Genomic DNA, 57,671 nt, shown 5'->3' on the forward strand with positions numbered 1-57,671 from the left:
CGATTCAGAATATCTTTCACTGTAGGCTGGTATTTTGTAATATATCGGCGCAACAGTTCAGCATGTGTGCGGCTGCGAACAGCATGATCAGGATCAGGCAGCATATCCTCGGTTACGCGTTGATCCAAGGGGAAACTGCTTAAATCAAGCCCCATCAACGATTGCAAAGAGGTATGTCTGCGCTCAAGACTTAAATGGGCATGAGCAGCCTTATGTAATTCAAGCGCTTCTTCGTGCGTATCAGCCAGGAAAAAATATAAACCCGGCAAAACTTTAATCGTGTCGCGCCCATGTTCTGCAGCTCTTTCTCTCAAATCACTTCGTAATTCCACACCCGATTCAAGATCCGGCATCGCTGCAAAAATAGCATCCGCTACGGAAGAGGCAAAGTTCCGTCCAATATCCGAAGCACCGGCTTGAAACAGAGGAATGCTTCCCGATGGATGAGAAGGTAAAGTAAGTGGCCCTTTTACATTGAAAAATTCACCGGAATGATGAATAGCAGTCACTTTTTCCTTATCAGAAAACATGCCTGACTCACGATCAATAACAATAGCCTCATTCGGAAAACTATCCCAAAGCTTGCATACCACATCCGTAAATTCGATTGCCTTCGCATACCGTTCTTCCGGTGATGGCATTGGTGAATTCCCGAAATTATCGGCGCCTTCAATAGAAGTGACAATATTCCATCCGGCACGTCCATTGCTTAGCCAGTTCAAGGATTGTAGCTGCCGGGCAACAACATAAGGCGGATTAAACGTGGTGGAAATGGTCGTAACGAGTCCGATCCGATTGGTTTCACGAGCTATTGCTGCAAAAAACAAAGTAGGATCCGGGCTGCCGAAACTAGAAGAATCGCCTAACATCTGCGGGCTAATATACAGATAATCAGCTCTGAAAAGAAAATCCAGCTTAGAGTTCTCCGCCATTTTTGCCCAATGAATATAATAGTCAATGTTTCCTGTCTGCTCCACTCCGCTATCCGGGTGCCGCCAACCGTCACCTTTATTCCATGTTGCATTTAAGGACAATCCAATACATAGTTGTCTGTTTGAAGTCATTTCTACCAACCTTTCTTAGTTCTTATCATTGTTTTGCTCCTAGAAAGCCCTCCCGCTCAAAATCGAGTCACTTTCAATAATAATGATTCTCATTATCAAAACAAAGTTTAGCAAGGATTCAAGCAAATTTAAATACACAAGTTACAAATTCGATATGCACAATTATCTAAACTATGATTGTACGGTAAAAAGTCTGGTTCTTGCCCCACGACAAAACAAAAAAAGCCGCATCAATGCGACTTTTTTCTTTCAACACTCTAACATGTGTCATTTGTACTGCTTCCACCCTATTGTCTCGGTTCCAATTCGACCTCTAAATTAGTCTTATAATCAAAGTAACTCCAGAGCTTTCAACAAGGCATACTCACTAGAGGTGGCACCTATTTGAGAAAAATGTGCATTCGGAAACATTGGAGCCAAATGATGATATCCAGGAAGTACTTGCAATTCGATCAAAACACCGTCAAAGGCAAGTTGTTTGGCAAATAATAAGGTTTCATCTATGAACAGATCAATGCTGCCTATGCTCATATAAGTGGGTGGTAAACCGGCAAGAGATTTTGCACGCGCTGGCACGTAATATTCACTTGTTTCCTCTTGTCCGGGTTCGTGACCTAAGACAGATTTCCAGCCGAAATAATTGCTTTTTTTGGTCCAAACAAACTCGCCGGCATATGGATGATCTGGCAAAATACTCGTACGGTCATCGAGCATGGGGCTGCGCAGTCTTAGATGATGGATGTCGAATTCCTTCTGGTCGCGAATGTACAGGGCTAACCCCGCCGCTAATCCACTACCGGCGCTGCTGCCTGCAAGAGCGACTTTCTCGGTATCTATCCCTAATTCCTCGGCATGCTCGATGCACCATTTCAGGCCGGAATAACAATCCTGCAATTGACTTGGCTGAATATGTTCTGGTGCTAGCCGATAGTAAACAGATACACAGCAAAAACCATGTTGCGCAGCCAGTGCCGCATTGCCTTGGCGTTCACCGACTGGACTGCCCATAACCATTCCCCCACCGTGAATCGAATAATATAACGGCAACTTACTGTTCTTTGGTTGGCGGGGTTTAATAATTTCGATACGAATATCAGGACCACCAAAATAACTTGGCACCGCCCTTTCTTCGAATGTGACTGGAAACAGCTGCGTTACATCGATTTGCTGCATCATTTTTGTTTGACTTTTCCGTGCTTCCATTAGTGTGGCAGCGGAAAGATCGGTGGCTGGTATTAAATCAATCGCACTTATTATCTCCTGATCGATCAGATGTCTGCTTCTGCTTTTTGGTTCATTCATATTTACCGTTTCCTCGCTCTCTTAATTATGTCCAATGAAGTGCTGCTCTCTCCAATGGTCCAGTATTCCCGATTTGAATCCAGATCAAAAGTTACATTTTCTCTCACTGTATCGACTCCTCTTCTGCCTAATTCTATTGTAAAGAGTGCAATAAGCTATTTAAATGAAAACAATAAGTTAGAATCGTTTTTGACATAAAAAACACTGATGAATTTCTTCATCAGTGCCGTGTACTACTTATTTTTTGGAATAAACAATTTTCTTAATGGTTTCGATAGAGAGAAAGTAGTCCTTAGCAAGCTGCTCAACGCTGCTATTACTCTTAAAGGCTTGTCTAATAGTGGCATTTCGGTGATCTAACCATTGCCTTCCGCCACTCAAACTTCCCCAATGATTATATTCCTTTTCCTGTTTCGGAATGTAAATCGTCTCTCCCTGGACATACTCTTGAATCATTATAATTAACTTTTCGGGCAATATTTTTTTAGCGTTTGTATATTTCACTTTGCTTCACTCCTTATTTTTGAAAATAAGGTGCAAAGCCAAAATATTAGAAAAGCTTATTTAGCGTTAGAAAAGATTTAGCCCCATGCAAAGTAACGCTTCTCCAATACTGGCTTTGCACAAGTGAAGCAAGTCACAGACAATCTTAACAGATTCTCCATCAGTAAAGCACCTCCCTTTTACGTTGCCAGTATAGCATATTTCTAATTACTTCGGACCATCTCATGAACAATAGTTAGTCGCTCCTATGGATATATTTGATTAACTTAACCTTACGTGTATCGATGTCGAATGTAATAAACTCCTTCGCATTTGGAGGATTGTGTGGACCATAGTAGGTGCTGACTTCTACAACTATTCGAAAGGCATAAGACCCAGGCGATTTCCTTTGTAGTTCTAGAACCTTCATATCATATAAACCATAACTTGGCTGCGGCTTCTGAATTTTTTGATAATACTGAGTAATCGCCAGCTGTATGGACGGATTAAGTAACGTTAAAGATAAAGGTTTAAACTCCTCCTTATTCACTGTGTTAGGCTCTGCATAGGCTAGACCGCTTAGATTTAGCATTAGAATACAAAAAATAGTACAACTAACAAAGATGTTCAATACTCTCCTCATTTGTTCTGCTCCTTAGCGAGATTTTACCCTTACCTATCAAGTTTCCCAATAGTTGATTTTTTTAACATAAGTCAACGATAAGTCGCTTGGGAGTTGATTTTATAAACCGTATAATCATAAGCAGAGGTGACGTTGATGAACGAAATTAATCTTGCATCGGTCCTTGTTGCAAAACGCAGAAAAAAAGGATTAACCCAGGACGCGATTGCTGCATTTATCGGTGTTTCCAAAGCGTCAGTTTCCAAGTGGGAAACGGGGCAAAGCTATCCCGACATCACATTTCTGCCGCGGCTTGCGGCCTATTTTAACATCAGCATTGATGAGTTGATGGGTTATTCCCCGCAAATGGAGCACTCGGACATCGCAAAACTTTACACCCGACTGGCCAATGATTTTGCTGCCCTTCCTTTTGATGAGGTAATCGCTGAATGTACGGCGATCATCAAAAAATATTACGCCTGCTTTCCACTTTTATTGCAAATGGTCAGGCTGTACACCAATCACTTCACGCTGGCGAGAACACAAGAGCAAAAAGAGACTCTTCTTAACGAAACCGTAACGCTGTGTGAGCGGATTCAGGGCGAAAGTGGCGATATGCAGCTTTCCAACGATGCGATTTTGTATCAGTCGGTTTGTTGTCTGGCACTAAGGGACCCGCAGCGGGTCTTAGATTTACTTGGGGAGACCGTCCGGCCCATGATGCCAAAGGGCGTATTAATTTCACAGGCATATCAGCTTATGGGCAACATCGACAAAGCCAAAGAAACCTTGCAGGCTGAACTGTATCAGCACGTAATGGCAGTCTTTCAAGGGTTGCTGAACGTCCTGCAATTAAATATTGAACATATCGAAAAAGCCGAAGAAGCCTTTCTGAGAGCGTTCGATTTTGCACGGATTTTTGATATGAAACGGCTGAATCCAAACAATGTCGTTCTGCTTTACGCACTAGGCGCTCATCTATATTGCGTGAACAAATCCCCTGAGAAATCGATTGAATTTCTTGAAAAATATGTGGATACCTGCGTGGAAGGATTCTTTCCTTTTGAGCTTCGTGGAGATTCCTTTTTTGACCTGATTGATCCGTGGCTGAAAGATTTCGACGTCTCCGCCCCACGCAGCGAGCAGGTTATAAAGAATAGCATGATGAGGGATGTTCTGATGAATCCAGCGTTCAATTCGTTACGTGAAGTACCCGAATATCAACGACTAGTTCAAAAAATGAATAGGTTTATAGAATAAACATGCTGATCGGAGGTTATGGGAATGAACGAAAAACTAATCATTGGCAAAGGAACGAAATATCCTCTTAATGGAATTTTGTCACTGCCGGAGGATTGCTCATCAAAAGTTCCGGCAGTAGTACTAGTACATGGCTCTGGCCCTGCGGATATGGATGAAAAGGTGGGAAATAACTTCCCTTTTAAAGACCTTGCAGAAGAGTTGTCCGACAAAGGAATTGCCGTGCTGCGATATGACAAAAGAACACTCGTCTATGGAAAAGAAATGAAAAACGATACCGGCTTATCCGTTAAAGAAGAAACGATTGAAGATGCTATCCTCGCAGCAGATTTATTACGCAAAGACCCACGTATTGATACAAACCAAATATTTATTATAGGTCATAGTTTAGGAGGGATGTTAGCTCCACGTATTGATGCAGAAGGTGGGCATTTTGCTGGTATCATTATTATGGGTGGGTCCCCACGGAAGTTAGAAGAGATTTTGATGGATCAAAACAACGATGTTTTAGACTCATTAAATATGTTTTTGAAAATGATTGCGAAGAAACAAATAGCAGCATTATCATCCAAATTTGATAAAATTTATAAGTTAAGTGATGCAGAAGCAAAATCAACTGTGATTTTGGGTAAATATTCTAGAGCCTTCTACTTCAAAGAGATGGGAGAACATCCATCCATTAGTTACCTTAACGTATTAGATAAACCCGTACTCATTTTGCAAGGAGATCAAGATTTCCATGTATCCGTAGACAAAGATTTTAAGGTTTACAAAGACTTATTGGGTGAAAAGCCAAATGTAACGTTTAAACTTTATCCCAACTTAAATCATTTATTTATGCCAGCTGTTTATGGAGAGATATTAAAAATGAAAAAAGAGTACAAAGTTGCACAACATGTAGATAAGAACGTGATCAATGACATTTCCGAATGGATTCATTCTGTTTGGAAAAATCCATTAGTAATCAGTAACTGACTGATTTCTTCAAAACTTCTATACTTTCCTGAAGGAAAGATTGATTTCTTTCAACTCCTCTGTTTTTACACCAAACAACGGCACTGAAAGCATCATAGAAATTATAAAACGGCAATACGATTTCGAGATTTAACATGGTCCGAATGGTTTGATAACCTTCGAAGTACGGGGACTTCGTTCTCGGGTTCACTTCCCAAATATATCTATTGATTTTAGTAAAGTCTATTTCAGAGGAGCCACCCCGGGCACTCTCAAAATCAATAATGCCAGTAACCTTGTTACCATTCACCAATATATTGCCAGGTCGAAAATCCATATGTACAAAACAGGGTCCGTCAGGATCAGGTAAAGCAGAGAACACACCATCAAAATGAAGAATACATCGTTCATACAATGCTGGTTCGAGGAGCTCTTTGCAGGGCTCTTTCCACTTTTCAAAATTGTTTTTGATATGTAGTCTCCAATTATTCTGGTCAAGAATATTAAACCCATCGGTTGAATGGTAACCGTATCCTGGAGTTTTTACCTCATGGAGCATCGCATGATACACACCCATTTGAAAAGATAGCTTTTCATCCATATTTTCTGTACAAGGCACCCCTTGAATTGCGGAGAGAAGCAATGCTCCAGTATTACTATCATCCCCATACCAAATGTCCAATACCTTAGGAACAGGTATGACGTCCTTCAATATTTCAAGCATCTGAAATTCGCGAAACAGCTTATCCTTGTTAAATGGAATCTTTACATATACGTCTTCTCCACTAACAAGAGTAAGTTTATATACATCAGAACTAAATGATTCCGGAACATTTTCAATATTCAAGACATTCAACTTCAGCTTTTCTATAACGTTTAGAATTGAACTCATGTGGCGCCTCCTTTATTTGCGTTCTAATATAAATCAGCAAGCCCGTTTGATGTGGCTCGCTGATTTTAGGGGCTCTTATATTAACATATTTATCCTGTAGTTGGCTAATGAGATAACTGCAACATTATAGATGTATGATTTTTAAAGCGTAGCGTTGTAGAAAGCACCCAATTTCTCAACAGCTTTTTTAACCATGCTGGTTGAAGTTGGATTTGATGAAATCTCGGTTAAATAAATTACAGAAAAAGCTGATATAAGCAGAAAGACATTTTATTTGCACTATGTAGATAAATATGACCTGCTGGATGAAATTGTTAATGAGCAGTTAGAAGAATTAGAAGAAATTTGTGAGCAAAAAAAGGAAAAAGGCTTTGTGGAAGGAACCGTAATTTGGTTCCAATATTTTGAGAAACATAAAGTGTTTTTCTCGGCCTTATTTACAAGTAGAAGTACCGTATCCTTCAGGGAACGACTGCTGGATTTTATGATGAATCAACTAAGTTATAAAATCGATAAGAGTGATTCTGAAAATGATGACGAAATCCTTCTGAAATTTTTAGGCATGGCCGTATTAGGGATTATGGAGTCATTTGTATTGGATCAATTAAATGGCACTACTGAACAAGTCGCCACACAAGTCGGTGGACTACTAACGCGGACTATTTCGATTAAATGAGCTTGTCCCATTAAAACAAAAAAGCCGCTATACGCGGCTTTTCACCATATTAAATTAGCTCCAGTATGAATAATCAGAATTTAAAAGAAAGTTTAAATCAACGGCTAAACAACCTTCATTTCTTTACTTTTTCAAGCTTTCCATAAAATCGTGCAGTGCGTTGGATACCCACTTCTTCGGATGAAGAACGAGCTGAATCTCGAGTTGAAGCTCTGCATGTTCAAGGGGTAAGGCTTTCAGCTCCCCCCGCTCGATTTCTTCCATTACAGCCATTTGCGGCAGAATCGAAATACCCTCCCCTGACTTAATACTTCTTTTGATCGCTTCCGGATTGCCAAGTTCCAGACCGATCCGATAAGGGATTGAATTTGCGCGAAGCACTCTTTCAAGCAGCTGCCTGTAATTGCAGGTATCCTCAGGCATAATCCATTCCATATCCTTTAGATCATTCAATTCAATCTGCGTTTTAGCGATCAGCGGATGCTGCGGATGGACGATCAGCAAAAGCGGTTCTTGGCGAATGGTAATCCACTGCAAAGCCGGATCGCTCGAATCATCTGCGAGAATAAGTCCGATATCGGCTTCACCTTCCCTGACCTGATGCAAAATTAACCCCTCACGGTTCGTATGCAGTCGTATGTTCAGATCCGGGTATTCCTTACGGGTGGCTTGCATATATGGAGGTAAAAAGTAAGAAGCGATAGAATCCATCGTACCGATCGTTAAGGAGCCACCGCCCTGCTTCGCCATTTTTTCCTTGGACTGCTCAAACAATTCCAACATCTGTCCAGCAAGCTTGAACAGCTCCTCCCCGGCAGAAGTCAGACGAATCTTGTTATTGCTGTAGCGTTCAAACAGTTTGACTTGATATGCTTTTTCCAGCTTCTGAATTTGCGTAGTAACACTGGATTGTGCATAACCCAGCACCTCTGCAGCTCTGGTGAAGCTCTCACGAATTGCAACTTCCCTGAACGTCTGAAGATAGATTAAATCCAACTTGCTCACCTCATCGAAAATATTGATGACAACTATCATTTGTTATAGGTAACTGTGATGCTGGTTCCTATGTTACATTAGTTTCAATATAACGGGAAGAGGTAGTTGATTATGATGAATGAACAACATGTTCAAGGAATTTATATACCGGTAATTGCCCCTTTTTCGGATGACAACAAGCTCGACATTGAATCGTATCGCAAATATGTTACCCATCTTGCCAAACATGACATTCAGGGATTGGTCGTAAACGGTACGACAGGAGAATCTCCGACTGTCTCCTGGGATGAAGTAAAGCAGATGGTGGAAGTAACGAAAGAAATTTTGATAAGTCTGAACAAAACCATCCCCCTCGTCGTGGGAACAGGAACAAATGATACCTATTCGACGGTTCATCGGACTGAAATGGCCGCTGAATTAGGAGCAGATGCTGCCCTGGTGGTCACTCCTTATTACAATAGACCGACGCAAGAAGGAATTCTAGAGCATTTCTCCAACGCGTCCAGGACAGGATTGCCGATTCTAGTCTATGAGATTCCGGCTCGAACCGGTAGTCGCATGACCTTGGATACGATGAGAAAAGTCATGGATCTGGATGGGGTTATTGGCCTGAAGGACAGCACTGGCGGTTTGGATCTGCTGCTGGCTCTAACCCAATATGAGACAAAGCCTGTACTTTGCGGCGAGGATGCGTATTTCCATGCGATGCTGTGTCAAGGTGCCGCAGGCGGGATGGTGGCCTCTGCCAATATTCATACCCAACGGTATGTGGACGTGTATCAACGCTTTACATCTGGTGACGTGAATGCGTCAAGAGACAGCTTTAAGCAACTGCAGCCGCTGATTAGTGACGTGTTTGCAGAACCTGCTCCAGCCTCGATCAAATGGTGGCTTGCTCAGCAACAGCTGATCGCCACTGCAAAACTGCGTCTGCCGCTGACTGCCGCATCGGAAAAAGCAAAACAAAGGTTGTCGGATACACTCGCAGAGATGGTCGTACCTTCTTAAACATGCGCATATCTTGCTACGATTTATGAATACATCCAGTCTGATAAATTGAGACATCATAGATTGGAAATAAAAAAACAACCAGTATTGATTCATCAATACTGGTTGTTTTAACTTTAAGCACAGATCTCCAGATGGAGAACTAGATATTGCAATTTCACTATTCATCAGGGAATGCTGATCACTACTTTGATTATTAAAAGTAATCCGAAAAGTAAGGCGCCTGCTGCTCAATAGCATCTTCTAACAAATCAAGCGTTTCTGGATCACATTTAATACGGCCAATCTTATGCAAATACTCAGGACGCTTATAGCCTAACAACATCGTCGTCATGGTTTGGATACTTATGCTATCTTCACTACGTCGACTTTGACTACGAGTCACTCTTCCGCTTCCATTCGGTTCAATTTGTAGAGTAAATGTGCCTTGATTCCATGACAGCAACGGGTCTTGCAAAGTAAAGGTCCACTCTCTATCCATCGCTGCGGGTTTGAACGGATATTTTGAGATGAATTGCTCAATGTCCACGATCCGTGCCATAAAGTAAGGCGAAATGGTTTCCTTAATATCAGCATCTTCCAGCAAAAAGGCAAGCTGTTCATCGGTATGAATATTGCCTACCACTTTGGATATCATTGAAAAATGCGCACTAATGAAATTCCACAGTCCACTTCGTGCCTCCTCGTGAATGAAGATCATATCTTTGACGTGAAACACTTCTTCTTCAATCCAATATAAAATGTAGCCATCCGGTTGTCCGTCTTCACCATAATAGACAGCTGCAGTTAAATCATCTGAATCCCACCGCCAGTACTCACTCCACGCAAGTTCTTTCCGCAGCATGGCTCCATGGGTTTGCATTGAAAAGCGTTCATAAGCCACCTTCACATCTTCGCTTTCGGGTTCTACACGTGCCACATCACCAGGAACGGGTTTGTTTTTGGGTAATTGGAAGTCTTGAACCTCAAACACGATTTTATCAGAAATGATCTCCCACCCTTTACGGCGATAATACGGTATGGAGTAAGGATACAAGTACGAAATGGATTGTTTCTTTTCACGCATATTGGTGAGAGCTTGCAACAGCAGTTTATTCATTAAGCCTTGACCGGAATATTCAGGGAAAGTACCCACACCAGTGACGCCACCCATAGCGTATGTTTGGTTAAATATCCGAACCTCAAATGGATATATCGATACCTGAGAAATCAGTTTTTCTCCATCGAACCATCCAAGTACATCTGCTTGTTGTAAGACAGGTGACTTTTCATGGAGAATTTCGCTTTCTTTCCAACCATGTTTGTGAAGATCATTATGAGTGACCTGAAATACATAGCGTAACAGTTGACTATATTGTTCTAAATGTGATAAATCCACCTTTTTCATCTTTAAATTTTGCTTACGATGCATGCCAGTTATTCTCCCTTTGTTTTAAATTATATTATTTACCAATTGCTTCAGAATAATGCTGAAAGTGACCTATATTAGGTTCGTTCTTTTGCAAGTCCTTCTGTAAAAGCATTTTTTAAACAAATAAAAAAAACCATTTAACTCTTAAAAGTTAAATGGTTTTAAAAATATGGATTTTCAAATTCAATCACGTCTTTGTTGTTTTACGGACCATGATGCAATTGAAAAATTGGTTCAATTTCTTGATTCAAATGTAAATCCTTCCAACTCTTTTTCAGCTTCATGCATCAGATCCAACAAATGATCTGCGTACTCTCCAAGGGACATCCTGGTTGCATCAAAATCAGTCCACTGAATGGTAAGTGGCATGGCGATCAATCCAGTTAAGCAATCCCATAATGCATCCAAATTTCGACCATAAGTTTGACCTAGTTCAAGACTGGTCTGAAGGACGTCATGTAATTCTTCTTTTCCATGAATGTCCTTTCCATTGATGACAACTGTCTTCATATGATCACCCTTTCCTTATTCGATTTGCTCAAACGTACGGTAATGATCGGTTGTTTTATAGATTAATCCATCATTGGAGTATAAAATCCGATCACTCCCCCGCGTTCCTCCCGAATAGTTAATGTCTACTTCGTACCAAGTTCTTCCTTTTTTCTTGGGCAATAGCCCTTCTCGATTTTGAAATACGTCACCGCCAATGCTTTTGCCTGGTGCCACTTTTTCCAAATTACCTTTGCTAGGCTCCCATCCTAATTCTCTAGCCTCTTTCTTGGTTATATAATTTTCCGGAAGTTCATTATGCTCCGAAATATACTTGGCCACTTCATCAAATTGCGTGAGAGCTGCACTCTCTTGAGATGAACCATTTAATGAAACCGTTTCGAGTGAGCAGCCTGTAAACAGGAGGGTCGCCAGAATAAAAAGTAAAGCACCTAACCATTTTTTTACAACCATTGATTTTGATCTCCTTCTGAAAAATTAGCATCCTCCCCATCATAACATGTTCCTTTTGTATACTCCTCCTTATATTCTTTTCTCGCGGCTTTCCAACATCCCCAAAATAAAGAGGCTGGAGCAGAGGATACTCCCGCTCCAACCTTTATTATTCTTGCCTGCTTACGGCTCAATCCCCCACACCAGTTGTCCGTTGATATACCCAGTAACCTGTTCATGGTTTGCGAACTGGGTACTCGATGCCTTAAACGAGTAATCGTTAGCCTGGTTGTAATTGGACCAGTTATTTTTGGAGAAACGTGCTTGAATTTCTGCGCTTTGTCCGGCATTAAGCGTTCCGGCAGAACTCGTAAAACCAACTTCCAAATAATAATCCGCTCCGGCAACTGGCGTTGCCAATTTAACGAATTTGCTGGTTACATTTGCACTCCCGATACTGGCCCAGTCAGACCAGAAACTCTGCGCTTCCTCCCCGTCAATCGTATAGTAATAACGGAGTTTTACATCACTCAACTGAATCGCCGAATTACCGGTATTGACCACTTTGAATTTAGGTGAGATTCCGTTGGTGGACGCACTTGTATTGCCGTTAAAGGCTTGGATCGTCAAATCCCCAGAGGGTACAGAAACACTGCTGTCCACTACGTTTACTGTAAGAACCGCGTTATTCCCTCCGTTAAAATGAAAGGTTATCGTATTCTGACTTAGCGGTAGCGTTGAAAGGTAGGATTTGCGCAGAACGATTGCAGTGCTTGATGCCGTATAATCCTGGCCCGATACAAGTGTATAATTTCCATTCGTTATGCTTGTAAGCTGTTTTCCGTTTAAGGTAAGGGACAAGGAAACATCCTGCGCCAGATTCGCTGCTTTATCAAATGCTGCATTCACGGGCGAAATTACAGCGCTTGTGCTTGGCGTTGAATCAACAATTTTAACTTTTAATACAGGATCTTGCCCTTGATTAAAATCAAAAACGATGGAATGTTCGCCAACCGGCAGCGATGTCAGGAATTCTTTTTTCAGCAGCAACGTACTTCCGCTTAACGTATAATCCTGATTTGCTGTCAATAGAGTGGTACCTACCCGGAGAGCGGTTAACGTATTACTGTTAAAATTCACGGTTATGGCTTTGTCGCTTGGATTGGGCGTGTGTTTGTCAAATTCAACGGTTGTAGGTGTGAGGGACGCGTTTGGTGTTGGATTGTTAGCCTTCAAATTAGGCAGTTCATCCAGCGTAATGACATAATCACTTTGATAAAGCGTTTTCAGAGTTGCCGGATAATTAAAGGCTGAACTCATGAGATGCTCTCCATACCACGGGCAGAAGTAGAGCCATCCCGATTTTTCCTCTGTCAGATTCTGTACACTTGGAACGGTGTCGTTCTCTGTCATGGCCACCATTTTCTTGCCGTCCGTTAAATCAACCAGTTGATAGAAGATCGAGGTAATGGCATCCTCATTCGGTACGCCGGACAAACCGTCATTGCGGTTGTAGATCGTATTGTATTTATCATAACCGACAATATCTACCTGATCGTCGCCAGGGTACCATGCAGGAGAAGTGTTATATACGTAGCTGTTGTAAGTCCAAATCAAGTTGTGCAAACCGTATGTCTCTGTAAGTTCAGTGTAGAGCATATCCCACAGTTGTTTGTACACATCCGCACCTGCAGAAGCCCACCAGAACCAGGCGCCTTCCCCATTCAACCCACCGTTGCCCTCCGCCTCATGATAAGGACGGAAAAGAACGGGCACATTGTTATCTTGAAGAATCAACAGTTGTTCCGCCAGATCATCAATCGTACTCATTACGTATTGATATTCTTTCGTACCAGGAATTACGGCGTTGGCTGTATTAAAATTAGTTTCTGTTGGTTTATAAGTAGCCTCTTTCCAATCCACATGATCCCCAAGCTGGTAGGTTGTGAAATTTCGGGGCACATTGATATGCCAGGAAGCTGTCGCAATTCCATCCCGGTTATTCACCCAATCGATCATTCGATCGGTTGTACCGTCTTCCCATCCGTAGAGCGGATTATAGTTCATAAAATCAAATCCGCGGATAGCTGGATACTTCCCGGTTAAATTATGAATCCAATCAAATTCCAGCTCCGTATTGCCATCGTTTCCACCACCGTAAATCTCTTGTTGGCCAGAGATAATATGATTGCCATAAACCTCCGTTAAATAATTCATCAGAAGTTGACTTTCCGGTGTGGCTTGGGAATCAGTAAGGACAGGCTGAACATCCAGGGGATCAAGATTGGCATAGTCCACAGTGAAGGTGTCGAAATAAGCGAATCCCCAACCAGCCTTCAATTGAATCGTGTTACTTCCCTGATTCAGCTTCTGAAAACCAAAATTGAAATCAGACCATGTTGTTGTGTATGGCAGCATATACGAGCCCTTGGTAACACCATTAACGGATAGATATTGAAGTCTGCCATCAGCACTTAGCTCCTGCATGTATCGGGTGGAGATTGCATACATGCCCGTTTCCGGGACAGTCACAGTGAAGGTTATCGTGCCAGAATTCTGCATCCAGACAAATCCACTTCCAGAAAATCCAGGCTTGGGTTGTCCGTAAATTTCTGTCGTCACTTGAAGATCGGAGGAAAGTAAAGCGTTTTCGCTTTCGATCGTGAAAAGTGGTGAATCTGCATGAACGGGTACTGTCATCAATCCAAGAAGCAGAGTCAATGCCAGCATTAATACGCCTGTCTTTTTGAGCAAAATCTTCATCATCATCTTCCTTCCCATTTTAAAATATGATAAAGAATAATCCCTCTGTTCACTCATGATGGCGCTTTCATTGTAAACATAGCATATGTATCAATTTTTGCAAATATATGGACAAAAAAAGCCGCAATTTGCGGCTTTCAATATGTTCATCCATTCATTTTCGGAAAATTTAATCCTCTTATTGGGCGGTGTATCCACCATCCACGATTAGACTATTTCCTGTCATATAGGATGAATCGTCGCTAGCTAGGAACAGTACGGCTTTGGCCATTTCATCTGCTTGACCGAGCCGCTTCATTGGTGTTGCCGAAGAAAGAGCCTGCTTGCTCTCTTCTGGAATAATCGGTGTATCGATGAAGCCTGGGCAAAGTGCGTTCACCCGAATATTTTTCTCAGCATACTCCAGCGCGAGTGAACGAGTCAGATTCACAACGCCACCTTTTGCTGCATTGTAGGCTGCAGAACCAGGTGAACCAACCCATCCGTACATGGAAGCCGTGTTGACGATAGTCCCACCGCCAATTTTGAGCATTTCTCGGATCGCTTCACGCGCGACCAAGAATACGCCGTCCAGATCTACATTCACCGTATTGCGCCATTCAGCATATTCAAGCTCATGCGAAGGATGAACACGCCCGATTCCTGCATTGTTAAATACGATATCCACTTTACCGAAAACCTCTACGGTTTTTTTGAAAATCTCAGCAACCTCTTGTTCACTCGTGATGTTCGCTTTAATAAAAAGAGCGTCAGCTTTAAGCGCTTTCAGTTCTTGCTCAAACGCCTTACCTTTTTCTTCATTCAGGTCCACCAAGACCACTTTGGCTCCTTCTGAAACGAATAAGCGTGCTGTCGCTGCGCCGATTCCGGATGCCCCCCCCGTAATAATTGCCACTTTGTCTTGAAGTTTGCCCATGATTAAATCCTCCAGTATACTATTTTGAATAGCACCTATTTGCATATGTGCTATATGACGTTTACAAACATAATTGTATGCTTAAAATTGTAACAATCCAATCATTAAGATACGATGATATGTCTACTACATAGACACTTGGTGAAACAATGTCTATTTTTATAGGAGTTTTTATGTATGAATGATGAACAAATTTTGAAATCTCAACAGCGCAATCGAACAGAAGAGCATCTTAAAAGCGCTCTGATCCAACTCATTAAGAAAAAAGGCTATCATGCCATCTCTGTCAAAGACATCGTTGATCAGGCAGGTTATAATCGCAGTACTTTTTACTTACACTACCAAGATAAATTCGTGCTCGCCGAAGAATTGTTGAATACGAAGCTCGAAGGTCTAAGACTCGCCGTAGGCAAGCCATATTCGCATGGCCAAAAGGTCTACACCAACAAGCTTAATTTTGAATCCTTTCAAATCATCGATTATATCTATGAAAACCGAGACTTCTTCGAACTGATTCGATATGATGACACGTTACCTGGTCTGCATACAGGTTTTCCTCAGACAATCCTGAAAATCTATGAGGAGCAGTTTATCTTCGAGACGATCAACGATTTCCCTGTTAACATGGAGTATTTTAAGTACTATACAGCTTACGGCTTTTTTGGAATTTTGAACAATTGGATATTAAGCGGTTTTCGCGAATCACGCGAGGTGTTTATCAAGAATGTGATCGAACTGTCAAAAACGCATATTCATTCTTTTCATTATGTAGGGAACAAGTTGGATTGATAACACCGATGAACTTTTAAATTTAATGGAATTCGGATAAATTAAAACAAAAATAGCCGCTAAAGTAGCGACTTTATATGGTAATATGTGCGGCAATTGTGGTGACGACTGCCCGCAAATATCACAGGCAGTCATTAATTTAAATCGTAGTATGCTTCTCATCATATTCGCTTGATAATTGTTTAAGCGATTTGATTTTACCATGAGGATGCTGTTCTTGCTTTCGTGACTTCCAAGCAGCTTCCTGCCTTTTCTTCTGGCGAGCCATAAAAGATCCCCTCCTCTGGAAAATTAGAGTTATACCACTTCTTTATGATGTCATTTATGGATTATTTTCATTCAAGGTCAGCAATTGATTTATTGTTAGTTATACCAGTAGATTAGTTGAATTTCATTAGAGACAAAGAAGGGGAATCTTATTCTCCATTCTTTGTCTTTTTTTCTCTTTTGCTTATCGAATTTATTTGGTATTTACTTTCTCAATCTACCATATCAATAAATTTGCCTCTTGAGTAAATTTGCACAATGGGCAAATTAAAGTTATGATAATTTCGAGTAAATGCTTGCTCACAAAGTTAACAATTTTCGTTTTCAATATTATGGAAAAACACTTGTAAGCAGCAGAAAAGGAGTTGAGTGAATACCAAATGAAAACAATCTACTATCGAGAGAGTTATTTTCTCCAGAAGCATGCATGTGGAGGTGTACGCATCTGATGGCCAAGCAGACCCTGCGACATTTAAAAAAAGAAGCCACTGAAAAAGCGCTAGCGAGCGCAGCATTTGAACTTGCACTTGAACATGGTTTAGATGGTTTTGTTGTCGAAGATATCGTGCAAAAAGCCGGTTATTCCAGAAGAACTTTCGCAAACTACTTCACATGCAAGGAAGAAGCAGTAGCAAGGGGAGCCACATCAGTTAATAACACTAGTGAGTTTGAAAATTTGCTCACCAAAATCCCATCAGATGCCTCCTTGCTTGATGTTCTGTATCAACTTATCCAGATGCAACTTACAACAGATCTTATTGGAAGATTGCGTGAACTTCTGTTACTTTCCCAAAAATATCCTGTTCTCGAACCGCATTTCCTTGGAGTAGTACACCAAATGCAGACGACTGCTCAAGAGACCTTATTAGACTTATCAAACGGGAATGATGACGAGGTATATACTTATCTACTTATAAACGCGGCCTACGGAACCATTCTTCCATTAATTGACGGAAGACTTAATGTGCTGTTACCAGGACAAAACATAAGTGACCACCAAAGAACTGGGGCTGTATCGTTCGATGAGTTTTTAGAAAACATGTTTGGTCATTTGCGCAAAGGATTCTAATACAGTAGCAATCCATATTCACCATAGAGGGAGTGTAAAACATAGATATGTCTACATTATTATATAGAGTGGGGAAAACCGCTTTTCGCAAACCGGGGTACTTTATACTCGGATGGATTTTAATTTTAGGAATTGTCGTCTCGATGATCGGTGTGAATGGTGTGCATATCAGTTCCGAAATGAAGATTGAAGGCACAGAATCTCAAAAAGTTCTGGACCAGTTAGCCAAAGAATTACCTGCGGCCTCAGGCGGTCAAGGGAGTGTTGTGTTTGAAGCACCTCCAAACGAGCGTCTAGATACGCCAGAACGATTGGCAGCAATCACAAAGGGTGTTAATGATGTTTACGGGATAAAAGATGTGATTAACCCTGCAGATTATGCTGCTGAAGCCAGCGGCGCAACTGCTGAGATGGCTCAGGCTATCAATACGGAGCAGTCTGCAACAGTGGCTGCTCCCTCCTATGGTCCTCTGATGGTGGATGGTGTTCCAGTATCTGGTGTTCTTCTCTCTCCCGACGGCAGAATTGCTTTGTTCCAATTTCAGTTTACCATTGAGCAGTCTGCTATCACGCAGGATGTTTTTGACTCCGTGATAGATTCCGTCATGACTGTTGAGAAAGGAACCAATATTACTGTCCTACCAGGCGAAACACTAAAAACCGTATCCATCGGTGTAGGATCAGCCGAAATCGTTGGACTTGTCATTGCCGCGCTTGTTTTGCTGGCCACACTTGGATCCGTTGTAGCGGCAGGACTGCCTCTTGTAACTGCACTTCTTGGTGTCGGCATCGGAGTGGGCGGAGCATTTTCCATTTCCAAATTCATTGAAATGCCTAGTGTCACTTCGGTTTTGGCTCTTATGGTTGGACTAGCAGTTGGAATCGATTACGCTCTATTCATTGTAAATCGTCAACGCCGAATGATTATCGATCAACGTCTGAGTGCACAAGAAGCTGCTGCCAGAGCAATTGGTACATCGGGCAGTGCTGTATTTTTTGCAGGTTTGACGGTTATCGTAGCTCTATGCGGTATGTTAGTAATCGGTCTTACGTTCTTATCAACGATGGCGTTGGTAGCTGCTGCAACCGTGCTCATCAACGTATTCGTTGCCTTAACCCTTTTACCGGCGCTGCTCGGGTTGGTGGGTGAGCGTATCTGTTCGCCTAAAGCTCGTGAGAAAAGCGCCAAGTCTAACAAAGCGGGTGGTCGTGGCGTAGCTGACAGATGGGTTAAATTCGTTATCAAATATCGTTGGGCCACAATTGTCGCCATCATCGTACTTCTTGGTGTTGCAGCAATTCCGATTACGAAAATGGAGATGGGCATTCCTGGAGCTGCCTCAGCGAATCTGGACACAACGGCAAGACAAAGTTATGAAGCAATTTCCGAAGGCTTTGGAGAAGGCTTTAACGGACCACTTATTCTGGTCGCTGAGCCCAAGGATTCTTCAACACAGGTCTCTCCAGAACTCTTAGGCAATCTTGTGAAAGAACTTCAAAGTCAAAAGAATGTTGCGCAGGTTTCACCTTTAGGCATGACTGAGGATATGGCTATTTTTAGTCTGATTCCTGAAACTGGCCCTAACGATAAAACCACCAAAAATCTGGTAAATGATTTACGTTCTTCTGAGTCGAGTATTGCACAGACGTATGACGTTAAACTTGGAGTTACCGGATTCACGGCCGTAAATATCGATATGTCGACCAAGCTGGCTGAGGTGTTCCCTATATATGTAGGAATTATTATTCTGTTGTCCCTTATCATTCTACTCTTGGTATTTCGTTCAATCATCGTGCCAATCAAAGCAACCATCGGCTTTCTTCTTAGTATTCTTGCTACGTTCGGAATCACGACAGCTGTGTTTCAGTGGGGCTGGCTCCACTCTCTCTTCGGCTTCGATACAGGTGGTCCGCTGCTAAGCTTTATGCCGATCATTGTCACGGGTATCCTTTATGGACTGGCAATGGATTATCAGGTTTTCCTTGTCAGCTCCATGCGGGAATCGTATGTTCATGGTCATCGGGGGACTGAATCCGTCGTTCACGGGTACAAACAGGTGAGTCGTGTCGTAGTAGGAGCCGCTGTAATTATGGTTTCTGTTTTTGCAGGGTTTATTTTCACGGATGATGTCATGATCAAACAAATTGGTTTTACGTTAGCTGTAGGAATCTTGATCGATGCCTTCATTATTCGAATGGGATTGGTCCCAGCCATCATGGCTATTTTCGGGAATAAAGCGTGGGCGCTTCCGAAATGGCTGGACCGTATTCTGCCGAACCTTGATGTCGAAGGCGAGAAACTGATTGCTTCACTCAATGCTAAAGATAACGAACATCACAAGTCTTGATGTGGCATATTATTATAATTTGACTTTTCGTTTGGATATTAAGACAAGAAACAGCAGCTACTTACTGACTGCTGTTTCTTGTCTTTTGTCATATTTCTTTAGCTTAATGGATCTGGAGTTCCAAGAAGGAACGTGCGTCATTGTAAACAGTGCTCAGTTTATTCCAAACAACACTGCTGCTATTTCCCTGAATATATCCATGGTAACAGTTCAATGGGACCCGTTTTTTTCTCTCCAATGGTAATCATATTTTTCATAGCAAACCTCCACCTATGTCGCGTTTTAAATGGTATTGATCTAACCCAACATCGTCACTAAACTGTGATAAAACGTATCAAACCTAACAGGGCAAAGCCAAATAAAACCGTGCCAGCACCAATACCCGTAATCGCACTGTTCGCTACTTGAAGCTTGGTGGATAAATATACGGCAATAATTGAGATGGCGACCATAAGCGCTGCTAGAATCCATAAGCTAGGATCATTAAATACGCTTTTGAGGCTAATAAAATGAATACCAACGATAAAAGCGATCCAAGGGGCGATATAATCTTTGCGCTTCAATCTGATTAGTACAAATGCACCAGCACCAGCCAAAATAAATTCGGCATAAAAGGAAATCAAATAATTTCGGAAGGCGGACGCTTCCCTCAAAGCCGATGGTGCACCCCAGTTCGTTACACTTAAATAGACACCCATTAAGCATACTAAAAGAGCAATACAGGATGCTATGCCAATATATAATCGCCAACTTGGTCTGGGACTTTCTTGTGCCCAACCGAACCAAATGAAACTAAACATGCCAAATACGGATGCATACATAGCGTAATCCCTAACGTACTCCATTAACCACACCTCGTTTCATTAGTTATCAACCCTATCTAAATACAACTTAATTGCAACTACCCGTTAAAATCTAAATTTGAACTTCTTTTACCATTTCCACAAAGTGATATCAATGATATTTGTTCTATGGGATGATTATACTACTTAAAAATAAATAACCAGAAACAACAAGTGAAATGTCGTTTCTGGTTTATGTTTGTCATTAGTTCATTTCAGTGCCCCCAGAAATCGGAGTGCGTTTTGGCATGATTTTATTTAGGGTTTGACCATTAAGCAGTAGCCTCACACGTATCCCGCTGGCTCCAATCATGCTATAGGTCTTTTACGGAGAATACATATGCAAATCATGTTGTATATCAAACTTGATTTTATGCGTTTTGCCGAGCGATCCGGATACATTAACCTCCAGTTTAATAGTAGCATCCGTCCTTATCACCGTGATCCTATTGTCTTTAATGATTTCATTCACGTTTCCCGCTACCAACATGATGGAAGCTTAGTTCCTGAAGTACTGCCTCTTGGTCACTTTCGGTGATTTCAACAATAACACCCCGGATTTTGATCGCAGGGATACGAATAATTGCCTTATGACCTATATGCTGCCCTGCATAAATGGTCACAGGTCGTCTTGACTTTTGAGTAATGATGTCAATCTTGAAGCTTCGTATATTTTCACCAGATGTAAGATCCTCTTGGATGATAACGTGGTCGAGCAACTGGGGCACCTCTGTCTCGTAAACCCACGATTTTTCAATTCTTCTACATTGCTCAATTGTTGCAAATGGACGTTCGAAACGGCGAATTTCCGAACCGAATTCCAACAGTCTCTCTACATCTTTCTCCGGAAGCAGACCGTTGCGATCCGGTCCAATATTCAGGAGCAAGTTTGCACCCCGGCCAACGGAATGATAATAAATGCCCATAAGTTCTTCCGTGCTTTTCAGGGTATGTTCATCGCTATCGCTATAAAACCAATTTCCCCGCATTTGGACGTCACATTCCGCTGGCAGCCATAGTTGTTCACCCAATTGCTCTTTCTTTTCCGTTAAAATTGAAAATTCGGTTGAGTCCACTTCATTCCAGCATGGAATAGGTGCAATACCATCCTCGTTCCCAACCCACCGAAAATCGGGGTCACCCATATTGAAAATTAAAATATGAGGCTGCAAGCGGCGAATTTCACCAATAATACGTTTCCAATCATACGAATGTCCTTCAGAGCCACAACCGTCAAACCACAGGATATCGATGTCACCATATTGTGTGAGCAATTCTGTTATTTGATTGACGAAATAATCGTCGTACGCCTTCGCATCTTGGGTGTAAAAGTCAGCTGAACCATCATACGGGGAATAGTACAAGCCTGGTTTCACATCATATTTTCGACAAGCATCAACAAATTCGCTTATAATATCTCCTTGCCCATCCTTCCACTGAGAAGCCGCCACACTAAATCGACTGTAGTTGGAAGGCCAATTAGAAAAGCCGTCATGGTGCTTCGCAGTTAACACAGCATAGCTCATTCCGGCTTCTTTGGCCGATCGGATCCACTGCTCACAGTCTAAGTCAACAGGATTGAAAGCAGCCGGGTCCATTTGCCTTTCATCGAAATCGACATATCCTTCATAAAAGGTGCGCAGTCCGAAATGAAGAAACAACCCAAACTCCCAATTTTGAAAAGCAAGTTGTTTGGCTGATGGCGTTAATTTTTGAACAAGATTCATATGATCACACCTTTCTCTTCCCATTGTTTAATACAGCTGTTCATTCTGTTTGTCCGTTCTAAACCTCATATAATCGATCGTAGTCCTCAATATTAAAACTGTATAACTGCATCGCCGTTTTGCCAGAGGAAGGAGCAAGCTCTCTCGGATGATCGAATCGGAATACTTGCTGGAGAATCTTTTCAACCTGCTCTTCCTGTCCATTCTGCTTTGCTATCTGCATATATTCGTAATCGCGGATGCCTCGCTGCAGCCACTTATAACGCAGTGAAAGTAGCGGTTTGCCCCTTTTTCCCGGGTAAACGAAATTCGTATCCCCAGCCTTCCAAATCGAAGGACGATAGGAAAGTTTCTCCAGAGGTTTGTCGGGCCACACGGTATAATTCCACCGTAAAAAGCCATCCAATTTCAGCTTCTCTGCGAGCCAAGGGATCACCCTAGACTCAATCGACGGTGAACTGAGAAAAGTGTTCGGTTTCTCCGGCGAGCAGCAAACGTAAAACGTAAATGTCCCCTTCACGTCCTCTCTAAGCTGTTTTAGCTGTTCAAACTCCTCCGCCGCACAGTCAAGAACAGGCACATAATCAACGATTCCTTTGATATGTTTACGAATGAACTCGGTATGATTGATCGCTGCTTTATAGCGGAATGATGGCGCCATGTCGCGCAAGCATGCTAAACTTTCCTCAAATAAGCAGATATCAGCCGGTTCATCAGCAACAACGCGAACACGGTCAATCCAATTTTTTGAGATAAAGTGCTGCTCTAGCGCCACTATATAAGCGCTAAGATCTGATTTATTCCGGATAAACTTATAGCTCCCGGTTTCTTCATCATAATAGCGGACGCGAATGGCATCGGGGTAATCGTCCACAACTCCCCCGAACCCTTCATCCTCATGCTTCCAAATATTGATCAAGCCGAATACTTCTATTTCTTTGCATATTCCGTGCTTCTCTCCTATCTCAACATACCGATCCAAGTGCGTAAAATCATAGTCAAATCGACCGTCGCTCCGTCTCACAATTTGAACGATACTGTATTCATTCAAGTCGGATGGCTCAGCATCGATAAATGATCGTTGTCCGCTCCATGGCTCCTCTGAAACAACAAGCGTCAACGCCTTTTGTCCGAGCTGAGACAAGCTGTGAAGATACGAATCAAGAAGCGTGAAATGTTCATCGGACCAATAGGAAACATCATATTTTCTTGCAATATTACAGTTGTGCTGCCACAAGTCCAAAACGAAAGTATAATTTTGAGGCTCTGGCAGCACTTGTTCACTAATCGTTAAACGAAACGTCAGTTCTTTCTCCAAAACCTCATCCTCGAACATCGTATGTGTGTAGAATTTCAGCTTGCCTTCATATTGACCGCTTACAACGGAATCATCGGCATGAAGCTCCACCCACAAAGGTTGGATCTGACGCTTCCTAAGCCATTGATAGGGATCATCCAGCAGAACATCTGAAGTCATAACGCGATTATCGTCCTCTATCAACCCGATAAGCTGAAGATCGATCTTGCAGGGAGCATCCGTTTCCACCTCGCAGCGCACGATTTTGATCGGTCCGCCTTTCCATAACAATGCATCCCGGTTAATCGTAACCAGCATATCCTCTTGATCTGAGCTGACCAATGCCTGGAAGGCGGCGCTGTCATTTTTACAGCAGCGAAGTTCCAAGTGTTTCAACTGCGTGTCTTCACGTCCCTGATTCCACCAATTGGACGACCACACATACTTATAGAACAAGTTCTGCAAACCACAGTTCACTTTAAACTGCACCTCCGAGTCTGTTCTGAAATCCCCCAGCTCCAACCTCCAGATCAGACTCGAAGGTAGAATTAGTTAGGGAATTTCGAATTATTTCGTATCAATGGCCTTCTGGTAAATTTCTATATACTGGCCAAGCTGCAGGCCATCCAGACCTTTTACATAAGAATCCCATTCTTTCTCGATATCCTTGCTGCCCGTAATGAACTGAGCCATGTTCGACTTGACGTAATCTCGGATTGATGTTTTCAGTTGAGCCGCAACCTGCGTGTCTTCCAATGCGATGAATACGCTGGACGGATAATTCTCCTTCGATTGGAACGGCTCATATTTGGCTGATTCACGCTTCAGACGAACCTCGTAAGCGCCTTCAGCAAGCGGATCCTGCAGAGCTGCCCATGAGTCGCGATATTGGTATGTGCGGAGGGACGGTCCAAGCTGATCCCAGCGGTCGTTATAGGTAATTTTGGTTTCACCATCAGAAATAATTGCATAAGTTGCCGGTTTGCCGTCCATACCCAGCTCGCCTTCCTCTGCTTTACGCCATCCTTCGCCTTCTGGACCATGCTCTTGGTTCACAATGGCTTCTTCTGTGTACAAGTAGTCAGCCAAACGGATTGCGGCGATTTTCTGTTCATCGGTCGCTTTGTTCGTAATGGCCATCTGCGATACACTTACTCCCGCAAAGTACCCAGCTTGCTGCACACCGTTCGGTCCTTTAAGGGGAGGCACGGTGACATACTCTTTATGCCGTGGGTGTTTGTCATCTGGGCTGTGGGCGTAACTGATTAGAGCAGTTGTAATGCCGCCAATCACATTCGCGTCTTGACGGTTGCCCAACTGCTGGATGGCATCGGAGTTTTGTGTGAATGATGCTGGATCGATCAGGCCTTCCGTGTAGAGCTTTTTCAGGTACAATAATCCTTGCTTCCATTCTTCCTTATTGGCGACGAAATCCACTTTGCCGTCCTTCACCTGGAGAAAAGTCCCGTTGTCTTTGTCCACCTGATCGTCGATGATGAACGAATTCATCAAGAAGGAAGCGACGTTCCCTGCCCACATGTCGTCAGCGCCAGTAAGCGGAATTTCGTCTTTTATACCATTACCGTTCGGATCATTTTCTTTAAAAGCTTTTAGTACTTCATAAAACTCGTCCGTTGTTGACGGCATTTTCAACCCAAGCTTATCCAGCCAAGACTGATTGATCCATAGCTTCTGTGCATAGTTGCAGTGATAGCACTCGTTCACTTGCGGAAGTGCATAAATGTTGCCGTCCGGTGAAGTGATAGAGCTTTCCAGGTACGGCAGTTCAGCCATTGCTTTTTTGAAGTTAGGCGCATATTTATCAATCAAGTCGTTCAGTGGAATAAACACACCCTCTTTGCCGTACTTCATCTGCTCTTCTTTGGTTAAGCTCCCATGCAAAATTACTTCAGGATAATCACCGCTTGCCAGCATCAATTGTTTGCGGTCGTTTAGCGCTTTTTCAGGTACGAGATCCCATTTTATTTGAATATTCGTCTTGTCCTGGAGGTATTTCGTGAATGTATTGGTTTCCATATTCTCTATGACGGCGTACTGCGGAGCAAACATTTTGATCGTCATAGGCGTATTGACAATCGGATATTCTCCAACGGGCGTAAATACGTCGCTTGCTTCTGGTGCACTGGCAGAAGGTGTATTCGTAGTTGTGCTCGAATCCCCGCTACAGGCGCTCAAGACGAGTGATAAACAGAGTGCAGCTCCGAGGACGCAAGAGAATGACTTTTTCCATGTTTTCATAGTTATGACTCCTCCCATTTATCGAACATTACAATTTCAATTACGGAAGCATTCTATCTGGTCTTCAACCCCTCACCTCCTTAAATGCTGGTTGAGCTACCTCCCCTTCACTATCCTTTTAATGAACCGATCATGACACCTTTAACAAAGTGCTTCTGCACGAACGGATAAATGATCAGGACAGGTGCGCTTGCGACAACGATAAGCGAATATTTTAGCAAGTCTTTCAATCCTTGCTGCGCCAACATCTGATCAACATTGGTCACCATGGTCGGATCTATCGAGTTCAGAATAAGAATGTTACGCAACACGATCTGTAACGGGAACAAATCTGGAGATTTCAGGAAAATCAATGCATCGAAGTAAGCGTTCCAGTGGCCCACAGCATACATCAGCGTCAGCACAGCCAAAATGGGTTTGGAGAGCGGAATTACCATACTGGTAATGAACCGGATGTCACTACAGCCATCGAGTTCGGCAGCTTCCGCAATTTCCTCGGGAATCGTGGTCTGAAAAAAGGTTCGGGCGACAATCACTTGAAATACCGCCATGGCTCCCGGCAAAATCATCGCCCAACGTGTATCGAGGATATGAAGGTTTTTTACTACGAGATATAAGGGGATAAGTCCGCCTTCGAACATCATCGTTATGACCAGAAGGACCATGATGAAATTACGGCCGTAGAACGTTTTTCTGGCGAGCGGATAAGCAAGCATAACAGTCAAAGCAACGTTGACTGCTGTACCGATGACTGTATAATAGAGCGAGTTCAAGTAACCGAAAACGATTTGTGGATTTCGAAACACCGCTTTATAGCCTTCCAGCGTAAAGTCGACGGGCAACAGCCACACCTTGCCGGATACGACGGCTTGCGGTGAGCTAAATGATGATGAAATGATAAAGATGAGCGGAAAAAGGACGACAATCGTCACTACGATCAAAAAAGCATAGACACCGAGCAGAAACAGACGGTCACCATACGATTCCCGAATCCTTGACGCTTTGAACATATTTGTTCCTCCTTTCTGCTGATTTGCTGTTACCATAAACTCGAATTGGATAACTTCTGGGCAATGTAGTTAACGCTCACAAGAAGAATCAGATTGATGATCGAGTTGAAGAAACCGATTGCAGTCGAAAAGCTGAAGCTGGAGCTGAGCAGTCCCACCTTATACACATAGGTAGAAATGACCTCAGAAGTGCTGATGTTTAGGGGATTTTGCATCAAATACACTTTTTCGAATCCAACCTTCATGAAATTCCCTAAATTCAATATGAGCAGAATGACAGATACAGGGATAAGGCTCGGTAAGTCAATATTGATAATTTTCTGCATCCGGGACGCACCATCCACTTTTGCCGATTCATACAGTTCAGGGTTGACTCCTGCCAATGCTGCAATGTAGATAATGGCACCATAACCTGAAAATTGCCATACATCCGACCAGACATAAATCGATTTGAACAAGCTCGGAATTCCCATGAAATTTGTATTTTCAATCCCGAGTAGTTGTGTGAACTTGCTAATAATCCCAACACTTGGCGACAAAGTTACGATGAGAATAGAAACCATGATAACCGTTGAAATAAAGTAAGGCGCGTAAGTGATCATCTGTACACTGCTTTTGAAAAAACCGTTACGAATTTCATTTAATGCAAGTGCCAATAGAATCGGAGCAGGAAAACCAACAAGCAAACCGTACATATTAATGCCAAGCGTGTTCTTCAAATACAGCCAAAAGTTTGGTGATTCAAAAAATTGTTCGAAATATTTCAGTCCGACCCATGGGCTACCCCAAATACCTTGGATGACGTTGTACTCTTTGAAAGCAATGACAACGCCAGACATAGGTATATACTTGAAAATGACCAAATACAGCAGCGGCAGAAATACGACCAAGTATAACTGCCAGTGACGCTTCATTTTTTTCCCAATGAAGCGTAATGATGATTTGCTGTCAGGCAATGCAGGTTCATGTGGCTGGCCTTGCATTGAAGTTTCGGGTTTCCTGATTCTCTTTTGCATGCTTGACATATGCTCCTTCTCCTTTCGTTCGATCTAATTGTTCGCGCTTACATTCTACATAATAAAGTAGGATAACGAGGTGCAGCAAGAAACAATAATCGTTAACTTAACCGTCTTCGCATGGCCTAAAAATGCGCAGCAGCTCCGGTGTTTAGCCGGAGCTGCTGCATGAAATACATTATGAAACTGCTGGGTAAGCAGGCGTAGCAAACCATTTTCAACCGGTTAACCAAATTCAACCGATCTGTCTGCGCGCTGCTTCTTCGCGGAATTCGCTTGGGGAGTAGCCTACCACTTTCTTAAACACACGGCTGAATGAGATCGCGCTTGTATAACCTACCTTCTCAGCTACCTCCTGCATGGAACCTTGCGTTTCCGTGAGCAAGCGCTTTGCGGCCTGCAGGCGGATGTCAATCAAGAAGTCGACGAATTTCTGTCCGGTCTCTTCCCTGAACAGCTTGCTTACATATTTTCCATTAATGTTAAAGATTGAACTGAGATATTCAAGCGACATGTTCGGATTGGCATACTCCTCTTCGATCATTTTCCGCATATCTCGAATGGTAGCTGCATGCAGACGCCTGTTTTGCGCTTCCTTCAAATCTGTGAAAAAGCTGTTCAACACGATCAAAGATTCTTCCCACATTTGCTCGAGTGAATGGCACTCATCTATGATTTTACTGAGTCTCGGTAACCCATCTCGCATCCATATTCCTTGGACCTCTTTTGTCATCCCGGAGATTTCCAATCCCAAATAGTAAATTAAATAGTTCATCAGGTTTGTAATTTCATCTTTCGTTAACAACCCTAGCTTCATTTCATTCATGAGTTTATCGTACTTCGTCTTCCATTCGTCCTCAAGAAGTCTGAAAGACTGGATGATGGATCGAATTACGTTTAATTGTGAGAACACCTCAACCTGACCGTGATTTGCGATGTGTTCGCTAGTAATGAGCCTGTTTTCTCCTAACACTATTTTATATTTAAGCGCCCTAAGTGCCTCTTTATAAGAATTTGCGACGCTGGAAAGCTCTGCGACCTGCTCACCGATACCTACCGTTACCGTAAACTTCAGATTTTCCTGCACCCACACACGAACGCTCTCGAAAAGTTTGAGTGTTATGGAAGTATCTGCTTCCTCATCACTGTCCACAAATACCATGACGCTTAGCTGAAATGCCGAAGTCCACTCGGACCAAAGCGCGAGCTCATATTTTGGAGCAAGCTCCTGAATAACACTGCGTAGCGCGAATTTAAGAAGGTTTTGGTCTCTGCGGGAGTATTGGCAGCAAAAATCACTGTATTTATCCATTTCGATCACAAGTACGACTTGTTTATTAAACGAGTATGGAAGCTGAAGACTGTTTGTTTCTCCTATCCATTCCTCATGGGTTAAACCCATGTCACCTTCAATGAGTTGGTGGAACAAGTACCTTTTTCGCAGATGCAGATCTTCATCGTGCTTTTGCTGATACTGATTCGATTGCTCAATAATATTGGACAAGGCCGATTCGATGAAGGAAAATTCATCTCCCAACTCCTTGGACAAAGGGAGACGGTAACCGCGGATTCGCGCCACAATCTGTTCCAGCGGTCTTGAATTGCGTCTGGTAACATAGAGCAGCCATACAAAACCACCCCCGATCGTCACGATACCGATGATAAACCAGACATTATATAATGAAGAGATCACATGGAACAACTTTCCATTTACAAGTCCGCTTTGGTAGGACCATCCGGTATAGCTCGATACATAATTGGAGAAAATCTTTGATTGTTCTTTAGAATGCAATTCACTAAACAAATCGTTTCCCGCGGCGTCCCGAATTCCGATAAAGCTTGTTTTTGAATCGTATAGGTCTGCGATACTGTTCTGCAACGAATCAGTTGCCACATTGACGACGACCATGCCTTTCTCGCCTGTAATAAATGGCGCTCCCCGTACCAAACTAACGACAGGCTTACTCCCTTTTGTAGAAAACTGCTCGAAGCTTCTTACGTCCGACCATTGCTTGGATGCGAGCGGATCCATAGCCTTTTTAATAAATGGCTCATCCCTGAAGTTGCTAAGTTGATCACTTGTCGAATTACTGAGCACGAAATTGTCTTCATAACGCACAATATAGATCGAATCAATCATGGGGTAATAGGATATCATATCCTGCATTTTTTTAACTGCGCTTATGTTGATGAAAATGTTATTCTTCTCTTCATTATTGAAGAAATCAATCAACTGCTTATTATTTATGGTTTCCGACATTATCATATTGTCTATCGCCTTCAGGGAAGTATCGATCAGACGCATCGCCTGTAATGACAGCATTTTGTTGGCGTTAAGCGCCTCCTTACGGCTTTGTTCGCTTAATATCTGAAAAAAAACAAAAAACGTAAACGTGATCACGACAATAAAAATCGGCATATAAGAAAACAGCAATCGATTAAATAACGTTTTCCTCATATCCAGCCCCCAATTTTTTTAAAACGGAATGATATATATTCACATATTGTACACGCTTACATCTGAATACGTCCATACAAACGGTAAGTCCACCCCTCAACAATATGTAGACGAAAAGCCTCTTTTTGAGCCATACAAAAATGCACCCCCTAGAATTTCATCGGTTAAACCCAGTGGTTTTTCCAATGTCCATTCTAAGGGGTGCACTTCACTCAACAGTAAGAGTCATTCTCTTAACTGTCTAACTGGAAGGGGATGGCTGACCTTCTTTACCCTCCCGAACCGGTAGGGTTCACACTCACTAAGATGCGGTCGATATCTGGGGCATAACCCGTCGGCTGTGAGAACAGCAACGTATTGAACCCCGCCTGCAGATGTACTGTCGTCTCCTGAGAAGCCACTGTTGTCCAAGCGCCGGAACTTGGGAAGTTGAGCGATGTGCCAGTCGCTCCATTCACACTTAATATGGCGGAGCGGCTTGCTTCACCATTCAAGTACTGGATCGTCAATTTGTAGTTACCTGCTGACGGCACTGTTACATTATTGAACTTAAGCGTGCCGCTGCCGTTGCCTAGATAACCCACCTTTGCACCACCTGAGCAAGTCGTGCAGTTCGCAATAACCGCTGAACCTGCTAACGTGTTTCCCACTGCCTCTGCCTCATAGGCGCTAACACCTGAATTCGGAGGTGTGACTGGCGTCACGGGCGGGTCAGCCAGTAAAGTAGAAGTTGTAGCACTCGCAGAAACGTGGAAACCGGACAGTGTCAGCCAGCCGTCTCGGTTTGCATCCTGACGTGTGTTCGCAAAACGAATGGTTTTGCCGCCGGTGAGTGGATTGACAATCCGCATGACCAGCCTGTAATCCCCGGCGGGAAGGTTATGATTCGCACTATATGAGAAAGAATAGTCCGTGTCTCCAGGCAATATGCTTTTCAGATTCCATGATTTCGTGCCAAGCGACTTAACCCATGTGTCAGAGGAATTCAATACGCCGAACTCGACCTCCCAATTGTAGTATAACGGAGCTACGCCCTTGTTCTGGAGTTTGACGTTGACTTGCAGTGAGGACGCCGATGAATCACTCAGCTGCACCGATGAATTGTACAGCGTATAACCAAGCATTTTATGAGCTCGCAGCGCATTAAGCTTAGCCGTCTCGTCAGGTAAAGAATTTTTGTACACACGATCATACATTAGCCAAGAGGCATGTGTCGTTTCGACTGAGGTCTGGAAATCTTCACCGTTTTGGTTGGGCCAGTGCTGCCAAAAACTCGTATCCTGCTGGAGGGGTGGATATAATTCGCCACCAATCGGATGAGTCTTCCAGATGTCCTGCAGGCCGTTTTGCGTTATCAAATTCCAAAATCCCCAATCATTTGCGAACAACGTTTCGTACGAAAAAGAATCATCATGGTAGCCGAAAGCGTTTTTCAAATCTGCTGTACTCGCCGAATAAGGGTACCTGGCCAGTACCTGGGTCTTCTGGAATGCACCCTTGAATGCCGAAAGTAACCCATCACGGTTACTCTGGTTCATCTCCCAATTCGTTGGGTCGGTATTATAGGGCCATGTGTGCCACTCTCCCCAAAATCCGTATAATCCTGTCGTCAGAAAGCCAATCCGAGGATCGCCATCATAGCGGGTCCCAAGTGCGCTGACGAACTGCCGCAACGCCTGATTTAAATTTGCGTCGTTCCAGTCTGGGGCAAGACTGTGGGTAGATGTATCGTGGTTGCCGTTCTGATCATAATCCCGGGTCATAAGCCCGCCGTTAATTAGAAACTGCGGAATACCGCTTGTACGTCCCGGGTAGTCAACGTAAACGCGGAAAGCCGCCTGGTTGCCCCGACTAGCGATATCATTAAGATAGGCATCCAGCGGTGCCCAGTTGTATGTGTTCCAATCCGTCATCAGGTCACGAAGCGAAACGTAGAACCATTCCATGCTGTGCGGAAAACTGTTGTTCGGATCAACACTTTCCGAGGGAAGCTTGGAGAAGGGTAAAAAGCCCTTCAGTGGGTTTAGTTCCAGCCCCGCTTTGTTTGGGTCATAGGTTTGGGCCTGCCACTCCCCTGACGCATATGCATGGTTGGGCTTGAAGTTTATAAACATTATAGAGCCAAGTAGACAAAAGACGACCATCATCAATCCTAGCCTTGCAAATCTTGCATTCGACATTGCATCGTTCACTCCTGTTCGCATGAGATTAACTATTAAATATGGCAACGAACTTGCTCGCCAGCCTTACTCACCTCCTCTCCAGCTCTGAACTCTACGCATTAATGAGAACACACCTCGTCACTACTTAAAGCAGATAGCTTAGTAAACGTGGTGTTACGCTCAGTCCATTTTCACAGATTACATCGGGGTAATTCAAAAGATCATCCCTTACTGGCACTAAAGGCGACACCCTCAATGAACCGCCGTTGGAAAATGAAAAACAGTATGAGCATTGGAATGACGGCCATGAACGCACCAGCCATCAATACAGGATAATCCGTACCGAACATGGAGACAAGTGTGGCAAGGCCTGCCGACAGGGTCAATTTTTCAGGTGAACTGTTGATGATAAGTGGCCACTGTAGTTCATTCCATGACCAGAGCAATTGGATAATGACGACTGCAACCAGTGCTGACTTGACAAGCGGCAGCATGATATAGCGAAAGATTTGGAACGGATTGCATCCGTCGAGCACTGCTGCCTCCTCCAACTCTTTGGAGATGCCGAGGAAAAACTGGCGCAGCAAAAAGGTCGCAAATGGGCTGACGAGCGACGTGATCCAAAGTGCGGTCGTCGTATTCACCAATCCGAGTTTGCTCATCATCAAATATTGAGGCGTATAGAACACCGGGTTGGGAATCATCATGACCGAAATGATCAGAAAAAAACACAGCCCTCTACCCGGAAAGCTAATGCGAGCGAATGCAAAGGCCGCCATAGCGCTGAAGACGACAGGGAATAACGTCTTCATGAACGCAGCCATCAGCGTATTCGCATAGTAATGCAGGAAGGCCGATTGCCTGAGAGCGTCTACATAGCCTCGCAAGCTCGGCTCGGCAGGTAATATCGTAATCGGAATCTGGGTTGCCTCCGTCGTTGTCTTGAGCGACGTAAGGATCATCCAGAGAAATGGGAGCACCATGACGGCTGCCCCAGCGATCAGAACCAAATGAATAATAAGGTTGTTTCTATGCTTCGAAGAGACAACTCTGCTCACTTTCGTACCTCCTCAATCGTAAATCACCCATTTTTTTTGCAGCATGAACTGGATACCCGTCAAAACCAGGTTGATCACTAGCAGAATGTTGACGATGGCTGCTCCATAGTTCTGATCGTAGTAGATAAATGAATTTTGGTAATAAGCGTATACGAGAGAACGCACGGCCGGTAGCGCAACGTTCGTTTTACCGATAATCAGATAGATACTGTCAAAAATTTGTGTGGCACCGATCACGAGCACGATCGACGTAAAAAATAGCGTTGGTGTTAATAGCGGGAGCGTAATGGAGCGAAACTTGCGAAATCCGACAGCGCCATCAATCTCAGCCGCCTCATACAGAGTGCGTGGAATTCCTTGAAGCCCGGCTAGGATCAGCAACATGTTAAAGCCAATCGCTCCCCAAACACCGACCATGACAAGAGCATACATGGCGAACCGCTTGTCAGAGATCCACGCGATGTGGGTACCAAGTACGGAGTTTAGTAGTCCGTAATCCTGCGCGAAAATAATGACCCACACCATAGCAGCCGCGGCCGCCATCGTAACCTGCGGTAGAAAATAAATGACCCGATAGACAGACTGGCCCTTGATCTTCGCGTTCAGCAGTACGGCGAAGAACGTCGACAGTATAATCGTCGTAGGTACAAACAGCACGACATAAAGTATCGTATTACGTAGATTTTGCCAGAACTCCTCGTCCATAAATAATCTCTCGTAGTTGGCCCAACCGACCCAGTGGTTGACAAGGCCGAAGTTTTCGGACTTCAGGAAGCTCAGATAGATGGAATACACGGCTGGCCAGCTCCAGAAAACGAGCGTTCCGATCAACGTCGGAGCGATCATCATATAAGCCCATATATATCTGCTTTTCGAATGCATTGCCTTCACCTCATTTGTGCCATAGGTATTCCGTTAACCGGAATACCATCGACAATTTTGCCTGGCGTAGGGCGCTTACTTTGCGTCCTCAATCGCCTGATTCATCATTTCAGCCACTTTCTTGGCGCCTTCTTCGATTGAAATCGCGCCGCCCCATGCCTGTGACATGATCTCTGCCTCTTTCGAGAACCAGACAGGGTATGATTTTGAACCACTCGGGTACGGAGTCGCGTCAGCCGCCTGATCAATGAATACCTGCAGGTTCAAATCGGGAGTGTTCTTCACCCATGCGTCTTGCGTGTTATTGAACGCCGGAATCGCCGCACCCATCTGGGCCGTGATCTCAGCCGCCTCCTTCGAGCCGAGGAATTTCAGGAACTGCCATGCTTCCTCCTTGTGCTTACCCTTAGTGGACATGACGTTGCCGATGCCATTAATGATATTGCCGCGCTTGACCTTCCCCTTAGGCAGGGGTGCCCAATCGTACTTTCCTTTGATAATTTCACTACTCGCCAGATTGCCGTTGTCCCAAGATCCATCGAAAATCATCGCGAGCTTGCCGGACTTGAACATTTCGACCGAATCCGTGTCGGTCATCTGCTGGTGCGTCGGCGAAGCCTTGTCAAGAATCATCTGGTAACGGGCCTTTAGCGCCTCAATCGATGCCAATTCGTCGTAGCCGGATTTGGTCATGTCGTCATTTAAAATAAAACCACCGTTCGCTAACATGTCGTTCCAGTAGCCTGCTTGGGTGTCCAGCTTTGCGCCAAAACCGTAAATACCCTTGTCTGGCTGACTTAGCTGTTTGGCGACTTCAGCAAGCTTGGCATAATCCCATGTGTCGTCTGGATAAGGAATGTTCGCCTGATCGAACAGTTCCTTGTTGTAGGCCAGACCAATGGTATCGAAGTCCTTTGGAATACCGTAGTTTTGCCCGTCCAGCGTATAGATGGAGACGAGGTTGGACGCGTAGTTGTTCAGATCGATTTCATTGGCCTGCACCTTGTCTGTGATCGGCTCGAGGAACTGCCCTTCTGCGTACTTCATAAACTGACCACCATGCATCCAGAATACATCGGGCAGCATTCCCGCTGGCGCTGCAGCGGACATCTTCGTCCAATATTCGCCCCAAGGAATAGCATCAACTTTTACCTTGATATTCGGATGCTGCTCAGTGAACGCATCGGCGATCGCCTCCATCGCCGGCTGCTGGTTTTTGTCCCAGATCGTATAAGAAATCGTAACGCTCTTCTGGGCACCACTGTCGGTAGCCCCGCCCCCGTCATTAGAACTATTACAGCCCGCCATCAACGAGACAAGCAGTAAGCTGGCGATCCCTGCCGCCATTTTTTTTCTTATATTCATCGTCATACTCCCCTCGACTTTTCTTAAAAAAGAAAATTGTATTCTTACGTCCAGCAATCATGCTCCAAAAGCTGGAGAACGGAAAAAATGCGCGTTTTTTCCGCTAGTCGATCGTCGTGAGCTCTTGACGTTCTCATCATAAATCAGGAAAAATTCGGTTTAAATGCCCAGATTTTAAGATTCAAACCACATATTTAAGATCCCCTTCCCAATTGCGGATGATCTCTGCATAATAAAACCCGTATCAAAATTCAAATGATTGGGACAAATCATCCACAAGATTTTGTCCGCAATTCCAAAGGAGAATTCTCCCATGAATAATATCTCAATCGCCCGGCTGCCTGGCGAATACTGGTGGGGCGGTGTAATCAACGATGGCAGCTCCATGCCATTTGGCCAGACAGCATATACAAGGGATTTGCGTGTGACGGATGACAATCAGGCCTCGCCTTTGCTGCTCTCCAATAAGGGCAGATATATTTGGAGCGAGGAGCCGTTTGCTTTCCATGTGGACGAGAATGGACTTTCCGTCTTTGATAACGCTGGTGAAGTCGTCGTGGAAGATGAACATAGCTCACTGCAGGGCGCATACCGTCATGCTGCCGGCACACACTTCCCTCCTTCCAAGCAAATGCCCGACGCCCTCGTCTTCACAGCCCCGCAGTACTGTACCTGGGTCGAGATGTTCTATAACCCCACGCAGGACAGAATTATCCGTTATGCAGAATCGATTCTAGCGAACGGGCTACCGCCCGGCGTCCTCATTATCGACGACAATTGGATGATGGATTATGGCATGTGGGACTTTGACAAGTACAGGTTCCCGAATCCGCGGGAGATGATTGATACGCTTCACGGCATGGGGTTCAAGGTGATGCTCTGGATGTGCCCATACGTAAGTGCGGACTGCACCATGTTTAAGGAATTACGGGCGGGTGATCTGCTTCTGACAGGCGTGGACAAGGCGCCAATCATCCGACATTGGTGGAATGGTTACAGCGCAGTTGTGGATTATACGAAGGAGGAAGGTGCGGCCTGGTTCAAGCGGCAGATGGATCGTCTGATCACTGATTACGGTGTTGATGGTTTTAAGCTTGACGCCGGCGAGCCGTTCTTGCCGGGCGGAGCGGACACGACCCAGCCCATTGCATGGACTCGTCCCCTGCGTCAGCTTGAAGACTGCGAAGCTTACGCCAACCTCGGAGTTGGCTATTCGCTGGTTGAGCTGCGGATGTGTTGGAAGCTCGGTGGCCAGGGACTCATCCAGCGCCAGCGGGACAAGACACATACGTGGGACGCCACTGGGCTCAGCGGACTCATACCCAACGCGATTGCTCAGGGACTGCTTGGCTACGCATTTAACTGCCCCGATATGATCGGCGGCGGTATGGACGGCGATATCAACTCCCCGGAATTTCACTTTGACAGCGAGTTGTTCGTAAGGTACACCCAATGTGCCGCGCTGTTCCCTGTGATGCAGTTTTCCATGGCACCCTGGCGCGTGCTGAAAGGTGAGGAGCTAACCTGGTGCCTTGACGCCGTAAGGTTAAGATCCGAGCTCGGCCCCGAGCTGCTCACGCTTGCTCGCCAGGCCGCTGCAGACGGTTTACCGATACTGCGCAGCCTGGAGTTCGAATATCCCGACTGCGGCTACGAGCTCGTAAATGACCAGTTTCTCCTCGGACAGAATCTGCTCGTTGCGCCAGTCGTCGTCAAGGGACTGACATCCAGAAACGTGGTTTTTCCTGAAGGTCAATGGCAGGACGAGGATGGGAATATCATCAACGGGCCAACCGAACTGCAAGTTGATGCGCCCCTCTCACGTCTGCCTTGGTATCGCAAAATCCAATAGGAGGTATATCTCCATGAAAAAAATAAAGCTTGCCCTGATTGGAGCAGGCGCCCGAGGGCTGCTTAGCTATGCTCCCTATGTACTCGCCCATTCGGACGAGGCCGAATTCGTAGCGGTCGCCGAGCCGGACGCGGCCAGGCGGAACGAAGCTGCGAAGCAATTCGGCTTGGCATCGTCTCAACTTTACGAGTCATGGGAGCATCTGCTGGCACAGCCAAAACTCTGCGATGCCGTCCTCATCTGCACGCAGGATCGTATGCACTACGGGCCAACCATGGCGGCACTGGACCGGGGCTATCATATACTCCTTGAAAAACCAATGTCAAATGATCCTCTGGAATGCTTAAAGATGGCGGAGGCGGCCGATCAAGCGGGACTTCTACTCACCATCTGCCATGTCTCTCGTTATGCTTCCTTCTGGCAGAGACTCAAACATTTATTGGCAGGCGGTGCAATTGGCGAGATCGTGTCGATTCAGCACAATGAGAACGTAGGCTACCTCCACTACGCACACAGCTTCGTCAGAGGCAACTGGCGCAACGATCAGTTGGCCAGCCCAATGATATTGGCGAAATCCTGTCACGATATGGATCTGATCCGGTGGCTGATTGACGACGAGTGTGTACGCCTCAGCTCATTCGGTTCGCTGAAACACTTTCAGATCAGCGAGGCACCTGAAGGATCGACGGAACGGTGCACGGACGGCTGCGCGGTGGAAGCCAGCTGTCCTTACTCCGCCCCCCGTTTCTACATGCAGCCGCTCGAAGACAATGGCTTCGCAGCACTCATCGCGACTCCTCCCACAGAGACGAATCGAATGAACGCTATTCTTCACGGGCCCTATGGGCGATGTGTGTACCGGACGGACAACAACGTCGTTGATCATCAGATCGTTAACATGGAGTTCGCAGGTGGTTCCACGGTGATGTTCAGTATGTGTGGCTTCACGCGCGACATCAACCGCATTGTCCAAATTATGGGCACTGGGGGAGAGATTCGCGGCGATCTGCTGAAGGAGGAGATCGATCTGTTTGAATTCTCCAGTGGGAAGCGCAGTATCATCACCACGTCCGCTGGTGCAGCTGGACACCAAGGCGGTGACGAGGGTATTATGAGTCGGTTCCTGGCCGATCTGCGCGAGGGAAATCATAGTGGCACACTCACCTCCGCTCAGGCCTCGCTGGACAGCCATCTGATGGCATTCGCTGCCGAGGCGTCAAGGCTGAGGCAGGGATTAGTCGTCGAGATGAGCGAATTCAAGGCAACGATTCTGGCGTCTTCAGCCTGCAATTGACAAAGGAACAGTTCTGCTCAGATAATAAAAAGGTTGAAGATACCTCAACCGTAACAAGCGAAAACTGACTGGGGGATTTAAGCATGTATGAGCTACTAATTGTTGATGATCATGCTCATCTCGTGGACAGTCTCGAACGCACCATGCCGTGGGAAGCTCTCGGCATTGGCAAGGTTCACAAGGCTTTCTCTGGCGAAGAGGCACTCGAACATTGCAAGAGCTATCCCGTCGATATTATCATCACCGATATTCGAATGCCCGGAATCTCCGGCCTGGAGCTGATCGAGCATATAAAAAAATACGACAAACACTTCAAAAGCATCCTGCTATCCGGCTACGGCGAATGGGACTACGCACAGGAGGCGATCAGACAACAGGTGGATGGTTATCTGCTCAAGCCAGTCGACCAAAGAGAGCTGGCCGACATGCTGCGCCAACTTACGGAAGCGCTTCATCTGGAATGGGACGAACGGGGAAAACAGGTGAAGGCAATGAGCATGCTCAGCGAACATATGCCATTGTTTCGAGAAAAGCTGCTTATGGATCTGCTTCAAGGTAGAAAGCTTCCTCCCAAACTGCTCGAAGAAAAAATGGCTTATTATCGGCTGCCGTTCTGTCCGAGCGACGAAACTGCAATATGCCTCCTCCGCATTGAATCGTCTGCTGAGGAGTTGAACTGGAAGGACCAGTCCCTGCTCTCCTCGGCCGTCGCAAATATCGCTGAGGAAACCTTCTCGGAATTGTTCCATGTCTGGCACGGGCGTGATGCGTACGAGCATGAAGTCTTTGTTCTCAAGGTACGGGAAGAGTCGTGGCTAGCGCGGGAGAAGGAACCGGAGCTTAATCGACAGCGGTCCCTCGAACATTTGGCGGCCAGGCTGCAGCAGCACGTCAGGCACTTTCTCAAAAGCAGCATTTCAATCGTCGTGAGCCACTGGCAGGTCATGGCTCACGGCCTGCGTGAGACTTACCAGGACTCACTGGCTATACTCACCCGCCATCTTGGCGGTGAGACAGACCTCTTAATCCGCCTACAGGACGCCTTAGTGCCCGAAAAGCCCTACCGCGTCCACAGCCTTTACGAGTCTCCCACGATGATCCAGTTGTTTGAAATTTACCAATGGGAGGCGATCTCTGCCAAGTGGGACGCCATTTTCCTTGAGGTGACAAACAAACGAATGGATTCACGGGAAACGCTACTTGAGCTCTATTATCATGCGATGGGAGCCTTCAGCTTTTTTGCCCACAAAAACGGACTCAGCCTGCTTGAGATCATCCCTCCAGAGCTTGACAAGGCCACTGAAGCCAACCGTTTCCGCCATATGTACCAGCTTCAGGATTGGATAGTACTCACGCTCGACCGATTGCGGGAGATGACCAAAAGCGAATGGAACAATGAGCAAGTAGCGCTCATCCGTAAGGTCCAGCAGTTCATCACCGCGCATCTCGCGGACGCCACGCTGCAGACGGCAGCGGATCACGTCGGCCTGCATCCCGCGTACCTGTCCGCTCTGTTCAAAAGTAAGGCAAGCGAGAATATTAGCGAATATTTGTACAAAGTGCGCATGCAGCGCGCGCGGGAAATCCTTATCGAGCAACCAGAACTCAAGGTTAGCGACGTTGCGACGGCAATCGGCTACCATAAGCCGCAGTACTTCATCAAGTTGTTCAAAGAGCATTTTGGACTGACACCGCAAGACTTCCGTCATCAATCCTCCTGACCGAACGGGGACATTATAATGAAACTAACCATTTTCACAAAAATTGTGCTTGTCATCTTTCTACTGCTCGTCTCTACCCTGCTTCTGTACTACCTGACCAATCGCTCCAGCGTGCGGCTCATTAAGCAGGAAATTCAAAGAGTGAAGTTGAATGAGCTTACTTTCCTGGCCGGAGACATCGACAACAATCTGTCCAAAGTATCGTCCTTTAGCGATTTTCTCGTACTCGACAAAGATGTGCGACTGCTTGCGACTCCTTCCTTTCTGGAAGGAGATTTTGAGCTGAACAAGTTGAAGCTGCGGGTATCGGACAAGTTGAACCTTTTGCATGCCCTTAACAACTGGAACGCCGAATTCATGGTGATTTACGATGAGGATAGTTCATCTTTCTCCTCAACGTCCTCTTCGTCAAAATTAAGCGAACTGTACCTGGAGACGCACTTCCGTCCGTTCTGGCAGTATGAGCAGACGGGCGATGGCACGTATTTAACGTATTATTTGGCGCATCCGTACACCTTCCGCTTTGATCCGGAGGAAGTGTCTTATGTCGTCAGGGCCAAGATCGACACCAAAAATGTACTCGCCTACTTGGACCGTGCCAAGGGAACGAACGACAACAGCGCAATCTTGTTGTCTGCGGCCGGGGATGTGCTGGCAAGCGACACAGAGAAGCTTCCTTTCATCCGTGAATTGACAAGCCAACTTGAGGTTGGTAAAGAAGTGAGTGGTAACCGACTTATTAAACTGAACGGTGAGCAATACCTCGTTAATTTCACTGCTCTGAGTAACTTTAAAGATTGGTACATTGCGGACTATACCCCGATAAGTGAGGTACTCAATCCGATCTATGCCAATCAGCGTCTCTACTACTTCTCTAGCGTTTTCCTGCTTCTGTTCAGCATCCTGCTCGCCCTGCTGTTATACCGGGACGTGCAGATTCCGATACGTAAACTGCTCTGGGGCGTCAGGAAGATCACATCCGGTCAATATTCCATCACGCTCCACCAGGAGAGTAATGACGAATTCATGTATTTGTTTGAGCGCTTCAACGAAATGTCCAAAGAAATCAAAGAATTAATTGAAAGGGTTTACATGGAACAGATCCGCTCCAAGGAGGCAAAACTACGGCAGCTCCACTCCCAGATCCAGCCGCACTTCCTGTACAACTCGCTTGCGTTTATCAAGAGTATGACCGAATTAGACGAGAAGCAGGCCGTCATTGATATGTCTATAAGCTTAAGCCGTTATTTCCGGCAAACGATCAAGTTCGAGAACACGTATACAACGGTGCGGGACGAGCTTGAGCTCGTCCGGTTATACCTGACGATCCAAAGCCTTCAGATGGACCGCTTCGTTTTCACCATTGATGTCGAGGAGCAGCTCCTCGATATACAGGTGCCGCGGCTGCTTCTACAACCTCTCGCGGAAAATGCCATTCTGCACGGCATTGAGTCGCTGCGCATGGTTGGGGACATCCGAATTAGTGGCTATTCCAACGGAGAATATTGTGAGCTGATTGTGGCGGATAACGGCTGTGGTGTCGAGCCCGGTCAACTCGACACGCTTCGTAATGCAATCTACTACGGCACGGACGCCAATACTGCGTGGGCGCTTCACAATGTATATGAGCGGATGAGAGCGTTGCTCGGCTCGGAGGCCGATATGGAGCTGGCTAACGGAGAACTGGGCGGACTTCAGGTGACGTTTCGCTGGAAAGTCGTCCGTGAACAGGAGGCAACAGAGATATGAGAAGCTGGAAATGGTTGAAGCAGACAGGGCTATTTGGCCTCGCAATCATCTTGTTCCTCGTCGTCATGATTTTTTCGTTCATCTTTTGGGAAGATCCAACGGGACCCTCCCAACTAGAGGAGAAAGAGAACAGGTCTGTAGGACCTGCCCCTTCGTTCATCGATGGAAAATATGAGTCTCCTGTGGTCTTGACGACCGTTGGGCATTTGTACCCGGACATCGAGTTCAAAAACGGTGAGGATCTGCAAAACAACGTACTGAGCCGACTGTTTGAGGACAAGCTCGGCATCAAGGTGAATTACCTCTGGACGACGACTGGTGATGAGGACGTCTACACCAATAAACTGAACACCTTGATCGCGACCGGTCAGTCCCTTCCCGACATCGTCACATTCAAGGGTGGACAAAATATGTATCCGTTGCTGCGCTCCGGTGCCTTCCGCGACGTAGGAGAGTTGTTCGAGCAGTATGCCTCACCCAAGTGGAAGGCAGCCATGGCGCAGGCACCCGAGTCGTGGGACCGGTACATAATCAACGGCAAAAAAATGGCAATACCGATCCTCGACGGCAAGATGAATTCGAATGAGGTATTGTACATCCGTCAGGATTGGCTTGATAAGCTTGGTTTGAAGGCGCCCACCACCCTGGAAGAGATGGAGTCCGTCATGGATGCGTTCGTTCATCTTGACCCGGACGGCAATGGTAAAGACGACACCTATGGACTTAGCATCAGCTTGAAAAATTCGTTTTTCACCTGGATGTCGGATGCGGGCTTCGTGTTTGGGGCTTACGGGGAAATGCCGGACGTCTGGAGCACAGACGCGGACGGGATGCTGTCTTACGGCTCGGTCCAACCAAGTGTTCGGCAAGGTCTAACGACGTTAAAACGCTGGATGGAGCGAGGCTACATACCGAAAGATGCTGAGATTCTCGATGAGGTTCAAGCGACGGAATCATGGAAGCTTGGCAAGGCAGGCATGATTGTGGCGCCGCTGTGGGCGGCCGGATGGCCGTTAGGGAACGTGACTGCGAACGAGCCGGACGCCCGGTTCGAGGCGTACCCGATCCCCCTCGGGCCGAGCGGCTTATCCGGTACGCGTGGCACGCCGCCAGAATATGGCGCAATTGCTATCAACGCAGATATGGCGAATCCCGAGATTTTTTTCAACTATATGAACTTTGTTTATGACAACTTCATTGATCCTCCTGCTGGCTCACCGTATCGCTGGGGAATCGCTGAAGGCTACGACTACGGCTATGAGGATGGCAAGGTGACATTCCTGGAAAGCCAGGTTCCGGGTGGCTTTGCAGACCCCCAGAAGTATCTCTTAAGCCTGTCTCTCCCCTCGGTCCCTAACTTGCTCAGTGAATCGATTGCTCGCATCAACAGTGGTGCATCCGATCAGACGTCATATGACATCAAAAATAAGCTGCTCCGTACACCTCAGGAGCTGAGGGGCTGGCAAATCGTAGAAAGCAATCCCTCCGTCTATAAGACAGATGCCTTCACCGGAGCTCCGACGCCTACGATGGAAAAGATCGGTGACGCCCTTGACGAGTTACTGCATGACGCGATGCTCAAAATCGTATATGGGCAGGAGCCGCTGTCAAGCTTCGATCTCGTCGTCGTTAGATGGCACGAGCTAGGTGGCGATGAGATAACTGAAGAGGTGAACGACTGGTACACATCGCTGGGAAAAATCAATCAATAATCGTTGTTTTCTGTGGGTTATCTAAAAATTGAAACATCGTTTGGATCTGAGCAGGTATATTCCTTTCCAGGGAGAGTGCGGGAATTTCTTTTCTATTAAGGAAGCCAACCTCTAGGATCAGATTAAAAACATGGCGCACAATGTTTAGTTGTACGCCATGTTTAATGAAATATTAATGCAGTGCTCCTATGATTGGATAGATTGGGCTTCTCAGATTGAAATTGTAGTTCAGGTCTACAATCCCTACTACTTCGCTGTTATCATATAGATCTAACATGAAACCTGCCATTTCTTTGGCAGTGTGGTATTTAGACATGTTTGCTTTGTAATCAAAATCTTCTGTATCTAATGATTTCTTCACGAATTCCGTTTCCGTTATAGCTGGAGCTAGGACCTTTGCTTTTAGATTTGCACCTTTTATTTCAAGTTCTTTGGCAAGCCCTTCTGTGAAGGCACTAACGTAAAATTTCGTTGCTGAATACGCAACACTTCCAACAGCAATGGCATATCCAAGTGCAGATGCGACGTTAATTAACTGAGCTCCCTCTACATCTGCATAATCTCGCACATAGAGTGTGGAAAGGATCGTTAGGGACTCAATGTTCACACGCAGCATGGTTTCAACTTTCTCCAGATTCTGTTCTGCTACAAAAGAACCTTCACCGAGCCCCGCATTGTTAATCCAAGTCTCAATTTGGTATTCCTTAAGAGTGTTATAAAGTGTGTATACCTGACTTGTATCCGATAGATCACTTGTATGAGCAATAACATGTACAGCAGGATCAATATTCTGAATTGCTGATTTGAGTTCTTTTAATTTGTCCAATCTTCTAGCTACCAAGATTAAGTTTTTGCCTCGTGCAGCAAACGCCAATGCTGTCTCATATCCAATCCCTGAACTTGCACCCGTGATAACTGTATATTTCATCATATTTTCTCCTTCTCAACATGTATTTTAGTATAGATAAGCTTTCAATATTAATTAAGAACGATCGTTCTTAATTGTGTAAAAAAAACAGTTAGATCTAACTTGCTATTTAGAATATCATTTCTAGAACGAACAGTAAAGAATTATTTTCTGACTACTCTATAATGATGTTGGAACAGGGAACTATGCGTTTTTCCAGACATGCGATACAAGTTCTTTATAATGTTAACAGGATAAGAACCTGTATCACTAAAACAAACCAGCCTTCATGGAGACAACTCCCTCTTTGCCTGCCATATTATAACTCCACTTTCAATCTAAAATGGATAGTGTCATTTCCATAATATTTTTTAATTTTTGCTGATCCGTTGTGGTCTTAACCAACGTTCGTATCCCCACCCAAGCATTCATTAAATAATGTGAAATAACTACAGGGTCAACGTCAGCCTTGATTTCACCCGTTTGTTGGCCTTCCAAAACAAGGTTTCTCAACAATTCCTCCGTTCGCAAATAACTCTCATTAACCAAGGATGCAACTTCAGGATCCAATACGCCCAGTTCCACGCCTGAGTTTACAAGAAAACATCCTAAAGGTTGTCCTTCATTTCTTATTGTTGAATCAAACAAAGCCCGAATGATCTCTTTGATTGGTTTTTGTGTATCAACTAAAAAGCTCATTTTGTTGGTCTGCTTCGTTTCATATCGTTCAAGAGCTTTCATAAATAGAGCGTGCTTATCCCCAAACGTATCATAGATACTTCTGCGGTGAATGCCCATAAATTCAACCAAATCTTGCATTGAGGTTTTCTCATATCCTTGGGTCCAAAACAAGTGTATTGCTTTATCTAATACTTCATTAACTTCAAACTCTTTTGATCTTGCCATCATCATCACCTCGAATAATTATTATACATTTAAGTGCACGATTGGGAAACTCGCCTTGTTGCAGAGCTATAAGGTTAATTTCGAAGGAACAATAGCATCATGTCCCTCGATTCGTATTTTTCCAATAGCCATAATAGTTGGGTTGTTTTCAGAATCATAGAAAATCATTACCATTTAGCTGACAACTCTTTGAAACTAGCTACATAAGATATAACAAAATTATAGATTGGAGGAATTGCTATGGTTCGTACGCATGACGCCCGTACTTCGCTCGGGTCTAACGGTGTTGCTCCGTTTAATGTCCCACTCGCTCCAAATACGCCTACTCTGGTGGGTGTCCTTGGTCTAAACATTGTCAATCCAGGATTAGTTATTCGCACTCAGTTTAACGGAACCTATCGGATTTCGGTAGCAAATTTGTCCTCACAACCTTCTTCAATTCGATTTGAAATTTTCAGAGGCTCGACCTATACAGGCACGCCAATTTATGTCGTTTCCCAACCCATATTTCCTTCTGTGGGAAGCATACTGGCAAGCTTCGATGGTTCTGATTACAATGTGCCTCCTCCTCCTTCAGGGCAGCTTATCTATTCTTGTTTTGTGACATTTGTTCCGGCATCCCCATCAGAGCAAGCCAGCCGCGTTGGACCAGAATGCTTCAATGCGGTTGCATACAGCGACGATTAACTCATTGCTAATAGGACTCTATGAAAATACGGAAGGAGGAATTTTCATGGTTAAAACGTTAGATGCACGGACTTCCCAAGGCTCCAATGGGCAGCATGTTTTAACTCCCAGCTTCACGAATGGTGTCCCGCTATTGTTTGCCCAGGTTGGATTGCAGATCAGCAACCCGGGTATGTGGATCCGGACTTTTTTTTCGGGGATAGTCGAAGTTACGGCAAGTCAGTTGCCTGTTAACGGGAATCTTGTCATAGAAGTATACAGGGGGTTAGGCGGTTCGCAACAGCTTGTATATCGGGCCACTACAACTGTATTGGCCAACCCTTTTTTCAGTCCTTGCATTTTAAGCTTTACCGGTTCGGAGTACAATGTCCCACCCCCTGGCAATGGACAGCTCGTCTACTCAGCGTACGCCACATTCTCCTATAATCCAATTTACAATGTGAGTAACGTACGCTTGGGGCCTGAAAGTTTCAATGCAACCGTTTATTCTGATGATTGAGTCAATATGTTTGAACCATATTATGAAAATAAATTAAACCATCTCAATTATTGAGATGGTTTTTTGGGATCTTTTTAATTTGATTTCTCCACACTCAGCGAGTAGTATACCCATTGTCCACGATTGCTCTCTTTCAACAAAACCTGATCCTTCAGCTTTCACTTAAGCTTATATTCAATTATTGCTATCAATATATCTTTAGCGACTTCCAATGAAACCAAATTTTGTTCATAATCAAGCTTCAAGGGCAATTTATTTTTCCACAACGTCATCCATGGCCTGAACAGCCAGTTCAAATGCTTTAATTCTTCTTTCTATAAGCGTTTTTTGAGGGCTACCGGTTTTTGACTTATCATACATGTTATCAAGTAATGGTAATAAACCAGCCAAAACATTGCGAGCTTCAGTTAAATCTTCCTCGGTGTAGTGATGAGGTTTTAGATTCCAAGCAGTTTCCAGCATGGCTAAGCCGATGTACAAAGCGTTGAGGCGTTTATCTAATAAGGTAGTGTTACTACCTTTCTGAGACATATTAGCCAGGGCGTTTTCCGATTTGCGGATTGTCGATTGAAAGGCTTGAAATGATTCCATTTTAACTTCAGTTGATACGTTTTCCATGTATTGCAGACCTCTCTTTATATCTGAGATTCTTATTCCGCTCACTCTTTCGCTCTGTTACATAATAGGTGTGAAAGTCAGCAATGTAAAGTTGTAATTCTGTAACTGTGGTCCCGTCCGAAGCGGGTGAATACAAAGCGAAAATCCCGCTCTGGAGTTTTGTCCAGAACGGGATATACAAGGATATTTAGTTGTTTGCGTTTTCCTTGGTCACCAGCTTCAATTCAGCCGGAATCGATTTCTCTACCTGCTTGCCGTCCAGCACGTCCAGAGCAGCTTGCACCGCCAGCTGGCCAATCAGTACTGGCTGCTGAGCGACCGTTGCCGTTAACTTTCCATCCTGAATGGATTTGATCGCATCATCGTTGCCGTCAAATCCAATCACAGGAATGTCTTTACCGGAGCTTTGGATCGCTTCGATCGCGCCCAGTGCCATCTCGTCGTTATGGGCAAATACCGCCTGCACGTCAGGATTCCCTTGCAGCAGATTCTCCATCACATTCAAACCTTTGGAGCGATCGAAATCGGCAGACTGTTTGGCAACCACATTGAGTTTTTGGTCGGCAACCTCATGGAAACCTTTCCCCCGCTCTCTTGTTGCGGAAGCTCCGGGTACACCCTCAAGTTCAATCACCTTTGCTCCCTCGCCAAGATGTTCTACGAAATATTCCGCCGCCATTTGTCCACCTTTGACGTTATCCGATGCGACCAACGCTGCCACGTCGCCTTTGTCGGCCGAACGGTCAAGTGTAATCACAGGAATACCCACACTATTGGCAGATTGAACGGCCGTGGAGATCGCCGCTGAATCCGCAGGGTTAATCAGCAGGGCTTCTACCCCCTGTTGAATAAGGTCATCTACATCATTGGTTTGTTTGGCTGAATCATTTTGTGCATCAACCACGATGACCTGAATTCCTTGTTTTTTAGCTTCTGCAACTACCCCGTCTTTGAGGGAAACAAAGAAGGGATTATTCAACGTGGAAACCGACAGGCCGATTTTTTTCTGTCCATTACTTCCGGCAGAGTCGGGCTTGGCCCAACCCGGAGGCTCCAGAGAGCATCCTGCCAGAACGATCATCATTACGCTTACAAGCAATAGGGTTAGTTTTTTCATGTTCGCTTCTCTCCTTAAGCCGTTTTCTTGCGGTCCAGCAGGACAGCGATGGCAATAACGACGCCTTTCACAACCATTTGATAAAACGAGTTCACTCCGAGCAGGTTCAAACCATTGTTCAACACGCCGATAATCAGGACCCCAATCAATGTACCGACGATCCGTCCTCTACCGCCTGACAGGCTTGTTCCGCCCAGAACAACAGCAGCAATAGCGTCCAGTTCATATGAAGTACCTGCTGTTGGCTGCGCAGAATTCAGACGGGAGGTCAGAATCGCGCCTGCCAGCGCTGACAGCATACCTACCAGAGAGTAAATCATGATTTTCACGCGATGCACTTTAATACCTGAGATAATGGACGCTTTCTCATTGCCACCAAGCGCGTACGTTTTACGGCCGAAAGCCGTTTTGTGCAAAATCATCCACAGAATCGCAAAAGTAATCAGCATTGTGATCGCTGGCACCGGTATACCAAGCAGATAACCACGACCGAACAGTTGGAACAACAGGCTGTCGCCCAATCCAGTAATCGGATTACCGTTCGTATACACCAGAGTCAATCCCCGGAACACCGTCATCGTCGCCAATGTAGCAATAAACGGAGCCATCTTGCCCTTCGTAATCATCAGCCCGTTCACCATACCCATGACACCGCCGAGCGCAACCCCAATAATGATCGACAGAATCGGGTCCAGGCCAGACAGCATCATATTGGCTACAAAGGCGCTAGATAAAGCCAGAATGGAGCCCACCGACAAGTCGATGCCGCCTGTCAGAATGACAAATGTCATGCCAAAGGCAATCAGCGCGTTAATCGAAACCTGACGCAATAGATTCAATATGTTAAGCGGTTCCAAAAAGCTTGGATTCAATACCGATACGATGATAATCAGAATGATCAGTCCGAGCAACGGACCTAATTTCTGTGTTAGATTCGTCAAGCGGAAACCGCTTTTGGCGGGTTGGTTTTCCTGCAAAGTTGTCATATCATTGTCCCCCTGTAGCCAATGTCATAATGTTTTCCTGTGTTGCCTCTTCTTTTGCCAGTTCACCGCTAATACGGCCCTCATGCACAACCGCGATTCGATCGCTCATGCCGAGCACTTCGGGCAGCTCGGAAGATACCATAATGATGGCAACTCCGCGGTCTGTCAGCTCGTTCATCAACTGATAAATCTCTCTCTTGGCTCCAACATCCACGCCACGTGTCGGCTCATCCAGGATGAGCACACTCGGTCCAATGCCGACCCATTTGGCGATAACCACCTTCTGTTGGTTGCCCCCTGACAGGTTTCGTACCGCCGTTTCGGATGATTGCGTCTTGATTTGCAAACGTTTGATGAGCGTATCGACGAATTCCTGTTCTTTCTGAGTCGAGATGAACCCCTTACTTGAGAAGCTGAACAGATTGGGTAAGGCCATATTCTCACGAATGGAGAAATCTAATACCAAACCTTCATCCTTCCGGTCTTCGGTAATAAATCCAATTCCATGTCTAACCGCGTCGGCAGGCTTCCGAATATGAGCCTTTTTGCCTCGAATCATAATTTCGCCACCGTCCAAAGGTTCCAAACCGAAGATTGCCCGCATGATCTCTGTCCGTCCCGAGCCCATCAGCCCGGAGAATCCGAGGATCTCGCCTGCTCTTACCGTAAAGCTGATATTCTGGAACAATTCTTTGCTGCTTGCGTCCCGTACTTCCAGGACCACTTCACCGTACGAAGGATTTCGTGCCGGATAACGTTCCGTTAGCTCCCGCCCGACCATCTTCCGCACCACTTCGTCAAAACTCGTCTCCGGGATCGCCTTGGTGTCTACCGTTTTGCCGTCACGCATGATCGTAATCCGGTCGCAAATTGTGAAAATCTCCTCCATCCGGTGCGAGATATATACGATGGAGACACCGTTTTTCTTAAGAGAAGCGATCACGCCGAACAACTTCTGGATCTCCCGCTCCGTAAGCGCTGCGGTTGGCTCATCCATAATGATGACTTTGGCATCGGTCATCAGTGCCTTGGCAATTTCAATCATTTGCTGCTGACCGACAGAACATTCCCCGGCAGGACGGTCCAGCGGGATCTGCACGGAAAGCTTGGCAAACTGCTCAGTGGCAAGCGCTTTCATTTGTCTTGTGTTCAGCAATCCAAAAGACGAAGTTATTTCCTTACCTATGAAGAGATTATCAAGCACTGTCATTTCCGGCCAAACATTCAACTCTTGGTGGATAAAAGCAAGCCCCATCTTCTCAGCTTCCTTCGGATTGGCAAAATAGGTTTCTTTGCCGTCAATCAAGATGGTTCCCTGATCCCGCCCATGAAGACCAATCAAAATGTTCATTAACGTGGATTTTCCAGCCCCGTTCTCTCCCATCAGGGCATGAACCTCGCCTTCTTTCAGATCGAAATTCACCCCGCTTAGCACTTGGTTTGTACCAAACGCTTTATATATGTCTTGCATCTGAATATGCATGATACCGTCCCCCTTTAACCGAAAATGACGCCCGATTGTAAGATGCAATTGGCATACGGCGTAGCTTCTCCCGTACGAATGACTACTTTGGCATTCCGGGTCAATGCCTTAAATTGTTCATGACTGATGGAAACGTCAATGGCTTCATCGCCAAATTTATCGGTAATAAATTGCAAAGCCTTTGGATTCCCTGCCTTGATCTCTGTTGCTAAAATGACTCTCTCGACGACCATATCGTCCGCAATAAGCTCCACGACCTCTTGAAAACTCGGTGTCCCCAGTTTCAGGGACAAATCGATTTTGGGTACCCCTTCCGGAACCGGAAGGCCAGCATCCGCGATGACAATCGTGTCCGTATGACCCAGATCAGACAGCACCTTGGAGATATGACTGTTCAATATTCCCTGCTTCTTCATTTCAGGCTTTCCTCCACTTCATCCCGTGTCGGCATGCCTCCTTGCGCCCCGAACTTGGTCACAGATAGCGATGCAGCCCGGTTGGCGAATCTAATGCTGTCTTGTAGCGGTTTGCCTTCCGCCAGAGCAACCGCAAATGCGCCGTTAAACGTATCACCCGCTCCGGTTGTATCCACTGGTTCCACCTTGTAAGTAGGTACAACAATTTCCTGCTCCCCGTCAAAGTATCGAACTCCGTTGCTGCCCTCCGTAATAAACAACTTGTTTGGATATTTGCGCAGCGCCTCAGCTGGAGTCATGCCCTGAAACAAAATCTCGGCCTCATGCTCGTTCGGCGTGATATAAGCAGCTTTGTCGATGACCTCATCGGGTACTTTTCTCGCTGGCGCTGGATTCAATAACAGCGGAGTTCCGCTTTGGGCGCAAATCTCGCTGACACGAACAACGGTTTCCTCCGGAATTTCCTGCTGAATCAATACAATATCGGCACGTTGGATCACTTCTGCCGCTTCATCGACATAGGCTGGTGTAACTTCGCGATTTGCCGCTTCAACCACCACGATACTATTATCACCTTCAGCCAGCACGATATGAGCCGTACCGCTCTCCATATGTGTAACCGGTTTCACATTCTGCATATTTACAGCGTTTGCTTTGAAATTATTTAAAATAGCCGTACCGAAAGCGTCATCGCCCACCCGGCCGATCATGGAAACGTCGGCCCCCAGCCTTGCCGCAGCGACTGCCTGATTTGCTCCTTTGCCGCCCGGAACTGTTTTGAAACTGTCGCCAAGGACGGTTTCACCCGCCCCCGGCCGTCTTGAGGAAGTGACAACCAAATCCATGGAGCTGCTGCCAATTACGCATATTTTAGCCATCTGAATTCACCTTTCTTGTTGTGCCCCGTTCAATGAAACTGACCGGAAGCTGTATGTGTTTGTTTTCGATTGGAGCTTGTTCCACAAGTTTGATAAGCAAACCGGCAGCTTCCCTTCCCATCTCGTATGCCGGTTGGCGAATGGTCGACAATGCAGGAGATAGCAAGCTGCTCATCGGGATATCGTCGAAGCCGATAATCTGCATATCCTCCGGAACTTTTTTTCCAATTCGCAGTGCCTCGTGCAGTACTGCCATAGCTGCGATGTCATTACTTGCAATGACTCCGTCCGTATCGCCATACTTGCTGAAAAGCTCATCGGCCCATAACCCAACATCGTTAAAGGAAAATGATGTCGTTTGGATTACGCGGTAATCCAGACCCGCCTGACGTATGCTCTCGATTGCGCCTTCAAAACGGTCCTGTGCAGGTTTGATATGTGCCGGTCCCTGCATAACTGTAATTCGGCGGCTTCCGCGCTTGATGATCTCCCGTGCAGCCAGACGTCCACCCTCTCTGCCATCCGCATATACGGAAGGACTGTCCAGAGGTGTTCTGTCAAGAAACACCACGGGAATTTTCAAGTTCTCATATATTGAAGAATGAGGGTAATTCGTTGAAGAGATTACGCCGACTACATTATTCTGGATAAAAGTCTGGATATAATCCTTTTCCTTCTGTTCATCCTCATCACTATTTCCGAAAATCAATCTGAAATCCTGCTCCTGCATCCGGTCCTCTACGCCGCGTGCAAGCTGCGGAAAGTAAGGGTTTGCAATATCCGGTAGCAGCAGGCCAATCAATTTGGACTTACGCTTGTATAAAGAGCGGGCCACTTCATTGGGAGAGAAGTTAAGTTGCTTGACCGCTTCCTCCACTTTCTTGCGAGTGTCCGCATGAACATAACCTCTTTCATTAATGACCCTTGATACGGTGGCTACTGAAACGCCAGCCAAATTAGCTACATCTTTTATTGTTGTCATGAACGTTCACTCCTATGTGTAACCGGTTACAGATATGAAAATATCATATTTTTTTTAGTTTGACAATCCTTTTGTTACTGGAAATTTATCCAAGTTATCTGATAGAGACCTGTTTACAGCTGTAACATTATGCCATAGCATCATCATGAACAGATCAATATATTCAAGCAAATTAAACGAGTTCCATCCGTTGGAACTCAGGTTATTGGCTAGATTATCGCCTAATCCGGGGGGACTGACTCAGGTGTCTTGGGGTACACCATCTCATGGCTGAGAAGTTGCGGATCTGGAATAAGCAAACCGATTATAGGGGATTCTTCTTCTAGGGGATCGGTGTTTTCGGAAATCGAACTGAAATGAGCTAATCTTTTCAACTCTGGACATGAACTTTTAAAAAAAAGCCGCTAAATTAGCGACTTTTTTTAAAGGGTCATTGTTTTGTCCATGTTAGTGCAGGCGATTGACCACTACTCTTTTGATGAAAAGGGAGAGTACAAACCCAACGAGGGCAACGATCATGCCGAATATGAACGCATCCTGTACACCGGCAGTCAAGGAAAACGGGATAAGTGAAGGGTCGTTTGGATTCGTGGCTTGACTCATATATTTCGCTTGCCCATTACTCATTACGCTGACCGCAACAGCTGTACCAATCGCACCAAATACCTGCTGCATCGTGTTAATAATTGCCGTTCCGTGCGGATAAAGCTGCGGTGGAAGCTGGTTGAGACCATTCGTTTGGGCAGGCATCATGATCATTGAAACGCCAATCATCATAATAGCATGAACCGTGATAATAAAGGCGACCGAGGAAGCCAGCGTAACTCCAGAGAATAACCAAAGTGCCACAGCTACTAAGACAATCCCTGGAAGGACGATCCATTTGGGTCCATATTTGTCGAACAGCTTGCCCATAATTGGAGCCAAAAGTCCGTTCAATGCACTCGCGGGCAGCAGGATCAGACCTGCGCTAAGCGTGGAGAAGGCAAGCCCTACTTGCAGGTACATTGGCAGCACGAGCATCGAAGATAATATGACCATCATGCAAAGTGCCACCATAAGAGCGCCGATTGCAAACATCGGGTACTTAAATGCGCGCAGGTCAAGCAATGGATTGGATATTTTCAACTGGCGAATTGTGAAAAGAATAAGAGCAACAAGACCGATTGCAAGAGATATTACGACAGTAGAACTGGTCCATCCCCCATCTCCTTCACCAGCGCTACTGAAACCATAGACGATACCTCCAAAGCCGAGGGTCGACAGTAACATGGATAGTAAATCAATGCGCGGCCTGGTCGTTTCGGAAACATTTTGCATCGTGATAATCCCAATGATCAGGGCGATAGCAAGAAAAACGAATGAAAGCCAAAAGATATAATGCCAGTTCAGGGCTTCAATGAGCAGTCCGGCAATTGTCGGTCCGACCGCAGGGGCGAACATGATAACGAGCCCAACTAGGCCCATTGCTGCACCGCGCTTTTCGATCGGGAAAATGAGCAGTATCGTATTGAACATAAGCGGTAGTAAAAGCGCAGTTCCTACTGCTTGAATAATGCGCGAAACCATCAACACCCCGAAGCTTGAAGCAACTGCTCCAATCAAAGCACCGAGACATGAAAATAAAAGTGATGTCACAAACAGCTGTCTTGTTGTAAAACGCTGAATTAATAGGCCTGATAACGGAACTAGAACCCCCATTGTCAGTAAATATCCTGTTGTCAGCCATTGAATGGTGGCCGATCCAATGTTGAATATCTGCATCAAATCGGTAAGCGCGACGTTTAACGCCGTTTCACCGAACAGACCGATGAACCCACTCATCAAAAAAGCAAGAACGATGGGAAATACTTTAATGTCTTTCTTGGCTGCTTTAAATCCAGCTCCAGATGTGGCTGTAGAAGCTTGCATTATTTACACTCCTTTAGTTCTGTTATGTATCTCCTCTACCCACCCTTCTCCATAAAATAATGTTGCTTCCAGTCCACTAATAATGATTCTCATTATCGATATACACAGTGTAGCAATTACTCCTACAAATGAAAATACACAAATCCCGAATGCGATATGTATAATTATCTAAATCATGCTTGAAAATGTTTTCATTAACGCAAAAATACAGGGAGACTTAGCAATGGGTATAGAAGTATACTACCTGTACGGGCTATGTTGATTACTGACATTATTAATACATAGCTATAGGATTTAAATCTTCCGTGAAAGTCCTAAATTTCAACAAGAGGATATATGAAGTATAATCAAATGTTTGCCCAGTTGATCCATGTTTAAATTTGCTTAGTACTCATTTTGGGCACTAAAGAATTCAATAGTTTTTGTGCAACCTCTGCATGGGTATAATAGAACCTAAGATCCATGTTCTAGGTGATCCTACTTGCCTTAAATTCGACTTATCCTTTAGAGTAGCTATTGGAGGTGTACATCATTGAAATTTAACGAGTATGTTATAGGCGAGACCTATAGAACAGAGTCTATTCAATTGTCAAAGAAGGATATTATTGATTTTGCAAAAATTTATGACCCTCAATATATGCATATAGATGAGGCAAAAGCCAAAGAAGGCCGCTTCGGCAGCCTCATTGCTTCGGGTATGCAGACGATGAGCACATCTTTCAAACTTTGGGTGGAACTCGGGATATATGGAGAAGATGTTGTCGCAGGAACCGGTATGAATAACATAAAGTTTATCAAACCTGTGTTTCCAGATGATGAAATTAGTGTTCTATCAGAAGTGATTGAATTGGCTCCAAGAAGGAGCAGTGGTGGAATTGTCACCGTGCTGCTTACTACTTTTAACCAAAATAATGAGAAGGTCTTTCAGGCAGAATTAAGTGCTCTGATTAGTAATTGAATTTGTACAATTCGTTTCCGTTGTTGACTTTGAAAACAAAAACGATCGCACATCAGGTCTGATGCGCGATCACTACTGTACAATCTCAATTCGTGTATCATTTACAATATTTCGATATATCCTTCTGTCCCATGTACCCGAATTCGCTGCCCATCTTTTATTCGTTGGGTAGCATTCTCCACTCCGACAATGGCTGGCAATCCATATTCACGCGCAATCACAGCTCCATGGGTCATCAGTCCACCCACTTCGGTAACTAGGCCTTTTATAGAAACAAATAATGGTGTCCAGCTCGGATCAGTATAGGGAGTCACTAGTATATCTCCATCTTCCAGATCAGCATCTTCAATATTGAAGATAACACGTGCACGGCCCTCTATCACTCCGGAAGAAACAGGCAGGCCGACAATGGCTTCGGCTGACATATTTTCACGTTTATACTGACCTGTAATGATTTCACCATCAGACGTGAGCACGCGAGGTGGAGTTAGCTTTTCATAGATTTTGTAATCGTCTTTCCGTTGGGTAATGATCTTCCCATCCAGTTTATTGGTGCGTACAACTTCACGAAGTTCTTCAAAAGTGAGAAGGTATATATCTTCTTTTTCGGCAATAACGCCCGCTTGTGCAAGTCGTTCGGCTTCTTTCAATAAAGCCTGTTTATATACGAAGTAACGATTGATCATGCCGTATTTGGGATATTCCCGATAACCGATGAAGTTGCGAACCAGGTCAATCATTCGTTTCGTTTCCTTGGCTTTTTGTTCACCATCAGGCAATAGCTTCAATCGATCCAATATTTCCTGTTCTTTCTTCAACGCTTCCTGTCGTCCCTGCTCAAATTTCCGTTTGCTTGCATTAGGCTCAAAGTTTTTGATGTTACCCAGAATCAACGGTACAAGTGTAATGGGTTTTTCCATCCAACGGGTTCTGGTCAGATCGATTTCTCCGGCACATCGCATTCCGTATTTGTCCAGATAATCTTGGATTGCGTCCCTTGTTTCCTGTCCACCCTCAACCTTAACCAGTTCATCCATAAAGTCATCCTCTTTCACATGCTGTAAATAAGCAATGACTTCAGGATAGGGACGAATTACATCTGCAACATCCAGTAATGCCAGACCCATTTCCGAAGTGATATTGTTAGGTACAGATTG

At 45.0% G+C, this 57,671-nt stretch carries 49 protein-coding genes (2 of these 49 only partly in view); 15 read left to right on the forward strand and 34 right to left on the reverse strand.

The window, feature by feature from the left end; all coding sequences use genetic code 11:
* The 4 genes from ACDJ58_RS16630 to ACDJ58_RS16645 all read right to left on the reverse strand — a co-directional run.
* Window positions 1-1,064: the 5' portion of an NtaA/DmoA family FMN-dependent monooxygenase gene (locus ACDJ58_RS16630; protein WP_413371989.1), read on the reverse strand. It extends 238 nt beyond the left edge of the window; the window shows 1,064 of its 1,302 coding nt (coding positions 1-1,064); its start codon is at window positions 1,062-1,064; its stop codon lies off the left edge, out of view.
* A 330-nt stretch (window positions 1,065-1,394) separates the two neighbouring features.
* On the reverse strand, window positions 1,395-2,366 hold the full coding sequence (locus ACDJ58_RS16635; RefSeq protein WP_413371991.1) for an alpha/beta hydrolase: 972 nt from the start codon (window positions 2,364-2,366) through the stop codon (window positions 1,395-1,397).
* 237 nt (window positions 2,367-2,603) lie between these two features.
* A complete protein-coding gene (locus ACDJ58_RS16640; RefSeq protein WP_413371992.1) occupies window positions 2,604-2,870 on the reverse strand; it encodes a CD3324 family protein in 267 nt (88 codons plus the stop codon).
* Window positions 2,871-3,105: 235 nt separating this feature from the next.
* The gene (locus tag ACDJ58_RS16645; RefSeq protein ID WP_413371993.1) at window positions 3,106-3,492 is read right to left on the reverse strand and encodes a DUF3888 domain-containing protein; all 387 of its coding nucleotides are present in this window, start codon (window positions 3,490-3,492) and stop codon (window positions 3,106-3,108) included.
* Window positions 3,493-3,627: 135 nt separating this feature from the next.
* Here ACDJ58_RS16645 and ACDJ58_RS16650 point away from each other — a divergent pair, with 135 nt between their 5' ends.
* Both ACDJ58_RS16650 and ACDJ58_RS16655 read left to right on the forward strand, forming a co-directional pair.
* The gene (locus ACDJ58_RS16650; protein WP_413371994.1) at window positions 3,628-4,731 is read left to right on the forward strand and encodes a helix-turn-helix domain-containing protein; all 1,104 of its coding nucleotides are present in this window, start codon (window positions 3,628-3,630) and stop codon (window positions 4,729-4,731) included.
* Between the two features lie 24 nt (window positions 4,732-4,755).
* Entirely contained in the window at window positions 4,756-5,706 is a 951-nt protein-coding gene (locus tag ACDJ58_RS16655) for an alpha/beta hydrolase family protein (RefSeq protein ID WP_413371995.1), read from the forward strand.
* On the opposite strand, the gene ACDJ58_RS16660 is transcribed toward ACDJ58_RS16655, so the two are convergent.
* Entirely contained in the window at window positions 5,696-6,577 is an 882-nt protein-coding gene (locus ACDJ58_RS16660) for a phosphotransferase family protein (protein WP_413371997.1), read from the reverse strand. The genes ACDJ58_RS16655 and ACDJ58_RS16660 overlap by 11 nt on opposite strands.
* A gap of 274 nt (window positions 6,578-6,851) precedes the next feature.
* Here ACDJ58_RS16660 and ACDJ58_RS16665 point away from each other — a divergent pair, with 274 nt between their 5' ends.
* Window positions 6,852-7,253 (forward strand): TetR-like C-terminal domain-containing protein, encoded by a 402-nt coding sequence (locus tag ACDJ58_RS16665; protein ID WP_413371998.1) that lies wholly within the window; start codon window positions 6,852-6,854, stop codon window positions 7,251-7,253.
* 123 nt (window positions 7,254-7,376) lie between these two features.
* Here ACDJ58_RS16665 and ACDJ58_RS16670 read toward each other — a convergent pair whose 3' ends face one another.
* A complete protein-coding gene (locus ACDJ58_RS16670) occupies window positions 7,377-8,249 on the reverse strand; it encodes a LysR family transcriptional regulator (RefSeq protein WP_063562717.1) in 873 nt (290 codons plus the stop codon).
* Between the two features lie 111 nt (window positions 8,250-8,360).
* Here ACDJ58_RS16670 and dapA point away from each other — a divergent pair, with 111 nt between their 5' ends.
* Window positions 8,361-9,257 carry a 4-hydroxy-tetrahydrodipicolinate synthase gene (dapA, locus tag ACDJ58_RS16675; RefSeq protein ID WP_413372000.1) on the forward strand — a complete coding sequence of 299 codons (897 nt, stop codon included), beginning with the start codon at window positions 8,361-8,363 and terminating at the stop codon, window positions 9,255-9,257.
* A 196-nt stretch (window positions 9,258-9,453) separates the two neighbouring features.
* Here dapA and eis read toward each other — a convergent pair whose 3' ends face one another.
* The 5 genes from eis to ACDJ58_RS16700 all read right to left on the reverse strand — a co-directional run bounded on the left by eis (window position 9,454) and on the right by ACDJ58_RS16700 (window position 15,289).
* Window positions 9,454-10,668 (reverse strand): enhanced intracellular survival protein Eis, encoded by a 1,215-nt coding sequence (gene eis, locus ACDJ58_RS16680; protein WP_413372001.1) that lies wholly within the window; start codon window positions 10,666-10,668, stop codon window positions 9,454-9,456.
* A gap of 234 nt (window positions 10,669-10,902) precedes the next feature.
* Window positions 10,903-11,178: a barstar family protein gene (locus tag ACDJ58_RS16685; RefSeq protein WP_413372002.1), complete on the reverse strand. Its 276-nt coding sequence runs from the start codon at window positions 11,176-11,178 to the stop codon at window positions 10,903-10,905.
* Between the two features lie 15 nt (window positions 11,179-11,193).
* Window positions 11,194-11,631: a ribonuclease gene (locus tag ACDJ58_RS16690; protein WP_413372003.1), complete on the reverse strand. Its 438-nt coding sequence runs from the start codon at window positions 11,629-11,631 to the stop codon at window positions 11,194-11,196.
* Between the two features lie 162 nt (window positions 11,632-11,793).
* Window positions 11,794-14,373, reverse strand: coding sequence for a glycosyl hydrolase (locus tag ACDJ58_RS16695; protein WP_413379703.1), 2,580 nt, complete (start codon window positions 14,371-14,373; stop codon window positions 11,794-11,796).
* A gap of 178 nt (window positions 14,374-14,551) precedes the next feature.
* Window positions 14,552-15,289: an SDR family NAD(P)-dependent oxidoreductase gene (locus ACDJ58_RS16700; RefSeq protein WP_063562730.1), complete on the reverse strand. Its 738-nt coding sequence runs from the start codon at window positions 15,287-15,289 to the stop codon at window positions 14,552-14,554.
* Window positions 15,290-15,466: 177 nt separating this feature from the next.
* Here ACDJ58_RS16700 and ACDJ58_RS16705 point away from each other — a divergent pair, with 177 nt between their 5' ends.
* Window positions 15,467-16,078, forward strand: coding sequence for a TetR/AcrR family transcriptional regulator (locus tag ACDJ58_RS16705; protein WP_413372005.1), 612 nt, complete (start codon window positions 15,467-15,469; stop codon window positions 16,076-16,078).
* A gap of 139 nt (window positions 16,079-16,217) precedes the next feature.
* Here ACDJ58_RS16705 and ACDJ58_RS16710 read toward each other — a convergent pair whose 3' ends face one another.
* Entirely contained in the window at window positions 16,218-16,346 is a 129-nt protein-coding gene (locus tag ACDJ58_RS16710; protein ID WP_240343196.1) for a DUF6254 family protein, read from the reverse strand.
* 447 nt (window positions 16,347-16,793) lie between these two features.
* Between ACDJ58_RS16710 and ACDJ58_RS16715 the strand changes: the two genes are divergently transcribed.
* Window positions 16,794-17,414 carry a TetR/AcrR family transcriptional regulator gene (locus ACDJ58_RS16715; protein ID WP_413372006.1) on the forward strand — a complete coding sequence of 207 codons (621 nt, stop codon included), beginning with the start codon at window positions 16,794-16,796 and terminating at the stop codon, window positions 17,412-17,414.
* Window positions 17,415-17,461: 47 nt separating this feature from the next.
* Window positions 17,462-19,762, forward strand: coding sequence for an MMPL family transporter (locus ACDJ58_RS16720; RefSeq protein WP_413372008.1), 2,301 nt, complete (start codon window positions 17,462-17,464; stop codon window positions 19,760-19,762).
* 314 nt (window positions 19,763-20,076) lie between these two features.
* Here the strand turns inward: ACDJ58_RS16720 and ACDJ58_RS16725 are convergent, their stop codons facing one another.
* The 11 genes from ACDJ58_RS16725 to ACDJ58_RS16775 all read right to left on the reverse strand — a co-directional run bounded on the left by ACDJ58_RS16725 (window position 20,077) and on the right by ACDJ58_RS16775 (window position 35,838).
* Entirely contained in the window at window positions 20,077-20,607 is a 531-nt protein-coding gene (locus ACDJ58_RS16725) for a hypothetical protein (protein WP_413372009.1), read from the reverse strand.
* 461 nt (window positions 20,608-21,068) lie between these two features.
* The gene (locus ACDJ58_RS16730) at window positions 21,069-22,331 is read right to left on the reverse strand and encodes an alpha-L-fucosidase (RefSeq protein ID WP_413372011.1); all 1,263 of its coding nucleotides are present in this window, start codon (window positions 22,329-22,331) and stop codon (window positions 21,069-21,071) included.
* 58 nt (window positions 22,332-22,389) lie between these two features.
* Window positions 22,390-24,105, reverse strand: a complete 1,716-nt coding sequence (locus ACDJ58_RS16735; protein ID WP_413372012.1) for a DUF4091 domain-containing protein — start codon at window positions 24,103-24,105, stop codon at window positions 22,390-22,392.
* 90 nt (window positions 24,106-24,195) lie between these two features.
* A complete protein-coding gene (locus tag ACDJ58_RS16740; RefSeq protein ID WP_413372013.1) occupies window positions 24,196-25,887 on the reverse strand; it encodes an ABC transporter substrate-binding protein in 1,692 nt (563 codons plus the stop codon).
* Between the two features lie 110 nt (window positions 25,888-25,997).
* Window positions 25,998-26,897: a carbohydrate ABC transporter permease gene (locus ACDJ58_RS16745; protein WP_413372014.1), complete on the reverse strand. Its 900-nt coding sequence runs from the start codon at window positions 26,895-26,897 to the stop codon at window positions 25,998-26,000.
* A gap of 29 nt (window positions 26,898-26,926) precedes the next feature.
* Window positions 26,927-27,913 carry an ABC transporter permease gene (locus tag ACDJ58_RS16750; RefSeq protein ID WP_413379705.1) on the reverse strand — a complete coding sequence of 329 codons (987 nt, stop codon included), beginning with the start codon at window positions 27,911-27,913 and terminating at the stop codon, window positions 26,927-26,929.
* Between the two features lie 235 nt (window positions 27,914-28,148).
* Entirely contained in the window at window positions 28,149-30,371 is a 2,223-nt protein-coding gene (locus ACDJ58_RS16755) for a helix-turn-helix domain-containing protein (protein WP_413372016.1), read from the reverse strand.
* A gap of 269 nt (window positions 30,372-30,640) precedes the next feature.
* Window positions 30,641-32,551, reverse strand: coding sequence for a DUF4832 domain-containing protein (locus tag ACDJ58_RS16760; RefSeq protein WP_413372018.1), 1,911 nt, complete (start codon window positions 32,549-32,551; stop codon window positions 30,641-30,643).
* 203 nt (window positions 32,552-32,754) lie between these two features.
* Complete coding sequence (locus ACDJ58_RS16765) at window positions 32,755-33,591, reverse strand: carbohydrate ABC transporter permease (protein ID WP_413372019.1); 837 nt, start codon at window positions 33,589-33,591, stop codon at window positions 32,755-32,757.
* A 12-nt stretch (window positions 33,592-33,603) separates the two neighbouring features.
* Window positions 33,604-34,473, reverse strand: coding sequence for a carbohydrate ABC transporter permease (locus ACDJ58_RS16770; protein WP_113054398.1), 870 nt, complete (start codon window positions 34,471-34,473; stop codon window positions 33,604-33,606).
* A 75-nt stretch (window positions 34,474-34,548) separates the two neighbouring features.
* Window positions 34,549-35,838: an ABC transporter substrate-binding protein gene (locus tag ACDJ58_RS16775; RefSeq protein ID WP_413372020.1), complete on the reverse strand. Its 1,290-nt coding sequence runs from the start codon at window positions 35,836-35,838 to the stop codon at window positions 34,549-34,551.
* Window positions 35,839-36,151: 313 nt separating this feature from the next.
* Here ACDJ58_RS16775 and ACDJ58_RS16780 point away from each other — a divergent pair, with 313 nt between their 5' ends.
* The 5 genes from ACDJ58_RS16780 (at window position 36,152) to ACDJ58_RS16800 (ending at window position 44,166) form a co-directional block, all read left to right on the forward strand.
* The gene (locus tag ACDJ58_RS16780) at window positions 36,152-37,690 is read left to right on the forward strand and encodes a glycoside hydrolase family 31 protein (RefSeq protein ID WP_413372021.1); all 1,539 of its coding nucleotides are present in this window, start codon (window positions 36,152-36,154) and stop codon (window positions 37,688-37,690) included.
* Window positions 37,691-37,703: 13 nt separating this feature from the next.
* A complete protein-coding gene (locus ACDJ58_RS16785; protein ID WP_413372022.1) occupies window positions 37,704-38,984 on the forward strand; it encodes a Gfo/Idh/MocA family protein in 1,281 nt (426 codons plus the stop codon).
* Window positions 38,985-39,067: 83 nt separating this feature from the next.
* Window positions 39,068-40,705 (forward strand): response regulator transcription factor, encoded by a 1,638-nt coding sequence (locus ACDJ58_RS16790; protein ID WP_413372023.1) that lies wholly within the window; start codon window positions 39,068-39,070, stop codon window positions 40,703-40,705.
* 18 nt (window positions 40,706-40,723) lie between these two features.
* Window positions 40,724-42,454: a sensor histidine kinase gene (locus ACDJ58_RS16795; protein ID WP_413372024.1), complete on the forward strand. Its 1,731-nt coding sequence runs from the start codon at window positions 40,724-40,726 to the stop codon at window positions 42,452-42,454.
* On the forward strand, window positions 42,451-44,166 hold the full coding sequence (locus ACDJ58_RS16800) for an extracellular solute-binding protein (protein ID WP_413372025.1): 1,716 nt from the start codon (window positions 42,451-42,453) through the stop codon (window positions 44,164-44,166). Before ACDJ58_RS16795 ends, ACDJ58_RS16800 begins: the two co-directional genes overlap by 4 nt.
* 172 nt (window positions 44,167-44,338) lie before the next feature.
* Here ACDJ58_RS16800 and ACDJ58_RS16805 read toward each other — a convergent pair whose 3' ends face one another.
* Together ACDJ58_RS16805 and ACDJ58_RS16810 are read right to left on the reverse strand one after the other, a co-directional pair.
* A complete protein-coding gene (locus tag ACDJ58_RS16805; RefSeq protein ID WP_413379707.1) occupies window positions 44,339-45,094 on the reverse strand; it encodes an SDR family NAD(P)-dependent oxidoreductase in 756 nt (251 codons plus the stop codon).
* Between the two features lie 312 nt (window positions 45,095-45,406).
* On the reverse strand, window positions 45,407-45,979 hold the full coding sequence (locus ACDJ58_RS16810) for a TetR/AcrR family transcriptional regulator (protein WP_413379709.1): 573 nt from the start codon (window positions 45,977-45,979) through the stop codon (window positions 45,407-45,409).
* 240 nt (window positions 45,980-46,219) lie between these two features.
* Here ACDJ58_RS16810 and ACDJ58_RS16815 point away from each other — a divergent pair, with 240 nt between their 5' ends.
* Both ACDJ58_RS16815 and ACDJ58_RS16820 read left to right on the forward strand, forming a co-directional pair.
* Window positions 46,220-46,666 carry a hypothetical protein gene (locus ACDJ58_RS16815; protein WP_413372027.1) on the forward strand — a complete coding sequence of 149 codons (447 nt, stop codon included), beginning with the start codon at window positions 46,220-46,222 and terminating at the stop codon, window positions 46,664-46,666.
* A 46-nt stretch (window positions 46,667-46,712) separates the two neighbouring features.
* Window positions 46,713-47,165, forward strand: coding sequence for a hypothetical protein (locus tag ACDJ58_RS16820; protein ID WP_413372028.1), 453 nt, complete (start codon window positions 46,713-46,715; stop codon window positions 47,163-47,165).
* 252 nt (window positions 47,166-47,417) lie between these two features.
* Here the strand turns inward: ACDJ58_RS16820 and ACDJ58_RS16825 are convergent, their stop codons facing one another.
* The 8 genes from ACDJ58_RS16825 to ACDJ58_RS16860 all read right to left on the reverse strand — a co-directional run bounded on the left by ACDJ58_RS16825 (window position 47,418) and on the right by ACDJ58_RS16860 (window position 55,556).
* A complete protein-coding gene (locus ACDJ58_RS16825; protein WP_413372029.1) occupies window positions 47,418-47,783 on the reverse strand; it encodes a hypothetical protein in 366 nt (121 codons plus the stop codon).
* Between the two features lie 187 nt (window positions 47,784-47,970).
* Complete coding sequence (gene rbsB / locus ACDJ58_RS16830; protein WP_413372031.1) at window positions 47,971-48,900, reverse strand: ribose ABC transporter substrate-binding protein RbsB; 930 nt, start codon at window positions 48,898-48,900, stop codon at window positions 47,971-47,973.
* Between the two features lie 14 nt (window positions 48,901-48,914).
* Window positions 48,915-49,886 (reverse strand): ABC transporter permease subunit, encoded by a 972-nt coding sequence (locus tag ACDJ58_RS16835; RefSeq protein WP_413372032.1) that lies wholly within the window; start codon window positions 49,884-49,886, stop codon window positions 48,915-48,917.
* Window position 49,887: 1 nt separating this feature from the next.
* Window positions 49,888-51,369 (reverse strand): sugar ABC transporter ATP-binding protein, encoded by a 1,482-nt coding sequence (locus tag ACDJ58_RS16840; RefSeq protein ID WP_413372033.1) that lies wholly within the window; start codon window positions 51,367-51,369, stop codon window positions 49,888-49,890.
* Window positions 51,370-51,383: 14 nt separating this feature from the next.
* Window positions 51,384-51,785, reverse strand: a complete 402-nt coding sequence (gene rbsD / locus ACDJ58_RS16845) for a D-ribose pyranase (protein ID WP_413372034.1) — start codon at window positions 51,783-51,785, stop codon at window positions 51,384-51,386.
* On the reverse strand, window positions 51,782-52,663 hold the full coding sequence (rbsK, locus tag ACDJ58_RS16850) for a ribokinase (RefSeq protein ID WP_413372035.1): 882 nt from the start codon (window positions 52,661-52,663) through the stop codon (window positions 51,782-51,784). Before rbsK ends, rbsD begins: the two co-directional genes overlap by 4 nt.
* Window positions 52,656-53,645 (reverse strand): LacI family DNA-binding transcriptional regulator, encoded by a 990-nt coding sequence (locus ACDJ58_RS16855; protein WP_413372036.1) that lies wholly within the window; start codon window positions 53,643-53,645, stop codon window positions 52,656-52,658. The genes rbsK and ACDJ58_RS16855 overlap by 8 nt, the downstream gene beginning before the upstream one ends.
* A 447-nt stretch (window positions 53,646-54,092) precedes the next feature.
* The gene (locus tag ACDJ58_RS16860) at window positions 54,093-55,556 is read right to left on the reverse strand and encodes a DHA2 family efflux MFS transporter permease subunit (protein WP_413372037.1); all 1,464 of its coding nucleotides are present in this window, start codon (window positions 55,554-55,556) and stop codon (window positions 54,093-54,095) included.
* Between the two features lie 532 nt (window positions 55,557-56,088).
* Here ACDJ58_RS16860 and ACDJ58_RS16865 point away from each other — a divergent pair.
* Entirely contained in the window at window positions 56,089-56,514 is a 426-nt protein-coding gene (locus ACDJ58_RS16865; RefSeq protein WP_413372038.1) for a MaoC family dehydratase, read from the forward strand.
* A 101-nt stretch (window positions 56,515-56,615) separates the two neighbouring features.
* On the opposite strand, the gene ppsA is transcribed toward ACDJ58_RS16865, so the two are convergent.
* A protein-coding gene (gene ppsA / locus ACDJ58_RS16870; protein WP_413372040.1) for a phosphoenolpyruvate synthase crosses the window boundary here: on the reverse strand, window positions 56,616-57,671 show its 3' end. Its footprint extends 1,560 nt past the window's final position; 1,056 of the gene's 2,616 nt are visible here — the last part of the coding sequence; its start codon lies beyond the right edge, outside the window; its stop codon occupies window positions 56,616-56,618.

Origin of the sequence: Paenibacillus taichungensis, from assembly GCF_047302525.1 — a bacterium.
GTDB classification, from domain to species: Bacteria; Bacillota; Bacilli; order Paenibacillales; family Paenibacillaceae; genus Paenibacillus; species Paenibacillus taichungensis_B.

What these genes read in the sequence shown, in the direction of transcription:
- rbsB (WP_413372031.1), bottom strand. Translation starts at nt 48,900, where the DNA reads ATGAAAAAACTAACCCTATTGCTTGTAAGCGTAATGATGATCGTTCTG.
- ACDJ58_RS16720 (WP_413372008.1), top strand. Translation starts at nt 17,462, where the DNA reads ATGTCTACATTATTATATAGAGTGGGGAAAACCGCTTTTCGCAAACCG.
- ACDJ58_RS16780 (WP_413372021.1), top strand. Translation starts at nt 36,152, where the DNA reads ATGAATAATATCTCAATCGCCCGGCTGCCTGGCGAATACTGGTGGGGC.
- ACDJ58_RS16790 (WP_413372023.1), top strand. Translation starts at nt 39,068, where the DNA reads ATGTATGAGCTACTAATTGTTGATGATCATGCTCATCTCGTGGACAGT.
- ACDJ58_RS16660 (WP_413371997.1), bottom strand. Translation starts at nt 6,577, where the DNA reads ATGAGTTCAATTCTAAACGTTATAGAAAAGCTGAAGTTGAATGTCTTG.
- ACDJ58_RS16840 (WP_413372033.1), bottom strand. Translation starts at nt 51,369, where the DNA reads ATGCATATTCAGATGCAAGACATATATAAAGCGTTTGGTACAAACCAA.
- ACDJ58_RS16820 (WP_413372028.1), top strand. Translation starts at nt 46,713, where the DNA reads ATGGTTAAAACGTTAGATGCACGGACTTCCCAAGGCTCCAATGGGCAG.
- ACDJ58_RS16745 (WP_413372014.1), bottom strand. Translation starts at nt 26,897, where the DNA reads ATGTTCAAAGCGTCAAGGATTCGGGAATCGTATGGTGACCGTCTGTTT.
- ACDJ58_RS16705 (WP_413372005.1), top strand. Translation starts at nt 15,467, where the DNA reads ATGAATGATGAACAAATTTTGAAATCTCAACAGCGCAATCGAACAGAA.
- ACDJ58_RS16750 (WP_413379705.1), bottom strand. Translation starts at nt 27,913, where the DNA reads ATGCAAAAGAGAATCAGGAAACCCGAAACTTCAATGCAAGGCCAGCCA.
- ACDJ58_RS16635 (WP_413371991.1), bottom strand. Translation starts at nt 2,366, where the DNA reads ATGAATGAACCAAAAAGCAGAAGCAGACATCTGATCGATCAGGAGATA.
- ACDJ58_RS16760 (WP_413372018.1), bottom strand. Translation starts at nt 32,551, where the DNA reads ATGTCGAATGCAAGATTTGCAAGGCTAGGATTGATGATGGTCGTCTTT.
- ACDJ58_RS16700 (WP_063562730.1), bottom strand. Translation starts at nt 15,289, where the DNA reads ATGGGCAAACTTCAAGACAAAGTGGCAATTATTACGGGGGGGGCATCC.
- ACDJ58_RS16785 (WP_413372022.1), top strand. Translation starts at nt 37,704, where the DNA reads ATGAAAAAAATAAAGCTTGCCCTGATTGGAGCAGGCGCCCGAGGGCTG.
- ACDJ58_RS16775 (WP_413372020.1), bottom strand. Translation starts at nt 35,838, where the DNA reads ATGAATATAAGAAAAAAAATGGCGGCAGGGATCGCCAGCTTACTGCTT.
- ACDJ58_RS16695 (WP_413379703.1), bottom strand. Translation starts at nt 14,373, where the DNA reads ATGAAGATTTTGCTCAAAAAGACAGGCGTATTAATGCTGGCATTGACT.
- rbsK (WP_413372035.1), bottom strand. Translation starts at nt 52,663, where the DNA reads ATGGCTAAAATATGCGTAATTGGCAGCAGCTCCATGGATTTGGTTGTC.
- ACDJ58_RS16805 (WP_413379707.1), bottom strand. Translation starts at nt 45,094, where the DNA reads ATGAAATATACAGTTATCACGGGTGCAAGTTCAGGGATTGGATATGAG.
- ACDJ58_RS16690 (WP_413372003.1), bottom strand. Translation starts at nt 11,631, where the DNA reads ATGGTTGTAAAAAAATGGTTAGGTGCTTTACTTTTTATTCTGGCGACC.
- dapA (WP_413372000.1), top strand. Translation starts at nt 8,361, where the DNA reads ATGATGAATGAACAACATGTTCAAGGAATTTATATACCGGTAATTGCC.
- ACDJ58_RS16855 (WP_413372036.1), bottom strand. Translation starts at nt 53,645, where the DNA reads ATGACAACAATAAAAGATGTAGCTAATTTGGCTGGCGTTTCAGTAGCC.
- ACDJ58_RS16770 (WP_113054398.1), bottom strand. Translation starts at nt 34,473, where the DNA reads ATGCATTCGAAAAGCAGATATATATGGGCTTATATGATGATCGCTCCG.
- ACDJ58_RS16725 (WP_413372009.1), bottom strand. Translation starts at nt 20,607, where the DNA reads ATGGAGTACGTTAGGGATTACGCTATGTATGCATCCGTATTTGGCATG.
- ACDJ58_RS16650 (WP_413371994.1), top strand. Translation starts at nt 3,628, where the DNA reads ATGAACGAAATTAATCTTGCATCGGTCCTTGTTGCAAAACGCAGAAAA.
- ACDJ58_RS16800 (WP_413372025.1), top strand. Translation starts at nt 42,451, where the DNA reads ATGAGAAGCTGGAAATGGTTGAAGCAGACAGGGCTATTTGGCCTCGCA.
- ACDJ58_RS16715 (WP_413372006.1), top strand. Translation starts at nt 16,794, where the DNA reads ATGGCCAAGCAGACCCTGCGACATTTAAAAAAAGAAGCCACTGAAAAA.
- ACDJ58_RS16810 (WP_413379709.1), bottom strand. Translation starts at nt 45,979, where the DNA reads ATGGCAAGATCAAAAGAGTTTGAAGTTAATGAAGTATTAGATAAAGCA.
- ACDJ58_RS16685 (WP_413372002.1), bottom strand. Translation starts at nt 11,178, where the DNA reads ATGAAGACAGTTGTCATCAATGGAAAGGACATTCATGGAAAAGAAGAA.
- ACDJ58_RS16825 (WP_413372029.1), bottom strand. Translation starts at nt 47,783, where the DNA reads ATGGAAAACGTATCAACTGAAGTTAAAATGGAATCATTTCAAGCCTTT.
- ACDJ58_RS16795 (WP_413372024.1), top strand. Translation starts at nt 40,724, where the DNA reads ATGAAACTAACCATTTTCACAAAAATTGTGCTTGTCATCTTTCTACTG.
- ACDJ58_RS16710 (WP_240343196.1), bottom strand. Translation starts at nt 16,346, where the DNA reads ATGGCTCGCCAGAAGAAAAGGCAGGAAGCTGCTTGGAAGTCACGAAAG.
- ACDJ58_RS16815 (WP_413372027.1), top strand. Translation starts at nt 46,220, where the DNA reads ATGGTTCGTACGCATGACGCCCGTACTTCGCTCGGGTCTAACGGTGTT.
- ACDJ58_RS16755 (WP_413372016.1), bottom strand. Translation starts at nt 30,371, where the DNA reads ATGAGGAAAACGTTATTTAATCGATTGCTGTTTTCTTATATGCCGATT.
- ACDJ58_RS16645 (WP_413371993.1), bottom strand. Translation starts at nt 3,492, where the DNA reads ATGAGGAGAGTATTGAACATCTTTGTTAGTTGTACTATTTTTTGTATT.
- ACDJ58_RS16835 (WP_413372032.1), bottom strand. Translation starts at nt 49,886, where the DNA reads ATGACAACTTTGCAGGAAAACCAACCCGCCAAAAGCGGTTTCCGCTTG.
- ACDJ58_RS16730 (WP_413372011.1), bottom strand. Translation starts at nt 22,331, where the DNA reads ATGAATCTTGTTCAAAAATTAACGCCATCAGCCAAACAACTTGCTTTT.
- eis (WP_413372001.1), bottom strand. Translation starts at nt 10,668, where the DNA reads ATGCATCGTAAGCAAAATTTAAAGATGAAAAAGGTGGATTTATCACAT.
- ACDJ58_RS16740 (WP_413372013.1), bottom strand. Translation starts at nt 25,887, where the DNA reads ATGAAAACATGGAAAAAGTCATTCTCTTGCGTCCTCGGAGCTGCACTC.
- rbsD (WP_413372034.1), bottom strand. Translation starts at nt 51,785, where the DNA reads ATGAAGAAGCAGGGAATATTGAACAGTCATATCTCCAAGGTGCTGTCT.
- ACDJ58_RS16655 (WP_413371995.1), top strand. Translation starts at nt 4,756, where the DNA reads ATGAACGAAAAACTAATCATTGGCAAAGGAACGAAATATCCTCTTAAT.
- ACDJ58_RS16860 (WP_413372037.1), bottom strand. Translation starts at nt 55,556, where the DNA reads ATGCAAGCTTCTACAGCCACATCTGGAGCTGGATTTAAAGCAGCCAAG.